The 57,250-nt window shown below is 58.6% G+C and carries 50 protein-coding genes (1 of these 50 running past the window's edge); 34 read left to right on the forward strand and 16 right to left on the reverse strand.

What is annotated here, in order from left to right:
* Positions 1-405 precede the first annotated feature (405 nt).
* From HMPREF3098_RS08815 to HMPREF3098_RS08845, 7 genes are all read left to right on the forward strand, one after another.
* Positions 406-1,200, forward strand: a complete 795-nt coding sequence (locus HMPREF3098_RS08815) for a phosphoadenylyl-sulfate reductase (RefSeq protein ID WP_070434834.1) — start codon at positions 406-408, stop codon at positions 1,198-1,200.
* Positions 1,197-2,243 carry a sulfate adenylyltransferase subunit CysD gene (gene cysD / locus HMPREF3098_RS08820; RefSeq protein WP_246815910.1) on the forward strand — a complete coding sequence of 349 codons (1,047 nt, stop codon included), beginning with the start codon at positions 1,197-1,199 and terminating at the stop codon, positions 2,241-2,243. Before HMPREF3098_RS08815 ends, cysD begins: the two co-directional genes overlap by 4 nt.
* A complete protein-coding gene (locus HMPREF3098_RS08825) occupies positions 2,243-3,574 on the forward strand; it encodes a sulfate adenylyltransferase subunit 1 (protein ID WP_070434835.1) in 1,332 nt (443 codons plus the stop codon). The genes cysD and HMPREF3098_RS08825 overlap by 1 nt, the downstream gene beginning before the upstream one ends.
* 24 nt (positions 3,575-3,598) lie before the next feature.
* Entirely contained in the window at positions 3,599-4,402 is an 804-nt protein-coding gene (locus tag HMPREF3098_RS08830) for a sirohydrochlorin chelatase (protein ID WP_083284389.1), read from the forward strand.
* 40 nt (positions 4,403-4,442) lie between these two features.
* Positions 4,443-5,513 carry a sulfite exporter TauE/SafE family protein gene (locus HMPREF3098_RS08835; RefSeq protein WP_070434836.1) on the forward strand — a complete coding sequence of 357 codons (1,071 nt, stop codon included), beginning with the start codon at positions 4,443-4,445 and terminating at the stop codon, positions 5,511-5,513.
* A gap of 108 nt (positions 5,514-5,621) precedes the next feature.
* Entirely contained in the window at positions 5,622-7,112 is a 1,491-nt protein-coding gene (pta, locus tag HMPREF3098_RS08840; RefSeq protein WP_246815911.1) for a phosphate acetyltransferase, read from the forward strand.
* Between the two features lie 239 nt (positions 7,113-7,351).
* Positions 7,352-8,596, forward strand: a complete 1,245-nt coding sequence (locus HMPREF3098_RS08845; RefSeq protein WP_070434837.1) for an acetate kinase — start codon at positions 7,352-7,354, stop codon at positions 8,594-8,596.
* A gap of 154 nt (positions 8,597-8,750) precedes the next feature.
* On the opposite strand, the gene HMPREF3098_RS08850 is transcribed toward HMPREF3098_RS08845, so the two are convergent.
* Genes HMPREF3098_RS08850 through HMPREF3098_RS08860 form a run of 3 tightly spaced genes read right to left on the reverse strand, consistent with a single transcriptional unit; the run spans position 8,751 to position 13,935 of the window.
* On the reverse strand, positions 8,751-11,306 hold the full coding sequence (locus tag HMPREF3098_RS08850; RefSeq protein ID WP_371440985.1) for a serine/threonine protein kinase: 2,556 nt from the start codon (positions 11,304-11,306) through the stop codon (positions 8,751-8,753).
* A 56-nt stretch (positions 11,307-11,362) separates the two neighbouring features.
* On the reverse strand, positions 11,363-12,544 hold the full coding sequence (locus HMPREF3098_RS08855) for a glutamate ABC transporter substrate-binding protein (protein WP_083284393.1): 1,182 nt from the start codon (positions 12,542-12,544) through the stop codon (positions 11,363-11,365).
* A complete protein-coding gene (locus HMPREF3098_RS08860; RefSeq protein WP_070434838.1) occupies positions 12,544-13,935 on the reverse strand; it encodes a hypothetical protein in 1,392 nt (463 codons plus the stop codon). The genes HMPREF3098_RS08855 and HMPREF3098_RS08860 overlap by 1 nt, the downstream gene beginning before the upstream one ends.
* A 105-nt stretch (positions 13,936-14,040) precedes the next feature.
* Here HMPREF3098_RS08860 and HMPREF3098_RS08865 point away from each other — a divergent pair, with 105 nt between their 5' ends.
* Both HMPREF3098_RS08865 and HMPREF3098_RS08870 read left to right on the forward strand, forming a co-directional pair.
* Positions 14,041-15,054, forward strand: a complete 1,014-nt coding sequence (locus HMPREF3098_RS08865) for an ABC transporter ATP-binding protein (protein ID WP_083284395.1) — start codon at positions 14,041-14,043, stop codon at positions 15,052-15,054.
* Positions 15,055-15,864, forward strand: coding sequence for an ABC transporter permease (locus tag HMPREF3098_RS08870; protein ID WP_070434839.1), 810 nt, complete (start codon positions 15,055-15,057; stop codon positions 15,862-15,864).
* A gap of 141 nt (positions 15,865-16,005) precedes the next feature.
* Here the strand turns inward: HMPREF3098_RS08870 and HMPREF3098_RS08875 are convergent, their stop codons facing one another.
* From HMPREF3098_RS08875 to HMPREF3098_RS08895, 5 genes are all read right to left on the reverse strand, one after another.
* Positions 16,006-16,539: a MarR family winged helix-turn-helix transcriptional regulator gene (locus HMPREF3098_RS08875; RefSeq protein ID WP_070434840.1), complete on the reverse strand. Its 534-nt coding sequence runs from the start codon at positions 16,537-16,539 to the stop codon at positions 16,006-16,008.
* A 159-nt stretch (positions 16,540-16,698) separates the two neighbouring features.
* Positions 16,699-18,216: a cardiolipin synthase gene (gene cls, locus HMPREF3098_RS08880; RefSeq protein ID WP_141739732.1), complete on the reverse strand. Its 1,518-nt coding sequence runs from the start codon at positions 18,214-18,216 to the stop codon at positions 16,699-16,701.
* 6 nt (positions 18,217-18,222) lie between these two features.
* On the reverse strand, positions 18,223-19,035 hold the full coding sequence (locus tag HMPREF3098_RS08885) for an exodeoxyribonuclease III (RefSeq protein ID WP_070434841.1): 813 nt from the start codon (positions 19,033-19,035) through the stop codon (positions 18,223-18,225).
* A 112-nt stretch (positions 19,036-19,147) separates the two neighbouring features.
* Positions 19,148-20,284, reverse strand: coding sequence for a GNAT family N-acetyltransferase (locus HMPREF3098_RS08890; RefSeq protein WP_070434842.1), 1,137 nt, complete (start codon positions 20,282-20,284; stop codon positions 19,148-19,150).
* Positions 20,285-20,316: 32 nt separating this feature from the next.
* Positions 20,317-20,985, reverse strand: coding sequence for a peptide deformylase (locus tag HMPREF3098_RS08895; RefSeq protein WP_070434843.1), 669 nt, complete (start codon positions 20,983-20,985; stop codon positions 20,317-20,319).
* A gap of 210 nt (positions 20,986-21,195) precedes the next feature.
* On the opposite strand from HMPREF3098_RS08895, the gene HMPREF3098_RS08900 reads away from it, so the two are divergent.
* The 3 genes from HMPREF3098_RS08900 to HMPREF3098_RS08910 all read left to right on the forward strand — a co-directional run bounded on the left by HMPREF3098_RS08900 (position 21,196) and on the right by HMPREF3098_RS08910 (position 24,078).
* A complete protein-coding gene (locus HMPREF3098_RS08900; protein ID WP_083284397.1) occupies positions 21,196-21,483 on the forward strand; it encodes a DUF3263 domain-containing protein in 288 nt (95 codons plus the stop codon).
* 150 nt (positions 21,484-21,633) lie between these two features.
* Positions 21,634-22,722, forward strand: coding sequence for a LytR C-terminal domain-containing protein (locus HMPREF3098_RS11995; RefSeq protein WP_282939271.1), 1,089 nt, complete (start codon positions 21,634-21,636; stop codon positions 22,720-22,722).
* 171 nt (positions 22,723-22,893) lie between these two features.
* Entirely contained in the window at positions 22,894-24,078 is a 1,185-nt protein-coding gene (locus HMPREF3098_RS08910; RefSeq protein WP_070434844.1) for a glutamate--cysteine ligase, read from the forward strand.
* A 51-nt stretch (positions 24,079-24,129) separates the two neighbouring features.
* Here the strand turns inward: HMPREF3098_RS08910 and HMPREF3098_RS08915 are convergent, their stop codons facing one another.
* From HMPREF3098_RS08915 to HMPREF3098_RS08930, 3 genes are all read right to left on the reverse strand, one after another.
* Positions 24,130-24,837, reverse strand: a complete 708-nt coding sequence (locus HMPREF3098_RS08915; RefSeq protein WP_246815912.1) for a hypothetical protein — start codon at positions 24,835-24,837, stop codon at positions 24,130-24,132.
* Between the two features lie 858 nt (positions 24,838-25,695).
* The gene (locus HMPREF3098_RS08925) at positions 25,696-26,148 is read right to left on the reverse strand and encodes a hypothetical protein (protein ID WP_141739733.1); all 453 of its coding nucleotides are present in this window, start codon (positions 26,146-26,148) and stop codon (positions 25,696-25,698) included.
* A gap of 579 nt (positions 26,149-26,727) precedes the next feature.
* Complete coding sequence (locus HMPREF3098_RS08930) at positions 26,728-28,140, reverse strand: dipeptidase (RefSeq protein ID WP_070434935.1); 1,413 nt, start codon at positions 28,138-28,140, stop codon at positions 26,728-26,730.
* Between the two features lie 514 nt (positions 28,141-28,654).
* On the opposite strand from HMPREF3098_RS08930, the gene groL reads away from it, so the two are divergent.
* The 3 genes from groL to ppk2 all read left to right on the forward strand — a co-directional run bounded on the left by groL (position 28,655) and on the right by ppk2 (position 32,180).
* Positions 28,655-30,298, forward strand: a complete 1,644-nt coding sequence (groL, locus tag HMPREF3098_RS08935; protein WP_035114597.1) for a chaperonin GroEL — start codon at positions 28,655-28,657, stop codon at positions 30,296-30,298.
* Between the two features lie 645 nt (positions 30,299-30,943).
* Positions 30,944-31,060, forward strand: coding sequence for a PorACj family cell wall channel-forming small protein (locus HMPREF3098_RS11570; protein WP_168156013.1), 117 nt, complete (start codon positions 30,944-30,946; stop codon positions 31,058-31,060).
* Between the two features lie 220 nt (positions 31,061-31,280).
* A complete protein-coding gene (ppk2, locus tag HMPREF3098_RS08940; protein WP_035114595.1) occupies positions 31,281-32,180 on the forward strand; it encodes a polyphosphate kinase 2 in 900 nt (299 codons plus the stop codon).
* Here the strand turns inward: ppk2 and HMPREF3098_RS08945 are convergent.
* From HMPREF3098_RS08945 to HMPREF3098_RS08955, 3 genes are all read right to left on the reverse strand, one after another.
* Positions 32,177-36,172 carry a Pls/PosA family non-ribosomal peptide synthetase gene (locus tag HMPREF3098_RS08945; RefSeq protein ID WP_070434847.1) on the reverse strand — a complete coding sequence of 1,332 codons (3,996 nt, stop codon included), beginning with the start codon at positions 36,170-36,172 and terminating at the stop codon, positions 32,177-32,179. The genes ppk2 and HMPREF3098_RS08945 overlap by 4 nt on opposite strands.
* 29 nt (positions 36,173-36,201) lie before the next feature.
* Positions 36,202-36,648, reverse strand: coding sequence for a MarR family winged helix-turn-helix transcriptional regulator (locus HMPREF3098_RS08950; protein ID WP_035114593.1), 447 nt, complete (start codon positions 36,646-36,648; stop codon positions 36,202-36,204).
* A 309-nt stretch (positions 36,649-36,957) separates the two neighbouring features.
* The gene (locus HMPREF3098_RS08955; RefSeq protein ID WP_070434848.1) at positions 36,958-37,263 is read right to left on the reverse strand and encodes a rhodanese-like domain-containing protein; all 306 of its coding nucleotides are present in this window, start codon (positions 37,261-37,263) and stop codon (positions 36,958-36,960) included.
* Positions 37,264-37,375: 112 nt separating this feature from the next.
* Here HMPREF3098_RS08955 and HMPREF3098_RS08960 point away from each other — a divergent pair, with 112 nt between their 5' ends.
* The 5 genes from HMPREF3098_RS08960 to HMPREF3098_RS08980 all read left to right on the forward strand — a co-directional run bounded on the left by HMPREF3098_RS08960 (position 37,376) and on the right by HMPREF3098_RS08980 (position 41,412).
* A complete protein-coding gene (locus HMPREF3098_RS08960) occupies positions 37,376-37,984 on the forward strand; it encodes a DUF4178 domain-containing protein (RefSeq protein WP_210385968.1) in 609 nt (202 codons plus the stop codon).
* 129 nt (positions 37,985-38,113) lie between these two features.
* Positions 38,114-38,815, forward strand: coding sequence for a DUF2617 family protein (locus tag HMPREF3098_RS11105; RefSeq protein WP_083284401.1), 702 nt, complete (start codon positions 38,114-38,116; stop codon positions 38,813-38,815).
* Positions 38,816-38,835: 20 nt separating this feature from the next.
* Complete coding sequence (locus tag HMPREF3098_RS08970; RefSeq protein WP_070434851.1) at positions 38,836-39,255, forward strand: DUF4247 domain-containing protein; 420 nt, start codon at positions 38,836-38,838, stop codon at positions 39,253-39,255.
* Positions 39,256-39,292: 37 nt separating this feature from the next.
* Positions 39,293-39,757, forward strand: a complete 465-nt coding sequence (locus tag HMPREF3098_RS08975; protein ID WP_141739734.1) for a DUF350 domain-containing protein — start codon at positions 39,293-39,295, stop codon at positions 39,755-39,757.
* Entirely contained in the window at positions 39,745-41,412 is a 1,668-nt protein-coding gene (locus tag HMPREF3098_RS08980) for a polyamine aminopropyltransferase (protein WP_083284402.1), read from the forward strand. Before HMPREF3098_RS08975 ends, HMPREF3098_RS08980 begins: the two co-directional genes overlap by 13 nt.
* A 3-nt stretch (positions 41,413-41,415) precedes the next feature.
* Here HMPREF3098_RS08980 and HMPREF3098_RS08985 read toward each other — a convergent pair whose 3' ends face one another.
* Complete coding sequence (locus HMPREF3098_RS08985; RefSeq protein WP_070434852.1) at positions 41,416-41,898, reverse strand: inorganic diphosphatase; 483 nt, start codon at positions 41,896-41,898, stop codon at positions 41,416-41,418.
* A gap of 161 nt (positions 41,899-42,059) precedes the next feature.
* On the opposite strand from HMPREF3098_RS08985, the gene dacB reads away from it, so the two are divergent.
* From dacB to HMPREF3098_RS09050, 13 genes are all read left to right on the forward strand, one after another.
* Positions 42,060-43,397: a D-alanyl-D-alanine carboxypeptidase/D-alanyl-D-alanine endopeptidase gene (gene dacB, locus HMPREF3098_RS08990; protein WP_210385969.1), complete on the forward strand. Its 1,338-nt coding sequence runs from the start codon at positions 42,060-42,062 to the stop codon at positions 43,395-43,397.
* A 14-nt stretch (positions 43,398-43,411) separates the two neighbouring features.
* Positions 43,412-44,542 carry a tRNA lysidine(34) synthetase TilS gene (gene tilS / locus HMPREF3098_RS08995; RefSeq protein ID WP_070434854.1) on the forward strand — a complete coding sequence of 377 codons (1,131 nt, stop codon included), beginning with the start codon at positions 43,412-43,414 and terminating at the stop codon, positions 44,540-44,542.
* Between the two features lie 226 nt (positions 44,543-44,768).
* Entirely contained in the window at positions 44,769-45,359 is a 591-nt protein-coding gene (gene hpt, locus HMPREF3098_RS09000; protein ID WP_035114697.1) for a hypoxanthine phosphoribosyltransferase, read from the forward strand.
* A gap of 129 nt (positions 45,360-45,488) precedes the next feature.
* A complete protein-coding gene (gene ftsH, locus HMPREF3098_RS09005; RefSeq protein ID WP_070434855.1) occupies positions 45,489-48,224 on the forward strand; it encodes an ATP-dependent zinc metalloprotease FtsH in 2,736 nt (911 codons plus the stop codon).
* Positions 48,211-48,837: a GTP cyclohydrolase I FolE gene (folE, locus tag HMPREF3098_RS09010; protein WP_070434856.1), complete on the forward strand. Its 627-nt coding sequence runs from the start codon at positions 48,211-48,213 to the stop codon at positions 48,835-48,837. The genes ftsH and folE overlap by 14 nt, the downstream gene beginning before the upstream one ends.
* Positions 48,838-48,881: 44 nt before the next feature.
* Positions 48,882-49,826: a dihydropteroate synthase gene (folP, locus tag HMPREF3098_RS09015; RefSeq protein WP_070434857.1), complete on the forward strand. Its 945-nt coding sequence runs from the start codon at positions 48,882-48,884 to the stop codon at positions 49,824-49,826.
* Entirely contained in the window at positions 49,819-50,205 is a 387-nt protein-coding gene (gene folB / locus HMPREF3098_RS09020) for a dihydroneopterin aldolase (RefSeq protein ID WP_070434858.1), read from the forward strand. The genes folP and folB overlap by 8 nt, the downstream gene beginning before the upstream one ends.
* Positions 50,198-50,938: a 2-amino-4-hydroxy-6-hydroxymethyldihydropteridine diphosphokinase gene (gene folK, locus HMPREF3098_RS09025; RefSeq protein ID WP_246815914.1), complete on the forward strand. Its 741-nt coding sequence runs from the start codon at positions 50,198-50,200 to the stop codon at positions 50,936-50,938. Before folB ends, folK begins: the two co-directional genes overlap by 8 nt.
* Before the next feature lie 97 nt (positions 50,939-51,035).
* On the forward strand, positions 51,036-51,524 hold the full coding sequence (locus tag HMPREF3098_RS09030) for a DUF3180 domain-containing protein (protein WP_070434859.1): 489 nt from the start codon (positions 51,036-51,038) through the stop codon (positions 51,522-51,524).
* Positions 51,525-51,565: 41 nt separating this feature from the next.
* Complete coding sequence (locus HMPREF3098_RS09035; protein ID WP_070434860.1) at positions 51,566-52,711, forward strand: DUF6779 domain-containing protein; 1,146 nt, start codon at positions 51,566-51,568, stop codon at positions 52,709-52,711.
* Positions 52,712-52,714: 3 nt separating this feature from the next.
* Positions 52,715-53,659, forward strand: a complete 945-nt coding sequence (locus tag HMPREF3098_RS09040) for a DUF2520 domain-containing protein (protein ID WP_371440986.1) — start codon at positions 52,715-52,717, stop codon at positions 53,657-53,659.
* A gap of 32 nt (positions 53,660-53,691) precedes the next feature.
* Positions 53,692-54,612, forward strand: coding sequence for a pantoate--beta-alanine ligase (gene panC, locus HMPREF3098_RS09045; RefSeq protein ID WP_070434862.1), 921 nt, complete (start codon positions 53,692-53,694; stop codon positions 54,610-54,612).
* A gap of 17 nt (positions 54,613-54,629) precedes the next feature.
* Positions 54,630-55,601, forward strand: a complete 972-nt coding sequence (locus tag HMPREF3098_RS09050; RefSeq protein WP_070434863.1) for an aldose epimerase family protein — start codon at positions 54,630-54,632, stop codon at positions 55,599-55,601.
* On the opposite strand, the gene HMPREF3098_RS09055 is transcribed toward HMPREF3098_RS09050, so the two are convergent.
* The gene (locus tag HMPREF3098_RS09055) at positions 55,545-56,756 is read right to left on the reverse strand and encodes an MFS transporter (protein WP_083284404.1); all 1,212 of its coding nucleotides are present in this window, start codon (positions 56,754-56,756) and stop codon (positions 55,545-55,547) included. The genes HMPREF3098_RS09050 and HMPREF3098_RS09055 overlap by 57 nt on opposite strands.
* A 61-nt stretch (positions 56,757-56,817) precedes the next feature.
* On the opposite strand from HMPREF3098_RS09055, the gene HMPREF3098_RS09060 reads away from it, so the two are divergent.
* A protein-coding gene (locus HMPREF3098_RS09060; RefSeq protein WP_168156014.1) for a CGNR zinc finger domain-containing protein crosses the window boundary here: on the forward strand, positions 56,818-57,250 show its 5' portion. Its footprint extends 167 nt past the window's final position; the window shows 433 of its 600 coding nt (coding positions 1-433); the start codon lies at positions 56,818-56,820; the stop codon falls past the right edge of the window.

Genomic DNA, 57,250 nt, shown 5'->3' on the forward strand with positions numbered 1-57,250 from the left:
TTTTTGTTAGAGTTCTGCTGCACATTGTGTGAATTAGGGTGTGGGCGGTGGGGGTGCTGCGTCGAGGTGTGGGCGGCCCGGATGCGTGGTGGGGAATCCCAAACTCTTTTTCACTTGGGAGGGGGAGCCGGTTTAACCATGCCCGTTTTTACGAGGCCGGCACGTGGTTTTGGATGTCGTGCACAACAATATAGACCGGGTAGTCTGCAAAATGTGCGAAAACCTTGCTGAACTGAACAGATTAGTCTACTGTGGTGTGCAGCTTAAGTAGACCGGTTGGTCTAATTGTGGGCTGAGAGTTCATACCAGCGCTCACGTTGACAACCCTCCCCCTGCTGGACGCAGTGGTGGAAGGGAGCGTGGCGTCGGGAAAAAGAAGAGCCAAACCACAGGAGAAGAGGAACAATGAGCTTGGTTAACGCAGCGGTTGGCCTCGGTGGGCAAGCGGATGACTACCGCGACCCAGCGATTAGCCCCGATGGCGAGCCAACTACCACTACACCGTTGGCGGAAGTGCAGCGTAAGGCGCATGAAAAGCTGGCCGAAAAGTGGAACCCAGAGCTGGAAAAAGCCACGGCGGAAGAAATCTTCGAATGGGCGAACGAGCACGTCGCAGGTTCTATTGCCGTGACCATGAGCATGCAGGACACGGTTCTCGCGGAGCTCGCTGAAGGGCGATTGGATAATGCCGAATTGGTGTTTTTAGATACGGGCTACCACTTTGACGAAACTATCGAAACGCGCGACGAGGTTGCCGAGCGATACAGCCTGCCACTGACCAATGTCACTCCCACGCTAACGCGCCAGGAGCAGGACAGTGTTTATGGCCCACGGTTGTATCTGAAGAATCCCACTGCATGCTGTCGCATGCGCAAAGTAGAGCCGCTTGCGCGGATGCTCAACCCGTTTACTGCATGGGTTACGGGCATTCGTCGCGTGGATAACCAGCTGCGCGCCAACACCCCAGTGCTGGAAGTCGACCGCACTGGGCGGCTGAAGATCAACCCCATCGTCTCGTGGACCGATGAGCAGGTGGAGCGTTATATCGCCGACCACGACCTCATCATTAATCCACTGACCAAGCAGGGTTACCCCTCCATTGGTTGCGCGACATGCACGCTTCCGGTGGCCGAAGGCGAGGATCCGCGATCCGGTCGTTGGGCAGGATCCAACAAGACGGAGTGTGGTCTGCACACATGACAACCGCGAACGCGGAGGCTCCACTCCCAGCGACAAGCTCCAGCCCCGCGCCCCAACTAAACGCAACCAACCCAACTGCGAATACAGAGAAGACGACGAAAGAGGCCAACGACGTGCAAGAACGCACCCAGGAACCCAGTCAAGCCCCAGCGTTATCGCCTCACCTGGCGAGTCTAGAAGCCGAGGCTATCGAGATTCTGCGGGAGGTAGCCGGCCAGTTTGAACGGCCCGCCCTGCTGTTTTCCGGTGGCAAGGATTCCGTTGTGGTCCTGGAACTGGCCAAGCGCGCTTTCGCTCCATCGCCGGTGCCTTTCGAGTTGGTTCATGTTGATACCGGGCACAACTTCCCTGAGGTCATCGAGTTTCGTGACAAGGTTGCAGCGGATCCACGCGTAAACCTGCACGTGGCACTGGTGCAGGATTGGATTGATTCCGGGGCGATCCAGGAACGTCCCGATGGCACCCGCAACCCACTACAGACCGTGCCGCTGGTGGAGACGATTCAGAACCGCGGCTACGACGCGGTGTTGGGAGGCGCCCGCCGAGACGAGGAGAAAGCCCGCGCCAAAGAGCGGGTGTTCTCCGTCCGTGACAGCTTCGGCGGTTGGAACCCACGTCGCCAGCGCCCTGAGCTGTGGGGCCTGTACAACGGCCGCCACCAGGTGGGCGAGAACATCCGTGTGTTCCCCATTTCTAACTGGACGGAAGCCGACGTATGGGACTACATCCGTGACCGCGACGTGGAAGTACCCGCCATCTACTACTCCCACCAGCGTGAAGTTTTCGAGCGCAACGGCATGTGGCTCACGCCAGGTGAATGGGGTGGTCCCAAGGAGGGCGAAGAACTGGTCACCAAGACCGTTCGTTACCGCACGGTTGGCGACATGAGCTGTACCGGTGCCGTGTTATCCGAAGCCACGTCCATCGAGGACGTCATCGACGAAATTCGCACCTCTACCACCACTGAACGCGGTGCCACCCGCGCAGACGACAAGCTCAGCGAATCTTCCATGGAAGACCGCAAGAAGGAAGGGTACTTCTGATGACTGCTCCCACAACCGAACCAAACGCTGGAACTCAGCCCCCTCAGTTGCCCACCCTGCGGCTGTGCACGGCGGGCAGCGTGGATGACGGCAAATCCACCTTCGTAGGTCGCCTGTTGCACGATACGAAGTCCATTTTGGCAGACCAATACGAATCCGTTGAGCGTGCGTCCACCGCGAAGGGGTTGGAAAACCCCGATCTTTCCCTCTTAGTCGATGGCCTACGCGCGGAACGCGAGCAGGGCATCACCATCGATGTTGCTTATCGGTACTTCGCAACGGATAAGCGCAGCTTCATCCTGGCGGACACCCCGGGTCACGTGCAGTACACCCGTAACACTGTCACTGGCCTGTCCACTTCAGAGTTGGTTGTTGTTCTGGTCGATGCCCGCAACGGTGTTATCGAACAGACTCGGCGCCACCTCACCGTTGCAGCTATGTTGCAGATCTCTCACGTTGTTGTGGCGGTCAATAAAATCGACGCCGTCGACTTCAGCGAAGACGTTTTCACCTCGGTGAAAAAGGACGTGGACGCGCTCGCCGCTGATTTGGGCCTGCGCCACGTGGACGTGGTCCCAACTTCCGCGTTGCTGGGTGACAATGTGGTGGAGCGCAGCGCAAACACCCCGTGGTACACCGGTCCCAGCGTGCTGGAGATCCTCGAGCAGGCCACCCCAGGTGCGGAAAACCAGTCCATCAACCGGCAGCTGCGTTTCCCCATCCAGCTGGTGATTCGCGATCATGCCACCGACTACCGCGGTTATGCCGGCCGTATCGCGGCCGGAACTGTCTCCGTCGGCGATCAGGTCACCGCTGGTGGGCATGAAGCAATTGTCCAAGGAATCGATGGCCCCGCAGGCGAACAGAACACGGCGAACCGCGGTGAATCCGTCACGTTGCGCCTGGATCGAGAAATCGATCTTTCTCGCGGTGACGTAATCGGCGGGCTGGATCTACCGGAGCCCGTTAACACCTTCGAAGCCACCGTGTTCCATTTGTCTGAAACCCCTCTGCGCTTGCGCTCGAACGTTCTGATTCGCTACGGCTCGGCACTCGTGCGCGGACGTGTGGATCAGGTGCTGCGCCGCGCCGATGAACTGGTAGACGCCCCTCACGGTACGGACGAGGCCGCGGGCGCTGACGTTGCGGCTTCTAAGCCCACAGACCCCGCCACCATCCAACAATTAGAGCTCAATGACATCGCCGATGTGCGTATCACTGTGGCGGACCCGCTGCCGGTGGAGCAATACCGTCGTGGCGGGCGCGTGGGCTCCCTGCTCGTTGTCCACCCGCAAACCGGCGATACGCTCACCGCCGGACTGGTGAAGTAAGCCCATCACAAGGAATCCACAACCATGATTTCAGCAGCTCCGCGCAGTGCCGACGGCATTCGTACCGCCAGCACCACCCCTCAGGGGCCCGGTGTTGACGCGGGCGCGCCGATTATTTGCCTGTCACACGGCTCTCGCCATCCGCAGGCCGATGCTTGTGTTGCTGAGATCGCCCGCGTTGCCGCTGCCTTGAGCGGGCGGCCGGTCTACTTCGCGCACTTGGATTTTTCACCGTCAACCCTTACGAACGTGGCGCATATCGTCGCCGCGACGGGTGCGACCCACGCAGTTGTGGTGCCTTTGCTGTTCACTGATGCCTTTCACATGCGCCATGACGTCCCGAGCGCCATCGCGGAGGCTGCAGATTCAACCAGTTTGCGCCTCACCCTGGCTCGCGGTATCGGCACCGGTGATGATGTAGCTGATCTGCTTGCACGGCACACTCGCCGCCACCTTGCTTCTCGTCGCCGGTCTGTTCTTTCGTCCGACGCCCACGTGGTGCTCTACCACGTCGGATCTTCAGTTCCAGGGGCGAATGACTCGGTGGAGCGCCTAGCGGCTTCACTGGCGACGAGACTGCAATTGCAACCCGATCGTGTCACCGCCGTGCCCGCCACCGGTGGGCACGGCGGGCCGGGCGTCGTTCAACAATTGCAACCCGATGTGGTGGTGCCACTGTTTTTTAGCCCAGCAACTTTGCTCGACCGGCTTCATCACTACCTAGAGAATCGAATGCCCCAGGGAGCCTGTATGCAGGTGCCGCATCTTGGCACCGCCGTAGCTCCCCTCGTTATTGCACGGGCTGAACAAGCTCAGCTTTCCCAGTAGCGCACATAGCGCCTGACCTCACCGAACTCTAGGAATCCTCATGAAAATTCTTATTTTTGCCCTCGTTGGACTCGCAGCCCAACTCGTCGATGGTGCCTTGGGCATGGCTTTTGGTATCACGGCCACAACTTTGCTGGTCTTTTCTGGCCTGGGTCCTGCGCACGCCAGCGCTGCTGTACACCTTGCAGAGGTAGGGACCACGCTCTTTTCGGGTCTTTCCCACTGGCGGTTGAAAAACGTCCACTGGCCGACTGTGTTGGCTCTGGGTGTACCTGGGGCGATCGGCGCGTTCGTCGGTGCCTATGTGTTGAGCAGTTTGTCTACTAAGGCGGCTGAACCCGTAGTCTCCACGATTTTGGTTTTGTTGGGGGCGTACGTGCTGGTTCGAAGCGTGGCGATCCCATGGCAGAAGCCCAACAAGACCCAGCCGGCCACATCCACGGCAAAGTCGCGCGCGGGGCTGGCGGTTCTGGGGCTAGGCGGTGGTTTCCTGGATGCTTCCGGTGGGGGCGGATGGGGACCGGTTACTACGTCGACTCTGATGAGTGTGGGTAAGGCCGAGCCGCGCCGCATTATCGGTACGGTCAACACCGCCGAGTTCCTGGTTGCTCTGTCTGCATCGGTCGGATTCCTGTTCGGGATGGGTAATGAACTCGCGCAGTCCTGGCAGCCTGTGTTGGGCCTGCTTGTTGGTGGTGCGATCGCTGCACCTATCGCCGCGTGGGCCGTTTCCATCGTGAAGCCCGAAATCCTGGGCGGGCTAGTAGGTGCATTGCTGATGTTCCTTAACTCCACGCGGCTCATTAAGTACTTTGGCCTCGCTGGTGTGATTGGCGTGGTTCTATTCGGTCTGGCGGTGACTGTCACTTTGGTGGTGGTTCGCAAGAAATCCATCTTTGAACGATCCTTGCGTTCGGATGAACTGGACCGCGAGAAGAGCGCGCAGGACGCTTCTCGTCCCAAGGAGCGGGAGGGAAAAACTTCCACGTCAGCCAGTCAAACAGATGAAAATAGTACTGCTTCAATCCCAGATAGTGAGAATCAGCGCGTTCATGAGTATGCGGGGGCAGCTAAGGGGTATCACGATTGGAATAGGCCTGAACTGCGTTAATCCCGCCCCCACGCTATGAAAATGATCACAGCCAACCATTGACTGTGTGAAACACCGCACAACTGCGCGCTTATCCATGCACAATATGCAATAGAGAGGGTCTGCTTAATGACCCAGGTTTTACAACGCATGGAGGATGATCAACCCGTGGTATCTGTAGATATCCCGATTAAGGCGCTACTCACACCCGTTGGTGGTGCTGCTGCCCGGCGCGCAGACATTGCGCACTCCACCACAACGCCCACCGGCGCTGCAATGCCCGAAACGGACACCTCGGGCATTGAATGCATATTTCAAGTCACCAACATCTTCGGGGAGGGCCGCACAGAGTCCGCATCGAATGCGGAAGTGTTCCAAGGTGCGCTCGAGGAACTGGAGAATGTGGCGTCGGACGTATTAATCGGCACTGGGGAGGCCCACCTGGATTCCCGGCTGGCGGCCGCAAGTGGCGCGGCGCATCTGCTGGTTATTTCCACCGACGCCGACGAGAAGCTGGCCACCCTAACCCGTCGGCAACTCGAGGCCAAAGGGGCAGAGGTCCACGGCGTCATCCGCGAAGAAGAACTAGCCCAAACCCTCAGCGGCATTCGTGGCGCAGATAAGCGCGAGCCCCAGATCGGCCCCGAGCTGTTCGAACTCAATCTGTTGCGCCAAGCCAAGGCGAAGCGCACCCACATCGTCTTGCCCGAAGGTGAGGACGATCGCATTCTGGAAGCTGCCCATCAGCTGCTGGCGGACGACGTGTGCGAACTGACCATCTTGGGTAATCCAGACGACATCAGTACACGTGCCGCTAACAACGGCTGGGATATTTCGGCCGCGCATGTCGCAGATCCCACCCAAGGCGAACAGCTGGAGCAGTTTGCACAGGATTTTTACGAACTCCGCAAGCATAAGGGCATCAGCATCGAGGATGCCCGCGCGACGATGCAGGATATCAGCTACTACGCCACGATGATGGTCCACAAAGGATTGGCTGACGGCATGGTTTCCGGCGCGGCGCACACTACTGCCCACACGATTAAGCCCTCGTTCCAGATCATCAAGACTGCACCGGGTTCCAGCGTGGTCTCCTCCATCTTCCTACTAGTCATGGATGGTGTGCTGTGGGCATTCGGCGATTGCGCGGTCAACCCTAACCCAACGCCAGATCAACTGGCGGAGATTGCAGCTGTCTCTGCCCACACCGCCGCGCAGTTTGGGATCGAACCCAAGGTCGCGATGCTTAGCTACTCCACCGGTACTTCGGGGTCTGGCCCCGATGTCCAGGCGGTCGCTGAGGCCGTGGCTAAGGCCAAGGAGACCTTCGCCTCTGTGCAATTTGAAGGCCCCATTCAATTCGACGCTGCGGTGGTGGAATCCGTTGGGCAGAAAAAGATGCCGGGCTCCAACGTTGCCGGACACGCCAATGTATTCATCTTCCCTGACCTGAATAGCGGAAATATCGCATACAAAGCGGTCCAGCGGACTGCGGGCGCGCTCGCAGTGGGGCCGATCTTGCAGGGCTTGAACAAGCCTGTCAACGACCTCTCCCGTGGCGCCACGGTGCCGGACATTGTCAACACCGTGGCCATTACAGCCATCCAAGCGCAGGCCTAGCCGCCATCGCCTACGCGGGGTGTGCAGTTGTCGCTAGATGCTGATGGCCACCGTGTACCCAGGCGCCGGCGGCCACCGTGTACCCAGGCGCCGGCGGCAACCGTGTATCCAGGCGCCGGCGGCAACCGTATGCCCAGGCGCCGGCGGCAACCGTGTACCTAGGCGCCGGCGGCAACCGTATGCCCAGGCGCCGGACGAACTCCCCCTACCCATCCCGAGACAGAAAAGAAGTGCAGATTATGGATATGGATCACCACGTAGAACAAGCCAAGGGCTCAGAATTCGTTCTGGTTCTCAACAGCGGCTCCTCATCAATTAAGTTCCAGGTTCTGGATCCTCAGCAGGGTGCTCTGGAAGCCCCATTTATCTCTGGCATTGTGGAGAAGATCGGTGAGCCAAGCGGTCACATTAAGATCTCCACCACAACCACCAAAATGGAGGACACCCGCCCTATCCTGTCTCACTCGGTGGGTCTGGAACGTGCCTTCGGCATGATGACGCTCCTCGGTGTGGGGCCCCAAGACCTGAACCTCATAGCGGTGGGGCACCGCGTGGTGCAAGGTGGTGCGGAGTTTACTGGGCCCGTCATTGTTGATGACACGGTTTTGTCCAAGTTAAGGGATTTGATTCCCCTGGCACCACTGCACAATCCGGCACACATCGACGGCATGGAAAACGCTATGGCGCTGCTACCGAATGTGCCTCACGTGGCGGTGTTCGATACCTCATTTTTCTCCACGCTGCCCGAGGTGGCGTATACCTACGCTTTGCCGCCTAAGCTGGCGGAAGAGCACAACATTCGTCGCTATGGTTTCCACGGAACCAGCCACGAGTATGTGTCGCAGCAATTGCCGGGACTTATGGGGCGCGACGCCAAGGATATCAACTGCATTACCTTGCACCTGGGCAACGGCGCATCCGCGTCCGCCATCAAGGGTGGGGAAGCAGTGGATACTTCCATGGGGCTAACACCACTGCCGGGCTTGGTTATGGGTACCCGCACCGGTGACATCGACCCATCTATTATTTTCCACCTCGCGCGATCGGCGAAAATGACCATTGACGAGCTGGACAACTTGTTTAACCGCCAGTCCGGTTTGAAGGGTATGGCTGGTGTGAATGACTTCCGCGAGCTCACGGAGATGATGGCAGCCGGCGATGAGGCCGCTACTTTGGCATACAACGTCTATATCAATCAGATCCGCCGCTATGTCGGTGCGTACATGATCACCCTTGGGCGTGTGGACGCGATTGTGTTTACCGCGGGCGTGGGGGAAAATGCTGTTCAACTGCGTGAAGATGCCCTCGCTGGCTTGGAAAACTTCGGTATCGAGATCTGCCCTTCGCGCAATGCCAATGAGGACGGGGTAGAAGGCGCGCGCATGATCTCTACGGAGGATTCTGCAGTGAAAGTCTTCATGGTTCCTACTAACGAAGAGCTGGCTATCGCCCGCTACTCCTTAGAGCTGGCAGAGCAAGAGTAGCTGGGCACGGGGGCGCCCGCTGAGGTGGTGGCCCCGCCTCACAGCTCCCGCACCCCGGCAGTTCTCGTCCCCGCACCCCGGCAGTTCTCGTCCCCGCACCCCAGCAGTTCCAGACCGGTCATTCCAGCGCAGCTCCGGTTTGCCCCCCTTGGAATCAGAACCAGGTTCGGGGCCGAATCTTGTTTGCCATATCCACCAAGCGGAACCGGTGCAGGGGGAACTGCGTTTGCCGCGCCATGTGCCGCAGACCGCGTTCCAGCCCTAGGCGCAATCCGCGTTCGGTGAACTCCGCATCAAAAATAGGCTCGGTGGAAACCGGCCCCAATCCGTCCTTGCCACGGCGGCGCAACCAATTGAGCGCAGCCGACATCACCGCGAGTTTGACCTGCTCCAACCGTGGTTCATTCGTTGGCATCGTGGCCAAACGGCGCGCGGCCCGACGGATGCGCGTCTCGGTGAGCAGCGAGGCGTCAGAAATAAGAATCAAGATGGTGGTGAACCGAGCCAAGCGATTGTGCCGCGAGTTCTGCGGCACCCGATCTAGGGCGGTGACCGCCGAATCAATCAAACCTTCTGCCATCAGTTGCCGCGCCAAACCGAAAGCACTGGATACCGTGGTCGGATTCGTGGCCCATACAAGGCCGTACAGGCGCATCGCGTGGAAGCGGAGCGCGACCGGATCCAGCGTCACGTGATCCCAACCGGGCACACCCGAGTAGTCATCTACCGGCACGCGTTGCGCGTAGGCCAACGCCGAAGCTGCCCGGGTGGCCTCGGTGTCCAGCAGCTTAGACGTATTCACCCCCTGTTGCTGTAGTAGCAATTCATCGGTCGCGGCGAGCGCCAACTTGGGGGCAGGTTCGCCGGGCAAGATGAACAGCACCTTGTTGAAGCACGCTTGCGCCGTCGCGAAATCGCCACTGAGCAGCCCAACCACACCCGAATGCCAGTGGAAACGCCAATCGTTACCCAACCGGGGTTCTAGGGATTCCAGCAGTTCCTTTGCCTCCACGGTTTGACCCACATCTAGGTGGGCGCGGACCATCGTCAGTGGGATCTCCACACTGTTTTCCATGTCCGGGTTACGCATGGCGGAATTCAACGTGTCCATCAGGTCGCTGGTCTCCGTGAAACTCGCCGCAGACAACAACGCCGCGCCGGGGTCGCTCGTGTCGGTCAGGGGAGTAGGCAAAGCTGCCACCACTTCCGAAGGGGAAATCTCCACACTGCGTTCCACACCGTCAAGCAACTGGTCCGTACGGAACACAATGTGCTTGGTGCCGTAGGTGGAACGTTGTGCAGTAAAACGCGTATCCAGGTGGGCGTATTGACGGCCGTCACGGATAGCCAGAATCTCCCGCAGCACACCGACTAGCTGGTTCGCCATGGCTGATGCCGATGCAAAACGCACCTTCGGATCGGGGTTCGTCGCGCGCAATAGCAGGCGATAAAGCGACATGTACTCGCGGAAGAGGGGTTCTTCATCCGGGGTGGGCAGGTCCCCAGTGTAAGCTCCGTTTTCCACTTTCAGCGCCACAATTAGCGAAGCCAGCGTGCGGCCCACCGTGTAGATATCGCTGGCGACGGTGGGGCCGGTCGTGGCGATTTCGGGCGCTTGGAACCCCTTGGTTCCGAAGATGTGCCCGAACGCGCCAATACCCGTGACCGCCCCCAGATCGATCAGCTTCACCTGGTCTTCGGTGATGATGATGTTGTCTGGCTTCAAGTCGTTATAAACCACTCCGCGCGAGTGCAGGTAATCCAGCGCCGGCAGCACTTCCAGGATGTAGCCGATGGCTACGTCTACGTCCAGCAGATTCCGGGGCATGCGGCGCCGGCGGGCGCGCAGGGATGGCCCGCCGACATACTCCATGACGATGAAGCCGCCCTCCACACGCGGGTCGTCGATAAAGTTGAAGATTTTCACGATTCCCGGATGCGTAATCTCGGCAAGGAACGCCCGTTCCGATTCGGCCACGGCCCGCTCATGCTCGTTTTCCGTGGCCATCATGCCCTTGAGAACCACGTAGCGGTCCGCCACATTGTGGTCGGTCGCGATGTAAACCCAGCCCAGGCCACCGTGCGCGATGGGGCCCAGAATCTCGTATTGACCAGCGATGATGTCACCGCGCTTCAGGGTTGGGGGCTCCACCCCCTTCTCGATCGCATCCGTAGGGTCGATCACGGCCTGTTCGGGATCAGTCGGCGGAATGAACGGTAGCCTCACCATGCCACCGGCGATCTCCGCGCCGCGCCGCCGGGTACCACGTAAGCGTCGGAACTCCGAGAGTGCCTCCCTGCGCGACCGCTCACCCGGCTCTAGGTTGGATACGGGGTTCTTTTTATTCGACGCCCCGCTTTTCCCCTTCCTCTCCGCCAGTGGGCCGGTGATCTCATCGGGATCGGCAGACGTGAAGGACGCGATGTCGTCGGTATCTTCCTCGTCGTCGTCTGCGAATGGGTCGAACGCGACGGCTTCGGTGTGAGCTTCGTCGTTTGAGTTGTCCGAGCTACTCGCGTCGCGGGTAATGCCTGGGGTGGTCGCGTGTTCGGTGACCTCTAAATCATCGTCAGTGCCGTCGTCGTCTGCGAATGGGTCGAATGCGACGGCTTCGGTGTGAGCTTCGTCGTCGTCTGCGAATGGATCGAATGCGACGGCTTCGGTGTGCACATTGCTCTCATCATCGTCGTTCTTGCGGGAATGGGACACGTCGATGCGATCGGGGGTTTCGCGAGACTCGTCAGAGCTGTTCTTGTTGGTCACTGTCACTCCTCCGTGCTACTCGTCTGTGCCGCGGTTTCCGGTGCCTTCGTGGTATCCGCTAGTGCCTCGTCCCGGAGGCGCTGTTTTTCCGCCTCATCGCGGGTCCTTGCGAGCTCTCTCGCCTCCTCATCCGTGCGATAGCTGGACGGTGGCATGGACGCCGGGCCCAGGTAATCGCGCATCCACTTATCGAATAGGCGCACCCAGGTACCATCCTGTCGAATGCGCTCCAAAGTGTCGTTAACCTGCATAGTCAGCCCAATGGAGGGTTTTCCATCAACCTGCAGCGGGATACCCACGCCGTAGTGGTTCACTTGGTCATCGCCACCCACCAATCGCATATAAGGGTCCTGGGCCTGCAATCCAGAAAGAATTGCATCGTCCGTGTACACCGCATCGGCTTGATGCCGCTGCAAAGCCATCAGACAATCCGTCCATGTACGGGTGGCCAGTACCTTGGACAGTTCGTAGTTGTGCAACGCGGAAGCCGACGTGGAATCGTTAGTCGCACACACCGTCTTGTCCTTCAGATCCTCCATGCGCTCAATAGTGGACGTTTTTGGAACCAGTAAACGTGGTTGAACCGTCAGATAGGGGGCAGAAAACTCGATGCTTTCCTGCCGCGTCTTGGTGATCGACATCGTGCGGACGATGATGTCCACTTCCCGGTCGCGCAGAGCCTTCTCGCGGTTACGGCTTTCCACATATCGGAACTCCACCTTGTCCGGATCATTGAAAATATCGCGAGCGATTTCTCGTGCCAGATCAATTTCAAAACCCACGAGCTCCCCGTTAACGGGATCGCGATAACCCAAACGGTTAAGTGATTGGGCAATACCCACAATCAAACGGCCACGCTTGTGAATCTCTTTCACGCGCTCTTTCGGCTCACGGTTATCCGGGCGAATACTCCCTATGGGCGCCTGCTCATCGGCATCGCTGGTGGGAATATCGTCCGGGGATACCAATCGAGATTCTGGTGGCAAGTCCGCACTGGGGCTATCAATCACGGTCGGCCACTCCTTGATCTCGGTGGGAGCAGAATTCGCGCAGCCGGCGACCGTAGCGCCTAGCACGATGACCGCCATCACGATGGCGCTGCGGGAACGCGTCTCGGTCGACTCAAAGGCCCTGGGAGAACGGTATGTGAGCTGAGCTGGGCGTCGGGATAAAAAAGGAAACATCACAGGAACTCCTGCAGGCGGGGACGAGTGCCGAGGAAGCAGCTCACAGCGGCCAAAATGGTGAGCGAGAGAACCAAATTTGTGATGCGACCGGCCGCTACACTGCCGTCAATAAGGCTGGTCTGCAGGCGTGAGCGATTGTCAGAGATGAGCGCTTGCAGTTGCTCGTCCAAAATTTTGAAGTTGACGGTGCTGTACTCGGAGGATCGGGCGCCGGGGGTGAGACGGTAATCGCCGAGAGCAGTTTTGATGGCATTGCCGTATTCGCCGTTGCGTAGATCCGCCACCATGAGTGCGTGGGCATTATCCCATCCGCGAAGAGATTCGCGTGCGTTGTCCACACGGCGAGGATTCGCCACATCATCGCGAATATCCAGAAGCGTGGCATCGATCGTTTTCACCGAATTCACGAACTGCTGATGTCGCTGGTCGGAATAATCGCGTTGCACCAAGCCTAGAGCCTCATTCGTGCGGGCCTGTTGTACCGCGATTCGAACCTGGGTGAGTTTGCTGAGCGAGGTCGCTGAATTATTTGACGCATCGTCGGTGCCCATCCACGTCACCGCCGCGCTGGCGCTGGCCCACAGCGTGGCAAAGACCATGAGCACAGTAGCCACCACATAACCCAAGTTAAGCCGACGGTTGGTGAGAGCCGCCAACCACAATTGCGCCAAAAGCAAAAACCCTACGGCCGCAATGAGGCCCGACAAGGGGAACCACAGGGGAGTGACAAGGGATTGCCGTTCGTCCGTGACCTTGCGGCTGGTCCGCTCGTGCAGTTGCTGCGCGGCGGGTAGCATTTGCTGCTGCATCAGCTCAGAGCCCTGGGTTAGGTAGGCCACACCAACGGGGTTGCGCAAGCGATCGTTTGTTTGGGCGGTTGATACTAGCTGCACGTAATTGGGGAGGTTTTTTTGGATCGCAAGAACCAGTTGCATGTCGTCACTGGAGATCTCGTCGATGCCGTGCCCCGCGTGAATCACCGCTTCGGAAGCCCGCTGGGTGGCACGCAAAAACTGTTCGCGGGAGGCTACGTCACTGTCGTTTTGTTTTAAGAAGCTGGTAGTGGCTATGGAATCGGCTTCGGACAAGGCGTTGAAGAGCTCCTGCGAAGCGTTGGATAGGGGCTCCGTTTGCGAAATGAGGGTATCGAGTTTTTCCCGTCGCTGTTCGGAAGAAAAAACCATAGCGCCACCGGCAGCGAGGATGGCCACGATCAAAATGAAAGAGACGATCGTTAGTCGTCCCGGAGTTGTGGACGCAAAGCGGATAAATCGGCGCGGTGCCTCCTTTGTCACACTCAAGAAACCGCGGAAACTGCGCGCCTGGGTGGGTGGGACCTCGTCATGGTCCATCCACCTATCGACATCAATCGCGGGGTGAGCGGGCATGGAGAAAATTATATACAGCCTAAAGAAACTATTTCAGCCAGATACGGGGTTAAGTGTAAGCAGTTGCCCTGAATACATCGGGGTTCGTGTGGCACACTGGCTTGCATGATTAAAGTCAGCCATCTGACCAAGTCATACGGAAACTCTGTGGCCGTAGATGACTTGGACTTCGAAGTAAAACCAGGGATTGTTACAGGATTCCTTGGACCCAACGGTGCCGGTAAATCAACGACAATGCGCATGATCGTAGGTTTGGATCGCCCTACTCGGGGTTCAACGCAGATTGATGGCAAGCACTATTCGGAGTACAAGCACCCCCTGGAAAAGGTGGGGACCTTGTTGGATGCGAAGTGGGTTCACCCCAGTCGCTCCGCCGCGAACCACCTGCGGTGGATGGCTGCGACTAACGGAATTTCCAAAAAGCGCGTGGATGAGGTGCTGGGCATCGTTGGGCTGAGCGATGTTGCTGGTCGCAAAGCGGGCGGATTCTCCCTTGGTATGGGACAGCGCCTTGGATTGGCAGGTGCTCTGCTGGGAGATCCAGAAGTGTTGATTTTGGATGAGCCCGTCAATGGTTTGGACCCAGAGGGCATCCGGTGGGTTCGACAATTCGTTCGTGCGTTGGCGGCTGAAGGTCGCACGGTGTTGGTGAGTTCCCACCTACTGTCTGAGATGGCGCAGACAGCGGATCACCTCATTGTGATCGGTAAGGGCAGGTTGATTGCGAATACCTCGACGCGTGACTTCATCAAATCAGCATCCGAGTCCTCGGTAGTGGTGCGTACGGATCACCTGAAGGAACTGGGCCAGGCGCTGGTGGAGGAGAATGTGGCATACCGGGAATCTCAAGACGCGGATGGTCGCCCCACCTTGTTGGTTCCCGATCGTGACAGCGACTGGGTGGGTGCCTTGGCATATAGCTATGGTCTGCGTTTGCGTGAACTCACCGAAGTGCGCCCGAGCCTGGAGGAGGCGTTTATGCGTATGACGGGTGATTCCGTCGAGTACCAGGCCACCACGACCCCGAATGGTCTTGGCGTACTGGGCGGTCCTCCTGCAATGCAGGGAGCAGCCAAAAAAGTCGTTACGAACAATGACGAGAAGCAGAAGGGGAACTAGATGCTGAGCGTAATCAAATCGGAGTGGATCAAACTTCGCACCACCAAGGCTTTAGCGTGGACTACTTTCTTGATTCTGTTTCTATCCATCGGCTGGGCTGTGCTCATGGGGTTCGGCAACGCCGCAATCCTCAATGACAGTGAATTGAAGAAGGAGCCGGAAACATATGCCGCCATCGTCAGTGGCATCACTGCGGATGCGGCCGTATCGGGTTTTGCGCTGATTGGCATCATGATCGTTACGATCCAAGCCGTCATGTTTGTCACTGGCGAGTACAGTTCGAACGTATCCAAATCCACCTTGCTGGCCACCCCTAAGCGAACCAGTGTGCCACTGGCGAAATTGCTGGTATACGGCGTATTGGCTACTGTGCTGGCGTTTTTCACTTCGCTTTTGAGCGTTGTGGCCATGCGGTTGGTTATTGGGTCCAAGATCGATCAACCCATCATCATGGAGCAGCTGGCCCTCAACGGGGACGCATGGACCGTCATCAGTCGCTTGTGCTTGAAGACCTTCCTTATTGTCGCACTGTCCATCGGTGTGGGATACCTACTGCGCCATACTGCTGGTTCGATTGCGCTGGTAATTTTGTGGCCGCTGCTGGTGGAAGGCCTGCTCGTAGGCATGCTGCCCAAAGTGCGCGATTGGTTGCCACCGTACATGCCGTTCGGCAACATGGATGATGCAATCGGGCTGAATGATGTTGCCGATGCTCCGTGGGGGCAGGTCGGCTCGATGATTTACTTTGCCGCTTGGGCGCTGGTGATCTTCATCGCTGGAGTAGTGGTGTTAAAGCGCCGCGACGCTTAAGTGCCTTCCGGAAAAACGGAACACTCCCCGGCCAGTACTGTTCTCAGTTCACTGGCGCCAGGGGAGTGTTTGTCGTTGCGGCTGTTTCGCGTATAGCACGGGAATGATAAGGCGCGCGATGTCGGCCAATTCCGTCAGGGGCTACTCCTGCCGACGCTGTATGTCATCAATGAGGGTCTCTGCCGCAATCGACAGGTTGCGCAGGGCCGGAACGCCGCGGCGCAGTTTCGCGATATCGCGCGCATCCATCCGGTTGGTTGCGCGAGCAATGAGTAGCGCCCATTCGTCTGTGATGGAGTTCATCATCTCGATACCGTCGTCGGTGAGGTATAGATCTTGGGCGCGCTTGTCTTGATCATTGGCCTTACGCAGCACAAAGCCGTTGTTGATGAGCCGCCGCACGGTCGCCGAGACGTTCGATGCACGCAGGAAACGCAATCGTGCGATATCGGAAACTCCACAACCTGGATGCTGAGAGATGAACTGCAGCACTTCGATTTCGGACTGTGAGATTTCCAGCTTCTGGTTCGGGCGCTCCATCAACCGCCGAATACCGGAAAGGAAATCGTAGACCGAGGTCGCGATTTCCGCGACATCGATTTCGGGCAGCACCTCTGGTGCGCGGTGACCACGAATTGCGGGGGTTTCCGGTCGGGCAGCATCGTCGATTGCCATAGTCTTCGTCTTCCTCTAATCAACAGTATGGGTTACGTATGTTTCTAATCGTTCATGAACTTTTATGGGCAAAAACGAGTGAATTAGATTGTAAACGTAGCCGTGAGTGTATCCCGAATGGCATGTCGAATACTCTGGGGCGCGCCGTCGGACGTGCAGTTATTGCAGCGCGCTGGAGAGGCGGGCCACGTTATCCACGTAGCGTTTGTACCAGGGGCGCTGATCCCATTCCTCCTTGGTCAGCGCATGGCACACCTGTTTGTACTTACGTGCCTCGGCGCGCAGTGCATCCATCAACTCGCCCTCACCGGTCATGACGGTGACCTCGTAGTTCAACCCAAATGATCGCGGGTCCATGTTCGAGCTACCCATCAGGGCAATTTCCGTATCTGCGATCATGAACTTTGTGTGGAGAACTTGGGGTGCGGGATAGAGGAACATTTTCACGCCCGCCCGCAGTAGCTCGTTGTAGTAGGAGGCCTGGGCGTGCCCCACCAGCGCCTGATCGGATTTCTCGGACACGTAGAGTTCTACATCAACACCGCGATAGCAAGCAGTGGTCACTGCTTCCATGAGGGATTCATCTGGGATGAAGTAGGGGCTGACCAGAATCAGCTTACGCTTGGCGTGGTGGCACACGGAGGTGAACAACCGGAGGTTGGGCTCTGTCGTAAAACCAGGGCCCGAGGGGATGACTTGCATGAGGTCGGTACCGGTATCTTCGTGCTCGATGGTCATTTCCCTCTTACGATTGCCCGGTTTGATCAGTCCCAGCCGCTCACCACTTTCGGTATACCAATCCACCGCAAAGACCGAGTTGATTGTGGTCACAACGGGCCCTGATACTTCGGCCATGATGTCGTGCCATTGTCGGCCGATCCGGTGGTTTTTGCGGTTTTGGTATTCGGGTTCAATCAAGTTTTGGGACCCGATGAAGGCCCGCTTGCCGTCGACAACAACCAGCTTGCGGTGGTTGCGCAGATCCGGCCGCCGGAAGCGCCAACGCCACGGTTGCAGCGGAAGCATAACGTGGTGCTCCACGCCCATTTTTTTCAGCCGCTTGCCCAGCCGCCGGTTGCCTTTGTACTTGTGGCTGCCTAGGTGGTCGTACAGAACTCTTACTTTGACGCCCCTTTGTACTGCGCGTTCAAAAGCCTCAAATAGGGGCTGGGTCGTGGAGTCCCACGCCATGATGTAGATCTCGCAGTTAACGTATTCCTTCGCCTCATCGACGAGCTCCGCCATGGCGGTGATCGTTTCCTTGTACTCGTCGTGCAGTTTATGCAGCTTGCCCTCGGTGGCGGGAAGTGCGGTGAGCTCGCGATTGAGTTTCACTAAGCTATCGACTTCATCGCACACATGAAAACCGTGGGGAACGTCAGGTTCGTTAGCGGCGATTTCACGGATCTGCTTGTTGGCCTCCTTCTGGATGGCGTGGCGCCGTCGGTTGACATACGGCGAGCCCATGAGGAAGAAGAACAGCAGACCGAAGAATGGGACTAGGAAGATCGCCAGTAGCCATGCCATTGCGCTCGTAGGGCGGCGGTCGTGGGGAACCCATCCCAAAGCGGCGATCTTCAGGCTGTAATCAGCCACGATCAACAGGACCTGCCACCACTCCAGGTTGTCGGTGAGGTTCAGGATCATGTTGATCGGGTCGAACAGTTGCAACGTCATGGGCAGCTATACCTCGTAATCGATGATCACGGGAGCGTGGTCCGAGGCGCCCTTGCCCTTGCGCTCATCGCGATCGACACGGGCGGAGGTAGCGGAGATTCCTCGCGCGTACTGCAGGTCAATGCGCATGCCTTCGCCCTTTTGGAACCGGAGGGCTTGGTAATCCCAGTAGGTGTATTCATCTTCGATGAGCTTCGTGGCTTCTTCCATACCCGCATTTTCGAGGGCCGCGAGGCAGGCGCGTTCGCGCGGGGTGACGTGCGTTTTGCCGTCGAAGTGAGATCGGTCCCACACGTCCTCATCGCGTGGGGCGATGTTGAAATCGCCAACGAGGCACAGTTTGTCCTCGGCCGGCGTGATTGTATCGCCCTGGGTATCGGCGCTACGTTTAGTGGTGACCTCCCCACGGGCGTAATCGGCTAGCGCCTGCAACCAGCGTAGTTTGTAGGTGTAGTGCGGATCCCTGATCTCGCGACCATTGGGTACGTAGAGGCTCCAGACCTCCACATCACCGCAGGTTGCGCCAATCGCGCGCGCTTCCATGTTCTGATCCTGTGGCAGATCCTTGTCGAATCCCGGTTGCCCAAAGTTGGTTTTCACGTTCTCCAGGCCTACTCGGGACAGTATTGCCACGCCGTTGAAGCTGTGCAGGCCAAAGTGTGCCTGCTCATAACCTGTGTCCGTAAAGTCGGGGAACTGCTTATCCGTGCACTTGGTTTCTTGCAGACAGAGAACGTCCACGTCGGAGCGTGTGAGAAACTCGCGGACGCGGTCTTCGCGAGTACGGACTGAATTGATGTTCCACGTGGCGATACGCATGCAGTCAACTGTAACCCGTGGGTTCATGTTGAGGCGAAGATGTCAGCGACTCAATACGTTATGCTCCCGATACTCGTGTGCCCCAGGTTCCGCTGGGGCGATGCAGTCGTGGTTAGAGAACTAGACTCCGGACCCGGTGGTGCTCGCTGAAGCCCAGTCCGTGATAGAGGCCGCGGCCCGCTTCATTCGTACGTAGCACATCGAGGTAGGCACAATCCGCACCGTGTGCTCGGCCCCACTGCAGCAACTGCTGGCACATGAGGGTGGCAAGCCCTTGGCGTCGGAAAGAAGGAATGACCTCCACTGCAGAAAAGCCGAGCATATGGCGACGGCCGCCGCGTGTGACCGTGCCGCGTGAAACCGCGACTAGTGCATCGTCGATGTGCAGGCTGGCGAATCCCAGGGAGCCGTCAATACGGGCAGTCAGTAGTTCCAGCGCGCGCGGCGGGAGGGGTTGCCCGCGGAAGTTGTACAGGGATAGCCACTCGGGACTGGCTTCGTCGGCGACGGTGAACACGGCCTTGTGGGCTGCGACAGGAGCGCGGTGGGCTGCAGTGGATGCTGAACCGTTCATCACAGTGGGAGCCCCATTGTCAGCAGCAGGGGTGGTGTTGCCGGTTGTCGCCGCGGCTGCACCGTTCGTCACAGTCGCCAGGGCCTCATCATCAGCACCTAGTTCCCGAAACATCACGATGATCTCTGGCCCCGCGTGGCCCTCCAGGTGCTCGGCGGTACGGCCAATCCGATCCGGAACCAGCAGCTGAGGGGGTAGATTGTGGCGGGCATAAAACTCCTTGATTCCCTCCACCGGCACGGGCTGTACTGCCGCTTCGGGGCCTAGTGGTACGGCGGAATTGCTGCGCTCTGTGATGCCGTCACCCGCGCGAGCTAACCATCCCCCAATCCATTCGTTGGCCAACCCGGGGAAAGCCTCGGCCTTCGCTTCCTCCACTGCACGAATATCGCTATTCCGTACGGGTTTGGAGCTCAGGGTTTTCAGTACGACCACGCCCCGGGGATCAATTTCCACGGTTCCCTGTTTACCGCGCACGACCAGCGGGTCAACGCTGATGAGGGGGCCGATTACGTCTTGGGCATCGCCATGATCGACCAACGGCAGGTGCCGCACGATGACCCGCACGCCCGGGCGAATACTGACAGGGTCCGTTCTGCGAGAGATGGGGAAGGGAAAACCGGGAACGCGCCGGGCTCCGGCGGATGCGGCGGTGATTTCAGTATTGGGGTGCATGGTTATCCAAAGGTTGAGCGGCGGCAGGGGGGTTATTCGGCAGTGATGCCGTCTTCATCCAGATCGTCGTGGCCGAAAGGATCCGGGTCCGTCCCTGGTAGCCAGGTATTTCCTGCGACATTCCACTTTTCGGCCTTGAAGGCCCTTTTGGCTGCCCGCTTGTTCCGGCCGAGCAGCACGTCGGTGTAGAGGAACCCATCGAGGTGGCCGACCTCATGCTGCAGGCACCGTGCGAAAAATCCGTATCCTTCTACTGATACGGGTTGGCCGTTCTCATCCAACCCGGTTACTCGAGCCCAATCGGCGCGACCAGTGGGGAAAGAGTAGCCAGGTACGGACAGACAGCCTTCTTCGTCATCGTCTTCATGGGGCATGGTCTTCGGGATCTCGGAGGTCTCCAGGGTTGGGTTGATCACACAACCCCGGCGCATTGGGCCTCCATTGGCTTCAACCTGGGCTTCGGTGAGGCGTTCCCCTTCGGGCCCTTCGATATCGGGGCAGTTGTAAACGAACAGCCGCAGGTGTACTCCCACTTGGTTGGCGGCGAGGCCCACGCCGTGGGCGCGGTCCATCGTTTCGTACATGTCGTTGATGAGTTGGGAAATCTCTGCCGAGGGTGCTTGGCCCTCCGTGATGTCTACAGGTGTGGTGGGGTTGTGCAGGACTGGGTCACCGGCAATAACGATGGGCATGATTGTCATGGGATTGATTCTACGAGTTGCCTGCGACAACATTCCTGACAGTCCTCGCTGTCTGGGCATTGTGTGGGACCTTTTGGCTGTGATGATGAACGGCTAGGCTCCGAATGGCCAGGTGCGCGAACGGCTAGGCTCCGAACGGCCAGGTGCGCGAACGACCGCATACTCGAACTCAATTGCGCCTTCTGCCACCCCTTCGGCACAATAACAAGAATGCTGGGTGAGGATGAACCTGCCGATGATAAACCGGCTGCTAATCAACGGTTCAATGATGAACTGACCGATGACGAAAGAGCCATGCTCGATTTCGAGAAAAAATGGTGGCGCGATCGGCGCGTAAAAAATGAGGTCATCCGTCGCGAGTTCGGCATTAGCCCCACCATTTACTTTCGCCGACTCAGCGCGTTGATCGATCGGCCTGAAGCTTTGGATTACGATCCGATTCTCGTGCGCACTTTACTCCGACGCCGCGACGGTCAAACCGCCTACGGTTCCTCCTAGCGAGGTGGCGGGGTTCTGAGCATAACCACCGCCCTTTCATCGTAGCTTCGGCGTTGCCCGTTCCCTTAGGGTTTGGCTTTAGCCAGATTCTCCCCATGCGCCCCCCGTGTCACACTTGTTATTAATGTGACGGAAGTTAATATTGGGGCTGTGACTGATGTAAACCGTCCTCGCCATGCCCGCCACGAGCCCGAATTCGATGATGAATTTAACCTCGTCGATGACGACTCGACCGATCATGAATTCATCGATGACCGCGAATCAACGGTGACCGATCCCGCACGCGATCGTGTCGCCGGTACGGGCCCGCGCGCGAAATCTTGGCGACGCGAAGCGCCAGTAGCTGGCACAGCTGGAGCGGCCGGTGTAACAGGTGCTGCGGGTGCTGCAGAAGCTGCAGACACCGCAGGGCATACAGGATCCGCAGGGTACGCCGATGCTGAAGGCGCGATGGGCGCCGAGCGTGCAGCAGCTAAGCATTCCCGCACCACGGATCGCTCTGGCAGCACCGCGGTAGAACCAGACAAGCAAGGCCCACCTTTGCGCGGTCTGGCGATGATCCTGCTAGCCGTCGGTGTTCTGTTGGTCGGCTGGGGTGCATACTCCCTGTTCGGTGACAACGATGACGCGAAGAACACGGCCCAAAATCAAACAGCGGAAAACAATGGGCAGCCACAGCAGGCCGATCCCGCGGGACAACCGGGCCAAGCGAAACCCGGTGATCTCAACCAGGATGGGCAGAATGCCGATGGCAATGGCGAGGGTGACAAGAACTCGCAGGACCCAAACAAGCCAGGCAACCCGAATGATCCCAACAAACCTGCCCCAGGCGACCCCGCTGAACGTGACCCGAACGCAGCGGGTGCCCCAGGTGCAGTAGGGGGCGGGGAAGCGCAGGGCGTCGTTAATAAAGAAAACGAATACGTCACCGTTTTGAACAACTCCCCAATCCAAGGGCTGGCGGGCGATACGGCAAACAAGCTCAAGGGCAAGCAGTGGGCGAAGACCGGGTACGGCAACCTGGCGGATACCAGTGGCACATTCCCGAACTCCGTGGTGCTGTACCCCGGCAATAACCCCAATGCCCGCGCGGCCGCCGAGCAAATCGCGCGTGACTTGGGTGTGAAAGCGCAGCAGCGCGATGGGCGGATCGACGATACTTTGCGCGGTGCAAAGATGCTGGAGGGCGGTGCCCCCGCCGCGGTGGTAGTTGTGACCACCAATGACATGCCACGTTAAAATGAGCTGATTGCCCCCAGAGTCCTACGGATAGTGAAAATGAGGCGCACTCCTGTTGCGGTCCCCACCAGCGACTGTCACCGGAGTTGACGGTTGCCCACAAGCAAAAGCTGTTGTTCGCCCCACGTTGCGACCCCCAAGAAGACTCTCTGCCCCGTTAAGGAGCACAACATGGATTTTCCTGGTTCGCAGCCCACACTCGGAATTGAGTGGGAGGTCGCGCTGGTCGACCCTGAAACCCGCGACCTAGTCCCGCGCGCCGAAGAGATGCTGGAGCGGATGGACGAGCGTTACCCGGGCCATTCGGTGACCCGTGAATTTTTGGCGAACACGGTGGAAATGGTCTCCGGGATCCACCACACGGTGCCGCAGGCGATGGAGGATATAACCACGCAGCTGCGGCAGTTGCTGGACTGCGCGGACGACTTGGGTGTGGAGATTTTCTCTGCCGGTACCCACCCTTTCGCGGATTGGGGGGACCAGCAGCTCTCGGAAAAGGGGTCGTACCGCGAAATCATTGAACGCACTCAGTACTGGGGTCGCCAGATGCTGATCTGGGGAATTCACGTTCACGTTGGTGTGAGTAAGCGGGATTATGTGTGGCCGATCATTAATGCTTTGATGACGCACTACCCGCATGTCTTGGCCCTGTCGGCTAGCTCTCCTGCGTGGAATGGCCTAGATACCGGTTACGCTTCCAACCGCACGTTGCTGTATCAGCAACTGCCCACCGCGGGGATGCCATACCAATTCGGTGCGTGGGAAGAGTGGGAGCAGTTCAACCTGGATCAGGACCGTTCCGGGGTGATTAACCACACGGGTTCCATGCACTTCGACGTGCGGCCCACAAAGTACGGGACTGTGGAAATCCGGTTCGCCGATGCCACGATGGCGCCGTGGAAGGTGGCTGCGGTGGCCGCGTACGTTCATGCGCTGGTCGTGTACTTCGAACGCGAGCTTGCCGCCGGCCGTTCCTTGCCCTCGCTGCAGCAGTGGCATGTTGCGGAAAACAAGTGGCGGGCGGCTCGTTATGGTCTCGACGCCCTCATCATCCTCGACCGCGAAACCAACGAGGCACTGGTCACCGATGCGCTGCGCCGGTGGGTGGAGGTCCTTACACCGTTGGCCGAGGAACTCGGATGCCTGCGGGAACTCGGGGGAGTGGAACGGATTATTTCCGAAGGCGGTGATTATGCCTTGCAGCGGGCGGCCGCGCGCGAGGCGGGGGCGGCCCTAGAACCGGGGGTGCGCACCCGCGGTGATCATGGGGCCGAGCAGGGCTTTACGCAACCGGAAAGCTGGAAGGCTGCGGTGGACCTGACGGTTGAAACCTTGCGCAGGGAAGCTCGGGCATAATCAAACCCTGCGCGAGGAATGGTGCGTATTCCCTTTTGGCCAGGTCCCTCGTTAAGCCCGGTGCAGGCGCCCAGCTGCCGCGCACAGTGCGTTTGCAATAGACAGGTCGGGGTTGGACCCGAATCCCACTGCCCATGCGCGGTGCGATTTGTGCACGGTGTAGATGAAGGTCACGGTGGCCTCGAAGATCTCGAACTGGTGGAATTCCAGGATCTCTACGGGCATTGCGTGATCGGCCAGAACTTCGGATACTGCACTGCAGGCGCCCATCGCGGTGATGTCCACAACCGTTCCTTGTCCATCGGCGCGGAGCCCAGCCATCGACATGTGGTATTCGTGCTTGCCTGCGCGCAGGGACTGGGAGCGCAGGAATTCTACGCGCACATCTGATGGAGCATAGGTTTGGATGAACTGCTTCCACTCCATGCCACGTGCTTCTTCTCGCATGCCTTTGGGTAGGCGCACGCCGAACCTAGCGCGGAATGGATCCTCGGCAAACGTGCGGGTGCGCTGGCGGCGCTTTTCAATGCGGGTGCTCTCCGCCTTGACGAACGTTTTCGCCGTGGAACGACGTGCCGCAGGGATGGTGGAGTAGGTGGGGCGCCCGGCGGTTTCGGGACGGGCGAACCGGATCATCGTGGTGGTGCGCATGTTTTCCTCTGATTCCCCAAACATCGAATCTGGTGCATCGACTGCGTAGCCATGTTCTGCAGTGCTGATCGTGTACCGAGATTCGGTGTGGGAAGAGTTGCTCGACATTGTTCTCATCGGTCCTAACTGTGGTTTTGTGTGCCTGTCGTGGACCGACGCTTATGCGATGTGCTGTAACCCCGTAGTGGAGGGGTCAGTCCGCGCCTCCACCCGGGTTGGGTACTCGCATAAGAATGTGGCTCATGTCATAAGAATTTAGTGGGGCTGCCCAACAACGGCAACTCCTCGTCCCCGAGGTTTCCCATTTGGGGGGATTATTCATCTTGCTATACGGGAACGGGCTGGTTAGATGGTTCACGGATACCATGGCTTGGGTGAGCAGGTGGAATCCCTTGGTCCCGGTGAAACGCTCGCTGTGATACATCTCGGATGCTTAAGACTTGCCCAATGGCTTTGCTTATCGCTCTGTAAGAGGCGAGCCCCACGTTCACGTGGGACCCACTGCGCACTCGCCGGCCTCTTCACTGCCGCAGGCTGCGGGCCTCACGCGCACGGCGCCCACGATTCCTCCGCACCACGGCGCACGCCCTCGTTGCTGCGGGCCTCACGCGCGCGGGGCCACATGACCAAAATGGAATAGTGGAGCGACTTAGTTACATCCAGTGCAAACGCCCCGTTCTCGCTAAAGGGAGAACGGGGGACAGGGAAAGCTATCCCATCAGTAGCTTCCATGCGAAACTGCCTATGACGGTGGCGATAGCAAAGGGAAATAGGGGGAGGATAATATGCTTCACGGAAGATGATCCGTACGTTCGCTTCCCGACTAGGTAGGCACTGAAGCATCCGGCAGCGAGGAGCACAGGGATGATCAGTACGCCGTCTGAGCCGTGGCTTATGAAGTAGACAGCGACAAGTGATAGTAGTAGCCCTGCGATGATATACAAGAAGTTCAGTTTCATGAGATCTTTAAAGTAGGATCGTTGTAACTATGCGTTGAGCAATTCCGGCCGCTCGGTCGCTCATGCCAATTCGTTTGAAACCTTCTTTGACTCTTACTCCAATTTCTCCGTCGATCCCTATAGCTATATCGAGCGCTTTCCAAGTTTTATCAAATGTGATGTATGCAGTTGGAGGGCCCGCAAACTTTACAGCTTTTTCGAAGCGCTCTTTGCCCATTTTTTCTAGGGCCCATTTCATTCCCTTTACTGCTTGTTTTGCTAGCCAGCTCTTAGCTCCGTAAGTTGTGACTTGGTGATCGTTTGGGTTGCTCTGTCTAAGCTTTTCTACAAGATCTGGGTCGTTGATTCTTTTCTCGATCTGATTCAATTCCTCAGGGGTGGGCTCTGGAATTCGAGTTGAATCGTTTGTGGAAATCGAGATTTCTTTCACTGGAGCTGCTTTTGCGGAAGCAACGTTCATAGAAGCTGCTATCGTCGCAATAGTAAGACTTATGAATGTGGCGGAGGCTAATTGCCTTTTAAGTAGGGGGGGGAACATAGGGTCCTCTCTTTGCGTCTGCTAGCGTTACTACTTGGACGCTAAGTGAAGTTGGGATGATTGTCAATAGCTTTTTGTTGGTAGGGGACAAGAACTTCACTGTTCCCCCGGCTAATGAGGCACTGGGGTGGATTCCAGCGGTCGTGGAGACATGCCTTAGTTCTTTAATAGTCCTAGCAGGGCGGCCAATCGTTCTGCTGGGGGGTGGAAGTCGAGTGGCTAGCGGGGGTGCTGGTTAAGCTGCGTTGCCACGAGTTCAAGGTTGTGTTCGGTGTGAACTCTCGGGTTAGTTCCTTTGGGGAAGGAGTGGCGTAGTAATCCGCAGGTGTTTTCGGTGCTAACGCGCTGCCACTGTGGAGCTGGGTCGCAGAAATGTATTGGGCACCTCTTTTGACGAGGGTTTCGACTACGGGCACTCTTCCTTCAACTCGACTTTGGCCTAGAAGAACAAAGCTTTCTTCCTACATTTTTCTATTCTCATCCCGTTTTATCCGGCACCCTCTACTTGTCCGACTTCGCTGCACTGCGAGCTAAGAAAAGTAGCTCTGCAGTAGCGATCGCCTCAATCTCTGATGGTGCGACGGATTCGTCTGCCGAGTGAATACGGCAACTGGGCTCCTCAATGCCGTACAGAGCTAATTCGGATTCCGGGTACTTGGACAGCAGCTTGTTGGTCAGAGGAATGGATCCACCGGAACCGATCTCCACGGTCTGCTGACCGTAGACATCGCTCAAAGCGAGGGAAAGCTCCTGCAGGGCAGGGCCGGAGGTATCGGCACTGAACGCCTCGGCCATGGAGTTGCTTTCGATTTCCACGGTGCCGTTGACCTTTTGAGACTTCAGGTGGTCGATCAGCAGTTGCTGGCATTCCTGTGGCTCGCGCCCTGGAGGCACGCGCAGGCTGACAACCGCGGCGGCGTAACCGGGTACCGCATTAATCGCGTCATCCACCGACAGGCTGTCCAGGCCCGTGACGGTGAGCGAGGGGTTCATGACGGTTAGATCATTGGGCTTGAAGCCCTGCTCCGTGCCGATCACCTTGGCGCCGTCCATTACACCGGCATTCTTAGCGAACGTGGCCTCATCTGGGCCCACGCCCTCCCAATGTACAGAGGGCTCCAGCCCCTTCACTGCCACCAGGCCATTGTCATCGTGCAGGGTGCCCAAAAGCTTGATGAGCTCCAGCAGGGCATCGGGGGCAGCACCACCGAATTGGCCGGAGTGCATGGGTTGCTCAATCGTACGAACACTCACGGTCACGGGTGCGGAACCGCGCAGCGCGGTGCAGATGCTGGGCACACCAATAGCATCGTTGCCGGAATCGGCAATCATAAAGGTGTCCGCCTTGAATAGTTCTGGGTTGGATTCCAGAAGATCCTCGAGGCCATAACCACCGCGCTCTTCGGAACCCTCCACCACGATGCGAATGCCGATGTTCTTCAGCTCTTCGTGGCCCTGTTCGATGAGTTTGTCCATGGCTCGCAACACGGCCAGGTGCAACACCACGTGCCCCTTGCAGTCCGCGGTGCCGCGACCGTACCACCGGCCATCGCGTTCAGTCAGGGTCCAAGGATCGTTTGTCCATTCGGAAACGTCACCGGCAGGCTGCACGTCATAGTGTGAATACAGCAGTACGGTGGGGTAGCCCTCGGCCGCTTCGCGCACGCCGATAACCGCCACGGCACCATCGGTTGTATCGTGGCCTTCTACATCGATGCCCGCTTTGCGGTAGGCATCAATAACCCACTGCGCGGCATTGGCATTGTGGGCTTCCAGTCCCGGCACGCTGTGGACGGACTGGAATGCGACCAGTTCGGTGAGGGCTTCTTTCACGAAGTCCATCTGATCCGCGATGAGCGGTCGAAGGGCCTCCGCGGTGAACTTTTGGTTGCTTGCTGAAGCGTTATTAGTCATGTAAACCACTGTAGCCATCACTTCAGACAGCGCTCGCGGCCGGTTCCGGTTCGGCCGCGCGATCAGGCCGTATTGCGCTGGCGGTTGACTCCGGCTCGGCAGTTAACTGTTCGGACTGCACGCGCATAACTGTTCGGACTGCACTCGCATAACTGTTCGGACAGCGCTCGCGGTCGGATCCCATTCCCAGCCCATCCCCTACCACTACGATTACCCCATGGGAAATGGTGGGGGATTGGGCGAGGAAGGCGTCGACCCAATAAATCTTGCACTCACCGTAACCGAGTGCTAAAAACGGGTTTAGCACTTAGCTCAATCGAGTGCCAGATGAAAACAGTGGCAGTCCACGTTTTGACAACCCCAGGGCGCGGGCGGCCACAAGCGAAAACATCGACAAAAGAAACGATCAGATGCAGTGAGGGCGAAGATGGCGACACATCTTCACCCGTGCCGTCGCGGGCGCTGGATTTGAACCGCACGTGTCGCGTAACTCTACATGGAGGATCGAAGCCATATGGCTAAGATGATTGCATTCGACGAAGAAGCCCGTCGTGGTCTGGAAAAGGGTCTGAACACCCTGGCAGACGCGGTAAAGGTAACCCTCGGTCCGAAGGGCCGCAACGTAGTTCTGGAGCGCAAGTGGGGCGCCCCAACCATCACCAACGATGGTGTAACCATTGCCCGTGAGATCGAGCTGGAAGACCCATACGAGAAGATCGGCGCAGAGCTGGTCAAGGAAGTTGCCAAGAAGACCGACGATGTCGCAGGCGACGGCACCACCACGGCAACCGTGCTGGCTCAGGCGCTGGTGCGCGAAGGTCTGCGCAACGTAGCTGCGGGCTCCAACCCCATGGGCATCAAGCGTGGCATCCAGGCTGGAGTGGATAAGGTCACCGAGCAGCTGCTGAGCACTGCTAAGGAGATCGAGACCCAGGAGCAGATCGCTTCCACCGCTGGCATTTCCGCTGCCGATGAGGAAATCGGCAAGCTCATCGCCGAGGCAATGTACAAGGTAGGCGATGGTCAGCTCAACAAGGACGGTGTGATCACCGTCGAGGAGTCCAATGCTTTTGGTGTGACCCTGAACGTCACCGAGGGTATGCGCTTCGACAAGGGCTACATCTCCGGTTACTTCGCTACCGATATGGAGCGTGGCGAGGCTGTGCTTGAGGATCCATACATCCTGCTGGTCAGCTCCAAGATCTCCAACGTCAAGGACCTGCTGCCACTACTGGAGAAGGTCATGCAGTCCGGCAAGCCACTGCTGATCGTGGCTGAGGACATCGAGGGTGAGGCCCTGTCCACCCTCGTTGTGAACAAGATTCGCGGCACTTTCAAGTCCGTTGCCGTCAAGGCTCCGGGCTTCGGCGATCGCCGTAAGGCTCAGCTGCAGGACATCGCTATCCTGACCGGCGGCCAGGTCATCGCCGAGGAGGTTGGTCTGTCCCTAGAGACCGCGGACCTGCCACTGCTGGGTACCGCGCGCAAGGTTGTTGTCACGAAGGATGACACCACCATTGTTGACGGCGCCGGCTCTAAGGAGCAACTGGAGGGTCGTATCAAGCAGATCCGCCAGGAGATCGAGAACGCTGATTCCGACTACGACCGTGAGAAGCTCCAAGAGCGCCTAGCGAAGCTTTCCGGTGGCGTAGCTGTCCTGCAGGTTGGTGCTGCTACCGAGGTTGAGCTGAAGGAACGCAAGCACCGCATCGAGGACGCTGTGCGTAACGCCAAGGCAGCCGCAGAAGAGGGCATCGTTGCCGGCGGTGGTGCTGCGCTGCTGCAGGCTGCATCCGTTCTGGATGACAACTTGGGCCTTGAGGGCGACGAGGCAACCGGTGTGCAGATCGTTCGGGCTGCCCTGTCCTCCCCGCTCAAGCAGATCGCTCACAACGCAGGCTTCGAGCCAGGAGTGGTTGTGGACAAGGTGGAGAACCTGCCGGCTGGCCAGGGTCTGAACGCCGCTACCGGCGAGTACGTGGACCTGCTGGGCGCTGGCATCTCCGACCCAGTGAAGGTGACCCGTTCCGCTCTGCAGAACGCGTCCTCCATCGCTGCGCTGTTCCTCACTACCGAGGCCGTTGTGGCTGACAAGCCAGAGCCAGAAGCGCCGGCTATGCCAGGCGGCGACGAGATGGGCGGTATGGGCGGCTTCTAAGCGCCTAGCTGTTACTGCTAGCGGACGTCGTTCTTCTTTTTAGTCCGACGCCCCGCGCTAACCCGCGGTTGGTTGATCCTTAGGGGATCGGCTGGCCGCGGGTTAATTTGGTATTGCGCTTTCCGTGTTAAATGGCGGTGAAGTGAATTGCAGTTTAATTAAAAATTAATAAATTTTGCGGGGGTAACGCGGGCATTGTGCATGACGTTTTCATGCAAAATAACCGGCGTTAAGGCGGCGAAGTGGGCGCTCGTGTAAGAGGGTGGAAACTCACGCTGAACTGCGCACTCTATGTGATATCCAGTGGTGATCTAACCCCCTTTTTTGGGGTAATTCACGCTGATTGTGAAAAAAATCTAAAGCTATTCTCAGTGGTCGCTGCGTTATTGAACCGCAATCTACAACTCGGGAAAAATGGCACCTAACCTGCGGTTCTGTCAGGCAGTTTTGTGAGAGGCATAGCGTGCTGGGATCACACTGTGGAGGGGCTGTAGGGGAACTGGGGCAGAACTTCGCTTTTACCTGTTGTGTCCTGACAGAAATCGTTTATTGTATTCCCCAGACGGCCTCAACAGGGGCGTCATGCAAAGTGAAAATCAGTCGGCACAAAGTGCTGGCGCCTCTGAATCTCTAAAGGAGACCATAATGAACATCGATATCATCGAGCAGCTGGGTGACTTCTTCGCAGGCCTGGGCGACCTCTTCGGTGGCCTGTTCAAGGCTCTGGGCGTTGTCTTCAAGTGGGCCAAGATTGAGGCTTAATTTCACCGCCTCTGAGCTCTAGCTCAAAACCCAAAGACCCTAGCTTCGGCTAGGGTCTTTCTTTCATTTGCCAACAGTTGTGTCTGTCACTACCTCCATTTGAAGTAATGATTCTGTGGCAACGGGAAAACAACAGGCCGGCGGTTTAAACTGGAGGCATCGGGTGTGTAGTACCCAGTCCCCATGATTTGCCCTGATTTCGCTTGAGGAGAAACACGAGATGTCCGAGGATAACAAGGACGATTTCCACATCGTCGACCTAGCTGCTACCGAGGGATACCTCGTCGACGATTCTGACGAGGACGACCCAACCCTCATTACCCCGGACGGTCATCGGGTTGATACGTGGCGGGATGATTACCCCTATGAAGAGCGTATGAGCCGTGAGGAGTACGAGCGGACCAAGCGCAGCCTGCAGATCGAGCTGCTTAAGTGGCAAAACTGGACCAAGGACACGGGCCAAAAGCACATCATCCTCTTTGAGGGTCGCGATGCTGCCGGCAAGGGGGGAACCATTAAGCGTTTCAACGAGCATCTGAATCCCCGTGGTGCTCGGACTGTGGCTTTGGAAAAACCCTCCGAGCGTGAATCCACCTCGTGGTACTTTCAGCGCTATATCCAGCACTTCCCATGTGGTGGCGAGATCGTCTTCTTTGACCGTTCTTGGTACAACCGCTCTGGCGTGGAGCGCGTCATGGGCTTTTGCACCAACGATCAGCATGCAGAGTTCTTGCGTGAGGTACCAATGCTAGAGAACATGATCATGGGATCCGGCATTTCCCTGACCAAGCTGTGGTTCTCCGTCACGCGCAAGGAGCAGCGCACCCGCTTTGCCATCCGCCAGGTCGACCCGGTGCGGCAGTGGAAGCTCTCGCCCATGGATCTAGCTTCTCTGGATAAGTGGGATGATTACACCCGTGCGAAGGAAGAGCAGTTCCGTTACACGGATACCAACGAGTCCCCATGGATCACCATCAAGTCCAACGACAAGAAGCGCGCTCGTATCAACGCGATGCGCTACGTACTCTCCAAGTTTGAGTACGCAGGTAAGGATCACGAGGTGGTCGGGGAACCCGATCCGTTGATCGTCAAGCGCGGTCGTGATCAGATCGGCGACTAAGTTCCCACAATTTCAATCGGGTTGCCCTGCCACCTCGTGTGGCTGGGCACCTGATCGCCACGCATAACCAGCGAGGCCGGCCCCACAGAGGTGCCGTTGCCCAACACTGCGGCGGGCAAAGCAACTGAATGCGGTCCCAAAGTTGCACCTGCCCCCAAAGTCACCGTGTCCAAGCTCATCACGCGGTCCTGGAACAGGTGCGTCTGCACCACGCATCCCGGGCCTACCGTGGCCCCCGGACCCACCTCACACAGGTCGGCTTCCGGGAACCAGTAACTATCAATCCACGCACCTCGGCCGATTTTCGCGCCCAGTGCCCGCAGGAACATGTTCAAGCTGCCGGTCCCCATGGTGTGCGCCAGGAACCACGGACCCGCCACAGTTTCCACGAACTGGTCCTGCAACTCATTGAGCCACACAAACCGGCTCCACAACACGTGATCGCCAGATTTAATCTGTTGCACACACAACCACTTCATTGCGATCGTCATCACCGCGGCCACGAAACCAGCGCCCACCAGCACCAATCCGCTCACGAGAACGGCTGCCAGCAGCCCGTAGGTTGTCAAGGCGGTCTGCAGGGCAATTACTACTGCCCCTGCAATTACTGCCGACGTCATTGGGGCCAACAGGCGCAGAGTCTCAATGAGTCCTCGCGCCGCCTTGAGACCGCGGGTGGGATTGTATGTACGGTCGTCGCCATCGGTTTCTACTTCAACACGGCGCAAACGCTCCGGTGGGGAACCCATCCAGTTGGTGCCTGCCTTAGCTTTCTTCGGCGTGGAGGACAGTACGGCGACCAGGGAGTTCTTCTTCAGTTTGCGCTCCGGACCAGCAATGCCCGAATTGCCCAAGAAGGAACGTTTGCCCACAGTGGTAGGACCCACCAGCAACCAACCGCCACCACCCATTTCGTAACCACTGACCATGGTGTCGTCCGCTAAGAAGGCGCCCTCGCGGACATCGGCGAACTTGGGGAGCATCACAGCCGTGGAGATTTCGGCGTCGCGACCAATCTTGGCGCCCAAGGAGCGGAACCACAAAGGGGTTAGCTGCGAGGCGTACATGGGGAAAAGGTGTGTGCGGGCCGAATCCATCAGCCGACCGACTGTCCAGACTCGCCACCCCATGGCCGAACGCACCGGCCACACACCGGGTTTCATGCGTAGGGATAGCAAGCGTACTGCCAACCAAGTGAGCAGCGCGTACGTGCTGAACACAACCAAACCAGCGGGTGCTGCAAGGGCTAGAGCCCATGTGATAACCACGGCAGCAGACGCACCAGCTGAGGCAAACCACGAGGTGAAGAAGAGGTCCGCGATCACGCCCACAAAGATCGCGAGGAAAGGCAGTGCATCCAGTGCCAAGCTGGTGACCGCGAAACCGGCCACCCAACGGCGACGGCGCGGAGGTGCATGCTCGGGGAAGCGGTGGGTAGCGCGTCCAACGCGCTGGGCAGGTGAGCCCGCCCAGCAGGAACCGGCTTTGACCTTCTTTTTGCCCGTCACGCACGAACCGGCTTCGATGTGTGCATTCTTTGCAATTCGAGTGCCGGGCATGAGCGTGGAGCGGGCGCCCACGGAAGCGTTCTTGCCGATGGTGATGTCGCCAATGTGCAGCACATCGCCTTCAACCCAATATCCGGACAGGTCCACCTCTTGCTCGATACTGCAGTGATCACCCAGCGTTAACAAGCCCGTTACTGGTGGCAAGGTGTGCAGTTGCACCCCATCGCCTACAGAAGCACCCAATGCGCGGGCATAGTTGTTGATCCAGGTGGCACCAGATAGATTTCGGGCCCCGGAGGTATCCGCCACGCGCTCGGCGGCCCATAGCCGCATGTGCATAGCGCCTCCTCGTGGATAATCGCCCGGGGTCATTCCGGCCGTAAGTACACGGATGATCAGTGCGCTTAGTGGCAGGTTACCCAGCGGAGAGGCGAAAACGATGATGAGCAGCAATGATAGCCACCATGGCACATCCACAACCCACGGCTGCAACTGGGGTAGCGAGCCACTGATCCCGGAGATGCTCAATATGGAGTTGAACACTGCGAGCCACGCTACCCACCGCAGACCCGCCAATGTCAGCGCCGGTATCTGAATGAGTGCCTGGGCCAGGCGAGTTCCGGCGCCCACGGGCTTGGCAAGCTCTTGGGGTTGCTGGGAGGACATGTCGGTAGAGGAACCGAACCCCGGTACAGCCGCAGAATTGGAGATCTTCGGCTCCAGGAAGTTGGCGAATGCCTCCAGACGGGAATAGTCGTAGAGGTCGCGAACAGATACGGTGGGAGCGGCTTCACGGACCTGCCCGATGAGCGTAGCTGCGCCCAGTGAGGTGCCACCGAGGTTGAAGAAGTCCACATCCGCGCTGGTCACAGTAGTTCCCAGGGTGTTGGACCAGATATCTGCCAACCAGCGCTGGATGGGGTTTGCAAAGGTAGCATCGGCCGTATCGCCACGCGCGGGCAGAGGCCATGGTAGAGCCTTTTTATCCACCTTGCCGGAGGTTGTCACTGGCAGAGAATCCAACGCACACAATCGCGGAACCATAGCAGCCGGGAGGTTCTCCCTCAGTTCGCCGACCGCGGCGTCGAGATCGAAGGTAGAAGCATCCCCAGATTCCGGAGATACATAGCCCACCAGCACTTTATCGCCGGCACCGGTGGTTTGGACGACCACGGCAGCGCTGCGCACACCGGTGAGGGCGGTCAGGGCAGCATCCACTTCGCCCAACTCAATGCGGCGACCGCCGATTTTCACTTGATCATCCACACGGCCGACGAAGTATAGGCCGTCTTCCTCCAAGCGCACGTGGTCGCCGGAGCGGTATGCGCGATCCCAACCGAGGGAGGGCATTGGCGCGAACTTTTCCGCGTCCTTCACCGGATCCAGGTAACGGGCCAAACCCACGCCGCCAATGATGAGCTCGCCGACCTCGCCCATTGCCACGGGCTCACCCTCGGGAGTGACAACCGCCAGGTCCCACCCGCGCAGAGGTAAGCCAATGGAAACTGGCTTCACACCGTCCATTGTGGTGCCACATGCAACAACGGTGGCCTCGGTAGGGCCGTAAGTATTCCACAACTCGCGTGTTTCGGTAGCCAACCGCGCGGCCAGCTCCGGAGGGCAGGCTTCACCGCCGAAGATCAGCAAGCGTACTGCATCTAGGGCCTCGTCTGGCCATAGACCTGCCAGCGTAGGCACTGTTGATACGGCCGTGATATCGCGGGAAATCAGCCACGGGCCTAGGTCCACGCCCGAGCGCACCAGCGCACGCGGGGCCGGCACCAAGCACGCGCCATTGCGCCATGCGATCCACATCTCCTCGCAAGAAGCATCGAAAGCCACTGACAGCCCCGCCAGTACTCGATCCTCGGTGTTCAGAGGATCGTTGGGCAGGAACATCTCCGCTTCTGCATCTACGAATGCCGCGGCGCTGCGATGACTGACAGCAACACCCTTAGGCTTGCCCGTCGAACCGGAGGTAAAGATGATCCACGCATCTGTATCCAGCGTGGGGCCAAAATCCTCGGGGGTTTCGCCCTCTCTAAAGGTCGTTGCTTCGGCGGGGTTGGCGTGGGTTTTTTCTTCCGACGCCACCGCGTTCATCATCACCAGTCCCTCAGCGGTGTACATCGCTTGGACCTGGGCCTCGCCGAATACGAGCGCAGCGCGCTCTTCGGGGTCGTCCGCATCAACGGGGACATAAGCCGCGCCGGCGGCCATCGTGGACAGGATTGCGATGTACAAGGCGCGGTCACCCGAAGGCATGCGGATGCCGATGCGGTCACCGCGACGGATGCCCTTGCTATAGAGCCATTGGGCGGTTTCGGTGATTTCTTGCAGAAGTTCTGCATACGTGACAACGCCCCGGCCATCGTCAATGGCGGGGGCTTCTGGGAATGCCGAAGCCGTCGCACGAATGATGTCAATCAACGTGCGAGGCTCCGGTGCCTCGTGTGAACGGAGGTACCGGGCGGGGATGCTCACTGTGTGGAACCTTTGTACGTGGGGGCGGGTTAGTTACCTTCGCTGGAAATGATGGCTTGCGCGAGCTTGTGGAGGTGCTTGAGCTGCTTGGATGTGGACTCATCCAAGGCGGCATCCTCGGCTTTGGTGACTAATGGGCGCAGGGCATCGTGTGCCTTTACGCCTTTTTTGGTGATGGAGATAATTTGGCGCCGACGATCCTTGGGGTCCTTAACGCGCTTGGCTAGATTCCGCTTTTCTAAGGAATCCACCAAACGGACCATGTCGGAGCGGTCCACGCCAAGGATTTCACCCAACGTGGCCTGGCTAGCGGCATCCCCTGCAACAAGGCAGGTTAAAACCCAGTATTCACGTAGGTTGTAACCCTCATCAGCGAGTGCGGTTTCCACGAATTCGCGGGTGCGACGGCGCAGGCGCTCAAGCTGGAAGGAGGGGGAGGAGAGCAGGTCTGCAGGTAGATCGACGGATTGAGCCATAGGAGCGATAATACAACCTATTATGGGCTAGGTCTAATTGTGGGCATTGCCCACTATTTGAATGCCATCCGTGCATGACTGAGCGGAGCAACTCAATGACTTCGCTGCCTGCAGGGTGTGAATGCCATCCGTGCATGACTGAGCAAAGGGTCTATGGCGGGGATAGCTTCACAACTGAGTTCCGTCGCCACAGATTCTGGGTACCTGGCGGTGGGCGCCCCCCGGCAACGCTTCCTTCACCCGTCAGCGCATCCAGCAGGCAGTCCCTATCGGCTTTGGGGTTGGGCGCCCCGCAGGTATAGGGGGTGATTAACGGTTGTCTTCAATGGGCAGGCCGGCATCGCGCCAGCCCGAGGTTCCATTCGCTACATTGATGGCATCAATTCCGTTTAATTCCAACCACTGGGCCGCGCGTGAAGAACGCCCCCCGGACAGGCAAATCAGGTAGATATCTCGGTCAAGATCCAATTCGCCGTAGCGTGTTTGCAACTCAGAGAGGGGGAGGTTGGTAGCGCCCTTGGCGTGCCACTGCGCGTATTCGTCGGCTTCGCGGACATCGATCAGTTGTGCGTCTTCGGGGACTTCCGTGGGCTGTACTGTTTCGAATTCACTCATGAAACCCGAGTGTAATAGCACCGCGGAAGGCTAACCACCGTCTGCGTTCGGTCGGAGACCGGTCGGGTGCTCATCGAACAATGTGGCGGGCAAAACATTAGTATTGGTGAATATGAAATACGTGTTGCTAGCTATCGCCATCGCATTGGTATTGTTCGCCATCTACGCATTCTTCCAATCCTCTCAAAAGAAGAAGCAACAAGCCCAGCAGGAGATGGCTCCTCGGAGAGACCCGTTCGAGGGAGTACAGGGTGCCGAGCCCTACGGCCCGCAGAGCTTAGGGCCGGGAGCCGTGCTTAGTCGTGGCGGAGTAGATTATGTCGTCCGTGGCACGCTGACTTTGCAGCAAGGGCCGTACCAGTGGCAGGAGCACATGCTGGACGGTGGCAGTGGTACATCGTGGTTAAGTGTGGAGATGGACGAAGGGCAACTGGACTTGGTCCTGTGGAACACGCGCAAGGACCTCAGTCTTGATATGCATTCGAACCTAGAGGTAGAAGGGGTTCAATATCGGCGGGTCGAAGCGGGCCAAGCCTCCTTTACTTCTGAGGGAAACACTGGACTGCCGCCGCAGGGGCAGATGGAGTACGGCGATTTCAATGCTTCCGGCGACCGCCGATTGAGCTTGGAGCGCTTTAGCCCCGGCGCGATGTGGGAAGTATCCTTGGGCGAGGCAATGCTGCCCGGTGACTTCGTTGTTTACCCTGCGCCCCGCAGTTAATCAGACCCTGCGCCGCGCAGTTAATCACACCCTGCGCTCCGCAGTTAATCACTCAGCCGCGGGCGAGTAACAGCTCGCCGACAGCTTTTATGCCACCTTTCAACAAGACAGCGCACGTATCGATCTTTCATGCTCTTAACCACCACTCCACTCGATCTAAAGTCTTCGGACCTTGGGGTTCGGTTCGGCGCTCCCATGCCACCATCCGTTCTAGCTGAAATCACGGTTGAACCGAGACGCACTCTACCGGGATCGCGCTACGGCAATGGCCGGCGCTTGCACTTGGCCATCATCGGCGGATCACATGTTGCCACTATCTATGGCGCGGATAATTCCGTACAGCTTCGAGAGGAACTGAGTTGCCATGCTGCGGAAAGCGGGCGGCGGTTGGAGCGAGGCGTCGATAAAGAAAAGGAAGTAGGCCTGCATTCTTACCGCTTTACGGTGGCACCTATGGAATTGGCGGAGTCAGAGTTTCGGCAGCTCGTGCGGTTTTTGCAGAAGAAGGGCGGGGCGGATCCGCGGAGAGTTGGAGAAGAGCCAGCCACACATGTGAGAGATGGTCACGCGCCGCATCTCGCAGAGGAAAAGTGGGACCGATGGCTGGTCGGGGAGTTCCCGGGTGAAGAGCCGGGGCATATCACCGCACTGGCCACGACGTGGCACGATCCTGGGCAGGTGCAGTGGAAAACCTGGCACCTCTATCCCCACGAACGCGTAGCAGTGATTAGCCGGTCAACATTCACCCGGAGGGATTGCGCAGAAAGAAAGTCTGCAGCGTCGTTAAGCTATAGGGAAGCGGCAACGTTTCCGAAGAACACCCGCAGTTGACGAAAGGACCAAAAGCGATCATGAGCTACAAAGCTTGGCGAGTAGTCGGTATTCTCGCGATCATCGGTGCTGTGATCGCTTTCGTGTTGTTCTTGGGTGCAGCGAAAAACCCGCAGAACTACATCCGCGATAACTATCAATCCGCAGGCTCTAATACTTACCGATGCACCGGGGATGCCAAGAAAACGGCAGATCAGATTGCCGCGGCAACTAACCCCAAGGCGCGAGCGACCGATTCTGCGACGGGTGAGCACTACTTGCGTTACAGCAATAAGATCGTGAGAGTCTCCCAGCAAGGCCCTACTGGGTGCCTCATCACGGTGGAATCGGACAGTCGCTATCGGTCGGGCGGATTCATTTACCTCGGCCCTGGATTCAACCCCTCGTCACCTTCTGGATCATCTGGCGGGTCGTCGGGCTCAGGCGGTGGCGTGAAGTGATCACCGTTATTTACATCGTTACAACCCAAGGACACTCATGATCGCTCAATACTCAGAGGTGTTTTACACAGCCGCCTCCGATTCCTCGATGGTTTCACCCGTATTGGCCACCGTTGCATACTTCGTTTTGGCCATCGCCATCTTGGGGGTTGCTTTTCTTGTTCAAGACATTCTGACGCCCGGCGATCTGCGACGACAAACCTTCGTTGAACACCTGCCCAATGCGGGTGTGATGGTGGGATCCCAAGTGATCGCGATCGGTTTGGTGGTGGCGACTGCCATCGCCACCACAGAGCCCGACCTCGCCAGTGGGTTGATCCACGTAACGGTGTACTCCCTGGTTGGATTGTTCTTGCAAAGCCTGTTCCTTGTGCTCATGGAAGTTTTAGTGCCAGGGAGATTCCGCGATCTCATCAACGATCCGAAACTGCGCAGCTCGGCCGTGGTAACCGGGGTGGCCCTCGTGGTCGTGGGTGCTATTAATGCCGTATGCCTGACGTAGTGGAGCGGGGCGGGGCGTCGGTTAAAAACCAACCACCCGAAGGGAGCGCCGCCAAGCGTGCAACAAGCGGCGCGCAGCCCACCGCGATGAGTGGCTGGCAACGGTTCTTACTGCTTGTTTCCGTTGCGATCTGCGCGGCCTCGGGACTGGTGTACGAGCTAGCGCTGATTTCCCTGTCGACGAGTTTGAATGGCGGCTCGATTGTAGAAACCAGTTTGATTGTGGCGGGCTTCGTGGCGGCGCTTGGCTTAGGAGCGTTGCTGGCTAAACCCCTACTGCGCTTGCCCGAGTTTTCCTTCCTCATGGTGGAAGCTGCGCTGGGTTTGCTGGGCGGGATCAGTGCCACGGTGCTGTATGTGGTGTTCGCGAAACTAGGAGCTTCGCTATTAGTGACGGTGCTTGCCACACTGTTTATCGGTTCGCTGGTGGGCACCGAGCTTCCGTTATTAATGTCCATGTACCAGCGGGGTCGGCTGGTTGATGCTCGGTCTAGCGGTTCGGCGCTGGCCACACTGAATGTTGCGGATTATGTGGGCGCGCTGTTGGGTGGGCTGGCATGGCCTTTCGTTTTGCTCCCGTGGCTGGGGTTGATGCGCGGTACCGCGGCATCCGGCTTGCTGAACATCGTGGCGGCCTTGGTTATCACCCTGGTAGTACTGCGGAAATTCATGCCTGCTTGGCAGGTGACGACGGTGATCACAAGCCTGCTGACCAGCGGTGCCATTTTGATTGTGCTGCTGATGGGAAGCGACGGGATCGTCACCACTGCCAGGCAACAGCTGTACCAAGATCCAGTGGTCTACGCGGAACAAACGCAGTATCAGGACATTGTGGTGACAGAGTGGAAGGGGGATCGGCGGTTATTCCTTAACGGGGGATTGCAGTACGCCACGCGCGACGAATACCGCTACACCGAATCGCTGGTGTATCCCGCGGTAACCGATGACAGCAAAAATGCGCTGATTATTGGCGGTGGTGATGGGTTGGCGGCCCGAGAATTGCTGCGAATGCCACAGATCGAATCCATCACTAACGTCGAATTGGATCCAGCCATGGTGCGGGTGGCAAACACGGTGCTGCGTGAGGACAACCGGGGAGCGTTCCAGGATGCCCGGGTTCACGTGGTTACCGATGATGCATTTTCGTGGGTGCGCGAAGGCAGGGGCAAAGCCGCAGCAGAGGCGCTTGTAGGTGGTGGAAAAGCGGTTTTCGATACCGTCATCGTAGATTTATCTGATCCCGATTCGGATGCGATGGCCCGGCTGTATTCGCAAGAGTTTTATGGAATGTTGTTGGAATTAGTGGATCCACGGAAAGGGCAGTTGGTGGTGCAATCGGGCAGTGCTTTTACTACCCCGGATGTGTTTAACCGCGTGCGCAGCACGTTGCAGACGGCGGGGTGTGGAAACGTTGTGCCGTATCACGTGCACGTGCCGACGTTCGGTGATTGGGGGTTCAACCTGTGTACCCAGCCGGGAAGGAAGCTGCAATTGCCTGCGCAGCTGCCTGATCTGCGGTTTATGGACGAAGATGTCCTGCATGCGGCAGGGGTGTTCCCTAAAGACAACGCCCTAAAAGATTTGGAGCCCTCCACGCTGGATCATCCCAAAATCGTGGAGGACTTGCGACGGGGCTACCGACAAGCTGGCGAGTAGAACTTAGCCCTTGTAGCGCTCAATAGCCTCATCCAGAATGCGCTCTGCCTCGGCCTTATCACCCCAACCGGAGCCGTTAACTTCCTTACCCGGCTCCAAGTCCTTGTAGTGGACGAAGAAGTGCTCGATTTCGTTGCGAGTGAACTGGTCTACATCGTCGATGTCCTTGTAGTTATCGAAACGCACGTCGTCCAGCACGCACAGTAGCTTGTCATCGCCACCGGCCTCATCGGTCATCTTGAAAACACCAACTGGGCGGGCATTGACAACCACGCCAGGGAACAGTGGCTCTGGGAGGATAACCAGTGCGTCCAATGGGTCGCCGTCCTCACCGAGGGTGTGGTCGATGAAGCCGTAGTCCGCTGGGTAGGCCATGGGGGTGAACAGGTAGCGGTCCAGGTGCACCTTGCCCGTCTCGTGGTCGATTTCGTACTTATTGCGGGAACCCTTGGGGATCTCGATGGTTACTTCGATCTTCTTGCTCATGGCACACAGTCTATAGGTACGTCGGAGGTCATGAGTGTTTGCACGCGGTGAAGCCGGGAATCTGTGGGCGTGGTGGATCTCGCGGAACTGACGACTGCGGATCACGTGGAACTGTTGATGAAAGCGCAGCGATGTCGCGCCGGCTTGCTAGGGTGTGGTTCGTGAAGAAACGGAAATCCCTTGGTCGTTGGATCGCCAGTGTCATCGCATTCTTTGTGGTGGTCGCACTGGTCGCCGTCGGTGCGCTGTGGTGGGCTAACCACAATCGATACCACGTGGAAGCTGCCGAACCACTGCGTGAGGCGCAGTCGGCTGTGAAACCGGCAACCGGGGATTCCGGCAGCGTTCCGGATGTGCGGGCTGCCGTGGCCAAAGCGGCGAAAGATCCGGCGTTGGGACGGCTTTCGGCGGCGGTGACTGACGTGCAAACCGGGAAGATGTTGTGGAGCGCGGATCCGCAGCGCCCCCTGGTTCCAGCATCATCTACCAAAGTTCTCACAGCTGCCGCAGCAGTATTGGCGTTGCAAGGCGATCAACGACAATCAACGAAGGTTTTGCACGATGGCAAGGGCAATCTCACCATCGTGAGTGATGGTGACGTGACGTTGAGCAGCGGCAAGGGGGAATCCCTCTACACACAGCCGGGAAAGATCAGCGACTTGGCCAAGCAGGTTCAAGACAAGCTCGGTTCCACCACGGTCGCTAGCATCACCGTGGACAATAGTGCCCGTGCCGGGGATGTTTTCAACTCCACGTGGGATAAGGCGGACATCGTGATGGGGAACGTGGCCAATCTGGATGCCGTTATGTTGGATGCCGGCAGGATTGATGCCACTGAACCCTACTCGGCCCGCAGTCGTACTCCCGGCTCCGATGTGGCCGCGGAACTAGCAAAGCAGCTTGGTGCCAAGGGCGCGAAGATTTCGTTGACAGACGATGCAGTACCGAACCCAGGGCAGCCTATCGCCGAAGTGACATCGGCCCCACTGGATATTCGTTTGCGGGACATGATGGTACACAGCGATAACTTGTTGGCAGAATCTATTGGCCGACAGATCGCGCAGGCGCGGAATAAGCCCCACACATTTAAAGGTGCGACGGAAGCCACTATGGAGGTATTGCATGAAGCGGGGATCGATCTGAAGAATTGCGTGTTACACGACAATAGTGGAATGAGCGATAAGAATCGTTTGACCGCAAAAACACTGGACGAAGTGTTGGCGAACGAGAAAACGCGGCCGTTGCTGGACATGCTGCCGGTCTCCAGCGCGGAGGGCACTTTGCAGGATCGCTATGGCGATGGATCCGGTGCCGAAACAGCAGCCGGGTGGGTGCGTGCTAAAACCGGCACGCTCTCTGGCGTGAGTGCGCTGGCCGGGACCGTCACCACCAAGGACGGGCGCCCTGTGACGTTTGCATTCCTCTCCAACGGCTCGGACGTTGGCATTGCCCGCCCTGCTCTGGACAAGCTAGCGGCCGCGCTGCGCAACGCGGAGTAACGGGGTTTGCCGTAATGCCTAACATCCCGAGCGTACGGGCGGCTTTCCGTCAGTGGATGAACATTGTGCTCACGGACTTCCCCCACCTCGCTCACTACCTAGATGGGCCGGTAATCGTGGGACTATCTGGGGGCGCCGATTCACTGGCGCTGCTGGTCACGGCTGTTAACGCGGGGTTGGAAGTACATGCCGTCAGCGTTGATCATGGATTACAGGACGGCTCCGATCTTGTATCGGAACGGGCCTGCCAGCAAGCCCGAAACGTTGGGGCCACATCCGCGCGCACAATTGCGGTGCAGTGCGCCGCCGATGATGAAGCCGAAGCCCGCGCAGCGCGGTATCGGGCGCTGGGAAGTGCGGCTGCGGGAGCACCCGTTCTGGTGGCCCACACCGCCAGTGATGACGCCGAAGGGGTCCTAGTTTCCCTCGCCCGGGGATCGGGGTTGGACTCCGTGGCGGGAATGCGTGCCGTCACCGAGGATCACCCCGTAGTCACCGCTGGGGCGGGGTGGCTTGGGCGACCTCTTCTAACGTGCGACCGCAAAGCCACGGAACACGCGTGCCAGGAAGCAGGTTTAACGTGGTGGGAAGATCCGCACAACCGCTACGAAAAGTACTTGCGGTCCCGTGTTCGCCACCAGCTGATGCCGCAGATAGAAAGCATTGTGGGGGAACACGCCCCGGATGCTTTAGCGCGTAGCGCGCGCCAATTTCGGGCCGATTCCGATGCACTGAGGGCGATTGCCCGCAGGGAAATGGGGACGGTTGTCAGCAGGGCGTCGAATGAAAAAGAACCCCAGGAAACCCGGCTGAACTGCGAAAAGCTGGCCAGCCTGCCGGTGGCCCTACGCAGTCGGATCTACAAACTATGGCTGGCGGACGTGGCGGGACCGCTAACGAGTGCGCATCTCGGTGCGATCGACAACCTCGTTGTGCATTGGAAGGGGCAACAACCGACCGCGATTCCGTGGACGGCTGACAATTCCCTACAGTGGCACGTAGAAGTGTCAGCGGATCTGCCCGAGAATGCGGGGGAGACGGGACACTCGCATAGAATAGGCGACATGCGCCGAACCCACCGGTTGGCTGTTCAACGGACCGACGGTGAGCTGCGCTACTGTGCCATTCCGCGACGACGAGAATGAAACAGTAGGCGGGGTTGTTGGACGTGTTAGACGAAGAACGTGGACCCATCGCTTGGGTCAGGGTTTTGGCCCAACACCCCAGCAGACCCAGCACCGCAGCAGAGCCACGACCGTAGCGGCCCAGCACCGCAACAGGTGGGCGAAGCACGTGAGGGCCACAGCCTCCCCGGCTTTCGACAATTAAAAACGCAATGAAACCACAATGAACTTAGGGATGCGCACTGACATGCACAACGAGAAGAATTCTAACGTTCCAGCAAATGCCTATGGCGATGACTTGGAAAGTGTTCTCATCGACGAAGAAACCCTTCACAACCGCATTGCAGAAATGGCGAAGGCATGCTCCGAACGCTACCGAGACGTGGAAGAAGACCTCGTGCTGATCTGCGTGCTCAAGGGCGCGGTGTACTTCATCACCGATTTCGCACGCGCACTCGATATCCCCAGCCAGCAGGAGTTCATGGCGGTATCCTCCTACGGGAACTCCACTAGCTCGTCGGGAGTGGTGCGCATCCTCAAGGACTTAGACCGCGATATCGAAGGCCGTAATGTGCTGATCGTCGAGGACATTATCGATTCGGGCTTGACCTTATCTTGGCTGCTGAAGAACCTGGCCAACCGCCGCCCGAAGTCCCTGGGGGTGGTGACGTTGCTGCGTAAGCCGGAGGCCGTGAAAGTTAACATTGAACTCGAAGACGTTGGTTTCGACATCCCGAACGAATTCGTGGTTGGGTACGGACTGGATTTCGCCGAGCGTTACCGGGACATCCCTTTTGTTGGCACGTTGCGCCCCAGCGTGTACCAAACGAACTCGTAGCAATTTAGGTCCCTGTGCGCAGGCCCCGGCTGGGGGTAGCAAACTTTTTTACGACGCCCCTCGCCGCGCACGACACACGACTAGCCCAGGTATTCGGGCTGATTATCGAAAGAACCCCTGACAGGAAATATGGAAAAGAAAAAGGTTTTGCGGATTGCCGGCTTAGTGGCGACAGTCCTCATTGTGATCTACCTGTTCGGTGTGCTCACCGATTCCACGCGTGGATTCAGCAAGGTAGAAACATCTATCGCTGTCCAGCAGCTGAAGGACAAAAACGTTGCCGAGGCGCAGATTAACGATCGGGAGCAGGAAGTTCAGCTGAAGCTGAAAAAGCCGATCAACGTCGAAGGTAAAGACGGCGTTGAGAAGCTGATCGCTAGCTACCCAGCCCGTACCGCGCCCGAGATCTACAAGTCCGTTGAGGAATCCCAACCGGAGAAGTTCGATACCAAGGTCACCCAAGATAGCTTCCTGGGGTCTTTGGCAATGATGGTTCTGCCGTTATTGCTGGTATTCGGCCTGCTGATGTTCCTATTCTCCCGCATGCAGGGCAGTGGTGGCCCAATGGGCGCGCTGGGCTTTGGCAAGTCGAAGGCGAAGCAGCTTAATAAGGACAACCCAGATACCACTTTCGACGATGTTGCCGGCGCCGATGAGGCCGTGGAAGAGTTGGACGAGATCCGTGATTTCTTGTCTGATCCCACTCGTTACGAAAAACTCGGCGCGAAGATCCCGCGCGGTGTGTTGTTGTACGGTCCTCCGGGTACGGGTAAGACTTTGTTGGCCCGCGCCGTAGCTGGTGAGGCCGGGGTGCCGTTCTACACCATTTCTGGTTCGGATTTCGTGGAAATGTTCGTGGGTGTGGGTGCCTCCCGTGTGCGCGATTTGTTCCAGCAGGCGAAGGAGAACTCGCCGTGCATCATCTTTGTGGATGAGATCGACGCCGTCGGTCGTCAGCGTGGCTCGGGCATGGGCGGTGGCCACGATGAGCGTGAGCAGACGCTCAACCAGCTGCTGGTGGAGATGGACGGCTTCAGCGATCGCGAGGGTGTGATCCTCATGGCCGCGACCAACCGCCCTGATATCTTGGATCCCGCATTGCTGCGCCCAGGGCGCTTCGATCGCCAGATTCCGGTTACTAACCCGGATCTGAACGGCCGTGAGCAGATCTTGCGTGTGCACGCCAAGGGCAAGCCGTTGGCTCCAGATGTGGACTTGCGTTCCCTGGCGAAGCGCACAGCTGGAATGTCCGGTGCGGATTTGGAGAATGTGCTTAACGAAGCAGCGCTGTTGACTGCTCGGGTGGATGGCAACGTCATCACTCCGGATGCGCTGGAAGAAGCCACGGACCGTGTGGTGGGTGGCCCTCGTCGTAGCTCCACGATCATTAGTGAGCACGAAAAGAAGGTCACCGCTTACCACGAGGGTGGTCACACCCTAGCTGCATGGGCGATGAAAGATATTGACCGCGTGTACAAGGTGACGATCCTCGCCCGCGGTAGGACTGGTGGTCATGCCATGACCGCCAGCGAAGACGATAAGGGCATGTACAACCGTTCGGAGTTGTTCGCTCGTTTGGTATTCGCGATGGGTGGCCGTGCCGCGGAGGAGCTGGTGTTTGGTAATCCAACCACGGGCGCGTCCGCCGATATTGAGATGGCTTCCAACACTGCCCGCGCCATGGTGACGGAATACGGCATGTCCCCACGAGTGGGGGCCGTGAAGTACGGCCAGAATGACGGCGATCCGTTCAGTAATCGCGGTGGCGGGCAGGGTAGCAGCCTGCCTTCTGAGGACGTAGCTGCGCAGATCGATAACGAAGTGCGCATGCTGATGGACAAGGCGCAGCAAATCGCCTACGAGGTTCTGCGTGAACACCGTGAGTACCTAGATAAGCTGGCTGCGAAGCTGCTGGAAAAGGAAACTCTTCGCCGTCCGGATCTGGAGGCCATCTTCGAGGGCATTGAACCCCGCGAGGTTGCTGATGTATTCCCCGGTCAAGATGTGGATCGTCCAAAGGACTTCCGTGCCCCAGTGAAGACTCCCGCTGAGCTAGCGAAAGAGCGTGGCGAAGAACCCCCGAAGCGTAACGACTTCTTCTCTGCAGCGCGCCGAGCCCGGATGGAGCGCCGTCGCAAGGCACAGGAAGAGCAGTTACGTCAGCAGGAACAGGGTGGCAATGCCGTGCCAGTTGCTCCAGAGGGGTTGCAGCAGGGCCAACCGGGTCAGCAATGGCAGCCGCAGCAGGGACAACCTGATCAGCAATGGCCGCCACAACAGGGGCAACCGGGTCAGCGGTGGCAGCCACAACAGGACCAGCCAGGTATCAACAATGGCCAGTACGGTCAGTTCCCTCAAGGACCTCAATTCCCACAGGGGCCACAAGGGCCGCAAGGACCGCAGGGACCTCAGGGGCAGCAGAACAACACCGGAGGAGTAAGCATCCCAGCGGAGCAGATGCGTGGATTCCGTTTGCCTGACCATGAGCAGCCGGACAACCCGTGGCCAGAAGAAAAGTCCGTGAAGCCTCAGACGTCATTTGATAATCACGATGCACAGGCCACGAACGTCATTCCCCGTGTGCAGGGGACTGGTGATGCACAGGATAAAAGTATTCTTAACCGCCGTAACCAGGACAGCCACGGTGACCACGAAAATGAAGGTAACCGTGAAAACCCTAACCACAATGCAGAAGCTGAGTCCTCCCCTGCTGAGCCCAATCGCCCGGCGCACCCCGGACTAGGCCAGTACCCACTGGACCTTCCGGGGGAGGAGGATTCCGATGGCGGCCGTCACCACCGCCCGGACGCCCCGCACGAACCACAGCAAAACCCATATGGAAAGGGGATCGATGGTGAGCGATAGTCCGCAGCCGATTGACACTGACGATACGGGCAATTCGCTTCCCACCTTTGACCGTGAGCGTGCGGAAGCCGCGGTTCGTGAACTGCTATTCGCCGTGGGTGAGAATCCGGACCGAGAGGGGCTCAAAGATACTCCTGCGCGTGTGGCACGCGCCTACGAGGAGATTTTCGCAGGGTTGTATACCGATCCAACTGAGGTACTCAATAAGACTTTCAGTGAGGATCACCGCGAGCTGGTCTTGGTTCGCGATATCCCGTTTTATTCCACGTGCGAGCACCACCTGGTTCCGTTCTTCGGCCATGCTCATATCGGCTACATTCCTGGCCAGTCCGGCAAGGTCACGGGCCTATCCAAGCTAGCGCGCTTGATAGACGGCCTGGGTAAGCGTCCGCAAGTCCAGGAACGCCTCACTTCGCAGGTTGCTGACGCGCTCATGGAACGTCTGGAGGCCACCGCCGTCATCGTTGTCATCGAGGCCGAGCACTTGTGCATGGCCATGCGCGGTATCCGCAAACCTGGCGCTAACACGGTTACTTCCGCAGTCCGCGGCGGGTTCCGCACCAATGCTAGCTCGCGTGCTGAGGCCATGGCGTTGATCCAACGCGGCAGGTAGTACAGGTTTTTCGCTTACTCTTTCGATTGCACGAAAGGTTTTTTATGTCCGACGCCCGGCTGACCCCATCCCCATTCTCCGTCGCGCGCGGGCTTTCCCCGACGAAGGTCATGGGCATTCTCAACGTCACGGAGGATTCGTTTTCTGACGGTGGGTCCAACCCGGATACCGGCACAGCGGTGCGTAATGCTCGCGCGATGCTCTTGGCCGGGGCGGAGATCATCGATATTGGTGGTGAATCCACCCGCCCCGGCGCCACCCGAGTGTCTCCTGAAACGGAGGCGGCTCGGGTGGTTCCAGTTGTCCGCGAGCTCGCGGAGCTCGCCCAGGAATCCCCCAGCCGTCCTTTCGCTACCAGCATCGATACTATGCGCGCTTCGACTGCTCGCATGGCACTCGAAGCTGGCGCTACGTATATCAACGATGTGTCGGGTGGCCTCGCAGACCCCGATATGCTGTCGGTATGTGCGGATTTTGGCTGCCCTGTGATCCTCATGCATTGGGATAAAGACTGGGGTAGTGCATCTGCTCGCGTCGGGGCAGAAGGCTACCGCGATCACGGCACGGATATCGTCACCGAGGTTTCCACGTGGCTGCTATCGCGGGTGGAAGAAGCGGAGAAGCGTGGCGTCGATAAAAAGAAGATCTATCTGGACCCCGGAATTGGGTTTGCAAAAAGCCCGCGCGATAACTGGCAGTTGTTGCGCGGATTGGATCGCATTGTTGATCTGGGGTTTCCGGTCCTCGTGGGGGCTAGCCGCAAGCGCTTCCTCACTGCATTGCGCCCCGGTGCTGACGGGAACCCTGGCACCCCGGAATCGGCGGACGATGCAACCGCTGCGGTGACGAGCTTGTCGGCCATGGCTGGCGCGTGGGCGGTGCGAGTGCATAATGTAGCTCCATCGAAGGCTGCGGTGGATGTGATCCACGCGGCGCGCACTGGTGACGGCCCGCAGGTGGCCGAGGAATGGAGGGCCAAGCGTGGCTGATCGCATTGAACTGATCGGGCTGGAGGCCTACGGCTATCACGGAGTTTTCGATCATGAAAAAACACAGGGCCAGAAGTTCCTCATCGACATTGTCGTGTGGACGGATTTCGGCGCTGCAGCTCATTCCGATGAGTTGGCCGATACGATTTCCTACGTGGACCTGGCCGATATCGCGGTAGAGGAGGTTCAGTCTGCGGGCTCTAAAGGCGCTGGTCACGATCTGATCGAGACGCTCGCTTCGCGCATCGCCGACCGCATCAATGACATCGCCGGTGTGCATGCAGTTGAGGTTACGGTGCATAAGCCACAAGCGCCGATTGAGTACCCGTTTTCCGATGTACGCGTAGTGGCCCGCCGCAACGCAAAGTCCCGTGGGTAGCGGACCTGTGTTTTCCGGTGTGGGTGAGGCAGGTAGCAACCACGGCGGCACGAGCGAACACCTAGCGGGTGGCGCCTCGGCAGTCCCCGTCGCGCGTGAAGCCAGTAGCGAACAGCGTGGGTGGCCCCGCAGCCGGCACAGCAGCTTCGCGGTGCTGTCCCTCGGCAGCAATGTCTCCGGTGACACCCCAAGTCCCGCGCACCAGCTTGCCCGCGCAATAGAGTTGTTGTGCGCACATCCGGACGTGCAGTTGGCGGAAGCTTCGCGTTTGTTTGCCACACCCCCTTGGGGTGGCGTGAGCCAGGAGGAATTCCGTAACGCCACGGTCAGCGTGCGCACCCGCCTGTCACCCCTCGAGTTGCTGCATCATTGCCAGTCCATTGAGCGTGCTGCCGATCGTCGTCGCGAGGTTCGCTGGGGGCCGCGCACCCTTGACGTGGATCTTTTGGCTTTATTTACCGACGCCCACGAGCCCCTCATGTCCGCAGGGCAGTGGGGGGATGAACTGATTTTGCCGCATCCCTATGCGCACCAGCGTGCCTTTGTCTTGATTCCATGGCTGGATTTGCCAAGTGCAGGAAAACCGTGGTGTGTCGTACCCGCACAGAATGGCATCAAGACGGTGGCCCAGTGGTTGGATTTGGTGGATCCCCAAGAAAAAACAGGAGTGGTTCCAGTGGATGAATCAGTGTGGGGGACGAGGGTGGCGTCGGTAAAGAAAGTAGACCAGTGAGTCGCACTCTGCAGGAACTGGGGTTCGAACGCTGCGGCGTGGCGGGTACACGGAGAGAGAAATAACCCCGCACACCCGGCGAGTAGAGTGGGAAAGCGTGAACGAGATTCAGAGGATTAAAGTCAGCAGCTTGGTGTGGGTCGGTGTGATCGCAGCCTTGATTGCTGGTGTGACTACTCTGAGTTTCTATGGCAGCTTTCCCCCGATCAAGCTGACCAGCGCGGTGCTGTTGTTTGTCATGGCGGGTGTGGCTTGGGTGGCCGCCGGGGCAGTGAAAAAACGCATCGACGACGGCGGGGTGGGGTTTGACCGTTCCCAGATGCAGCCCACCACGGTGGCTAGTTGGATGCTATATGGCAAGGCTTTGGCGTGGATTGGTGCGCTGCTGGCAGGGTTATACGTGGGGATGGGGGCGTACATCATTCCGCAGGCGGGGAATCTTTCCGCTGCGCAGGCGGATATGCCCGGGGTAGTGGTAGGATTCGTCGGTGCGTTGGCAGGGGCCGTGGCCGGTGTTCATTTGGAGCGAGCGTGTGAGGCTCCACCAGCAGACGGCGCGTGCACCAGTGCGGAAGGCGCGGCCTAGTCTACGTGTCTTAGCGCCTTTCGTTGGGTAGAGTTGGCCTCATGAGTTTCCAGCCACAGTCCAACGAACGCCCTCATAGGCACCGTTCTCCGGGGTCCGATAACGGCTACGGTTTGGAGAAAGACCAGTCGGCGCCTTCTTCATCTTCTGAAGGTGGCCTGTCGAAGGTTTTGATGATCGGACTGGTGGTGCTCGCGTTGATTGCGAGTGTGGTGACGGTCATGACCGACTCCGAGGGATGGATGAAGATTGCCATCCTGGCGGCGCTGTGGGCGGCCTTCATCGGGGTTTTCCTGGTGGTTCGTTACTCCAGCGCGTTGAAGAATGAGCGCGAGCAACGTTCGCTGCGCGAGGGCGAGCACCGTGCGGAGCTGGAGCGGGAAAAGTCCCGGGCACGCGAGGAATTGGCGCGGGCGGAAAGTGATTTTGCGCAACGCGCAAAGGCCACTCGGGACGAGCAGATTGAACTGCTGCGTGCAGAGGTGGAGAATCTGCGTAACCAACTGGAGGGAATGGGCGCCGGTGACTTGGCCGACAATGGCCCGCGTGCGGTTCGCGCGCGTGCGGAGCGCATAGTGGAGTTGGAAAACCGTGGCTCGCGCCAGGCTCGCCCAGCCAATCCCCGACCAGCCGAACCCCAGACAGCCCGACCCCAGTCGGCTCAGTCGCAGCAAGGTCGTTTTCAGCAGGCAGGGCAGAATGCGGCGCAGCAGGAGCCCCCGCAGGCACAGCGCCAACGGCGTAATTCGGGCGGATTCTCAACCGGTTCCTTCGCTGCGGTGAAGTGGACAGGGCAGGATACGGAAGCAACTGCACAAATCCCGCTGGTGGTTGATACTTCAACGATGAATCCGAAGGCTGAAGAGGACCGCACCGGCTCCGTTGGGCACGCCGCGCACGCTTCTGATCGCGTGGGCAGTCACGATCCGAACCACCGCCCTGCGCATGCTGGCCCTTCTAATAGCGCACAGATGCCAAGCTTCAGGGCTGGCTCTGCCAACGCGTCGAACGTTTCCAGCGCCTCCAAGGTCGCCAACAACAATGCTGCTCCCCAGCAGGACTCCCCCGGCGCGAATCCTCCAGCCGGCGCAGAGGATGCAGGCTACCGCCCGGGCCGGCGTCGCGCAGATGAGGGCGGCTTGACGGTTGCGGAACTACTGCAGCGCGCCAAGAACAAGCAGCGTTAAACAATAAAGAGCCGTAACGAGGACAAACGCAGCACCATGGAACAACCCCAACTCACCGTGGGGATCATCTCGGCTGGGGCAGTGGGCACGGCCGTGGGGGAGGCCTTCCTCCGCTCCGGTCATCACGTGCACGGTGCCGTGGCCCGATCGGATTCGTCGCGCACTAGGGCGTCTAAGAGAATGCCCAACGTCCCCATTGTGCAGGTAGAGCAGGCAGCCCATGCCGCCCTCGTGGTGTTGGCGGTGCCGGATCCGCAGCTGCCGGATGTGATTGCCGAGGTCGCCCAGTACACCCAAGCTGGGCAGATGGTGATGCATACCAGTGGCGCGCTGGGGTGTGAGGTGCTGCAGCCGGTGACGGATACCGGCGCGCTGCCACTCGCGCTGCATCCGGCGATGACGTTTACGGGCGCGGCGGAGGATACCGATCGGCTGCATGGTTGTGGGTGGGGAGTGACGGCCGATTCAGAGCAAGGTTATGCCGTCGCGGAGCTGTTGGTTCATACGCTGGGCGGTGTGCCGGTGGTCATCCCAGAACACCATCGTTCGGCTTATCATGCTGCGATGGCTCACGCGGCTAACCACTCAGTGGCTTTGATTTCCGACGCCCTGCGGATGCTCGATTACGTTCTTGATTCGGGGCGAGCAGGGGCCGGTGAACGGGGTGCGGGGTCGAGCCTGCCGCCGTTGCAGAACCCAGATTCTGCATTGTTGCTGCGAAAGTTGGTGCATGCGGCGGTGGATAACGCGCTGGATCGCAGGCTGGAGGGGCTCACCGGTCCAGTGGCCCGTGAGGATGCGCCCGCGGTGCTACGCCATGTGGCGGCATTGGATGAGTTGGGCGTGGGGTTGGATCCGTACATCGCGATGAGCGAGCGGACAGCGCAGATGACGGGTGCGGTGGAGATCGAGCGCGTACTCAGCGATTACCGGATACGGCGGGGTTAGGTGCGGGTCGTCGTGGACTACTCTAGAAGACCATGACTAGCCAAGACAGCGATTCCACTTCCACTCAGCCGTTCACCCCCGGCCAGGCCCGCGTCTTTACCGAGGTGAGCCAGATCTCCCAGTTGACCCGTGCGATGCGTAAAGCCGGCCGCCCAGTGGCCTTGGTCCCCACGATGGGTGCGTTGCACGAGGGGCACCTGTCATTGGTGAAGGCGGCTCAAACCATTCCGGGTGTGACTGTCATCGTCTCTATCTTCGTTAATCCGCTGCAATTCGCCGAAGGGGAGGACCTAGATTCCTACCCGCGCACGTTGGATGCCGACGTGGAGAAACTGAAGGCCGCGGGCGTGGATGCCGTCTTCGCACCCAGCCCGCGCGAGATGTATCCGAATGGGCCACGGACAACCATTCACCCAGGTGAAGCTGGCCGTATCCTCGAAGGCGAGCACCGCCCCACGCATTTTGCTGGCGTGCTCACGGTAGTCAATAAGCTATTCACTATCACGAACTGCGATCATGCGTTCTTCGGAGAGAAGGACTACCAGCAGCTCATCCTTATCCAACAGATGGTCACGGATCTCAACATGCAGGTTCAAGTTCATGGCGTGCCGATCGTTCGCGAAGCCGACGGCCTGGCACTGTCCTCGCGCAACATCTACCTTTCGGAAACCGAACGCGAACTCGCCCTCACCCTATCCGCCGCCTTGACCGCCGGTTCCTTCGTCGCCGACCGCGGAGCTGACGAGGTCTTGGCTACCGCTCGTTCCATTTTCGACGCCAAGCCGGACATTGAGATCGATTACCTGGAGTTGAAGGGGTTGGATTTGGGTGCCGCACCTGTCGAAGGCCCTGCGCGCCTGTTAGTGGCCGCCCGGGTGGGCACCACGCGCTTGATCGACAATGTGGGTGTTCCGCTGGGAACGGGCTTTAAAGGGTTGGACGAGCAGCAGTAACAGTCGAGGGGATTGAAATGAGCTCTACCGTGGAACTCTCCGCAGGTAAATACCACGCAAGCATCGACCTCAAAGGCGGGGGACTGCGGGGCCTGTGGCACCGCAGCCGGCCTTTGGTGCAGACTTACCCCGAAGGCGCACCTGCTCCGTTGAGTGCTGGCCAAGTCCTCGCACCGTGGCCGAACCGTATCTCAGACGGTGTGTTCGCAGTTGATGGGCAGGTGTACTCCCTTCCGATCAACGAACCCATACGCAACAACGCGATCCACGGAGTGTGTAACACCGTGGAATGGGAGGTAATGGGGCGCGAGGGGGCGTCGGATAAAAAAGAGGCCCACGAAGTGGAACAGTGCGTTCGCCTGCGTACCCAAGTGGGGATAAAGCAAGGATGGCCATGGCAGCTTGAAGTAAGTGCAACATGGACACTGCGGGCGGATTCGGGGCTGCGAGTGGAATGGAGCGCCCGGAATTTAGGGGCACAGCGGCAACCATTTGGGCTGGGATGGCACCCGTACCTCAGCGCACTGGGTGCACCACTGGATGAGTGCCATCTGCAGATACAGTCGGTGCGCACGTGTGTGCCTTTGGATCCGCAGAAAATGGTGCCGTGCGGAGTGGACGTGCCGATCCCCGAGGCCTGGGATCTAGGCAGTGGTATGCCACTAGCAGGAGTGCAGATGGATCACTGCTTCGGGGTGCGGGCAGATGGTGAAACCAACGAGGGAGAGGGGCAACAAGGTAGCACCGTAAAGCTGTTGACTGAGCACGGAGAGGGTGTGCAGATGGAAAGCAGCGGAGAGTTTGGCTGGTACCAAGTGTATGTGGCGGATCCTACTAACGGGGAAGGATATCCTGAGGTGGGGAGGGCGGTCGCCGTGGAACCCATGACGTGCCCTGCGGATGCGTTGCGCTCCGGGCGCGGCTTGGTCTGGTTAGAACCGGGGCAGCACGGAGTTTTTGCGGTGCAGATTAAAGCTATCGGGGGTTAGGAATCTCTCCCGAACCATGAACATCCCGGCAAGGCACATCGCAACCACACCTAGACCCATGGCGGCGCCCGCAATCTGCAAATCGGAATGATCGAGAATGACCCCGCCAAGGAGCGGTACAAAAGCCGCGGATAGATAGACCCCAAGACTTAGCGAGGCTGTTGCTGAGGCGACATGCTCAGGGGTGGCGCGCTGATGGACTAGGCCAAGTGCTCCCAAACTTCCCATTCCTTGACCGGCACCAATTAAAACTGCTGCGAGAGCTAGTATCCACAGGTTTTCTATCCACAGTGCTGCGACGAAGGTGACCATTGATGTGATGAGTACGGCAATAGCGCCACGAAGGACCCGGAGTGGAGGTTGTGAGCCGAGAAAAGATTGGGTTATCGGACTCGCAAGGTACATTCCCCCCGCGAAAAGGCCGGCTACGAGGGGGCCAGTGAGGTCCGACATGCCCAGCAAAATCGTGGGAGCCAGCGCGAGCACGATGGAAGCGGCTGTCATGCCAGGGCCGAAAACCCCAAGACCGGTTAGAACAGCGCGAGTCGTGTTTTTATCTAAAGATCCGATGGGATTCCATGACTGTGGTTTAGCGTTTTCGGTCTCCGGCAAGGTAAAGACAATTGCTAGGGAGAGCAGCAGGAATGTCGCAGCAAGGACGTAGACCGTACGAAGTGGGTGGGGGAACCTTTCCGCAACTACGCCCGCAAAGAGCGGGCCGGTTGCGAGCCCGATGGCAATACCCAGGGTTCCAAGAAGGGTGGCTTGAGTTTCTTCGCCCTCCTTTGCGAGGTCCTTCAACTGTGTTGTTCCTAGAACCATGAGGACTCCCGCGCAGAAGCCACTAAGCACGCGGGCTATCAACAACACCTCCACGGAGCCTCCAAGGGCATAGAAAATGCAAGCAAGAATGCCAGAGGCTATGGCGGCTATCTGGGTTTTCTTCTGGCCGAAAAGCTGGCCCAAGGCGGGGGAGAATAAGAATGCAGGCGCTAACCCGCCCAAGTAGGTCGCAAAAATCAGTACCAAGGTGCCTGAAGAAAAACCAATGTCATTTCGCCAAAGCTCCATGAGTGGGGTGCCCATATTCGGCAGGGCGAAAGCTGTCACGATCGGAACGGTGTAGATCCAGAGGGGAAGTTTCCTTGTTCTCATAAAAAGAATACTAACCCCCTCAGGGGGTTAGTGCAACGCCTTTTGGATGTACTCTAGGGGCATGGCTGGATTGGATTTTCTCTTTTATGGTGGGCGCCCCTCCCTCGATTTCGTCAATACGCTCCGTAGGCGTAAGGATCCAAGCACTCCCACGCGGGATCTTCTCGCCGACAAAGGAATAAGGGTGTGGTTCGAGCGGGCACGTGCCCAAGCTGCTTGGGCTACAGAACTGCCTGGCTTGGTCCCCGATATGGGGCCCTCCGATCTTCTTATCGACAATGGGACTGACCTGCGACAGGCGATTCTCTCCTTGGTAGAGAATGAATTCGATACTGCTGCCGATGGAGCAAATCCGCACCAGGCTGCGCTGGCAGTCTTAAACGACTATGCCAAAGGTGCCCCCTTGACTTACCAAGTAGGAGGCGACGGCCTGCTTTTACCTAGCGCGAACCCCGAAACGATCCTCAGTTTTGTCGCTAGCGACGCGATTCGCC

The sequence above is a fragment of the Corynebacterium sp. HMSC28B08 genome (assembly GCF_001806865.1).
Lineage (GTDB): Bacteria > Actinomycetota > Actinomycetes > Mycobacteriales > Mycobacteriaceae > Corynebacterium > Corynebacterium auriscanis.

What these genes read in the sequence shown, in the direction of transcription:
- HMPREF3098_RS08815 (WP_070434834.1), top strand. Translation starts at nt 406, where the DNA reads ATGAGCTTGGTTAACGCAGCGGTTGGCCTCGGTGGGCAAGCGGATGAC.
- cysD (WP_246815910.1), top strand. Translation starts at nt 1,197, where the DNA reads ATGACAACCGCGAACGCGGAGGCTCCACTCCCAGCGACAAGCTCCAGC.
- HMPREF3098_RS08825 (WP_070434835.1), top strand. Translation starts at nt 2,243, where the DNA reads ATGACTGCTCCCACAACCGAACCAAACGCTGGAACTCAGCCCCCTCAG.
- HMPREF3098_RS08830 (WP_083284389.1), top strand. Translation starts at nt 3,599, where the DNA reads ATGATTTCAGCAGCTCCGCGCAGTGCCGACGGCATTCGTACCGCCAGC.
- HMPREF3098_RS08835 (WP_070434836.1), top strand. Translation starts at nt 4,443, where the DNA reads ATGAAAATTCTTATTTTTGCCCTCGTTGGACTCGCAGCCCAACTCGTC.
- pta (WP_246815911.1), top strand. Translation starts at nt 5,622, where the DNA reads ATGACCCAGGTTTTACAACGCATGGAGGATGATCAACCCGTGGTATCT.
- HMPREF3098_RS08845 (WP_070434837.1), top strand. Translation starts at nt 7,352, where the DNA reads ATGGATATGGATCACCACGTAGAACAAGCCAAGGGCTCAGAATTCGTT.
- HMPREF3098_RS08855 (WP_083284393.1), bottom strand. Translation starts at nt 12,544, where the DNA reads ATGTTTCCTTTTTTATCCCGACGCCCAGCTCAGCTCACATACCGTTCT.
- HMPREF3098_RS08860 (WP_070434838.1), bottom strand. Translation starts at nt 13,935, where the DNA reads ATGCCCGCTCACCCCGCGATTGATGTCGATAGGTGGATGGACCATGAC.
- HMPREF3098_RS08865 (WP_083284395.1), top strand. Translation starts at nt 14,041, where the DNA reads ATGATTAAAGTCAGCCATCTGACCAAGTCATACGGAAACTCTGTGGCC.
- HMPREF3098_RS08870 (WP_070434839.1), top strand. Translation starts at nt 15,055, where the DNA reads ATGCTGAGCGTAATCAAATCGGAGTGGATCAAACTTCGCACCACCAAG.
- HMPREF3098_RS08875 (WP_070434840.1), bottom strand. Translation starts at nt 16,539, where the DNA reads ATGGCAATCGACGATGCTGCCCGACCGGAAACCCCCGCAATTCGTGGT.
- cls (WP_141739732.1), bottom strand. Translation starts at nt 18,216, where the DNA reads ATGACGTTGCAACTGTTCGACCCGATCAACATGATCCTGAACCTCACC.
- HMPREF3098_RS08885 (WP_070434841.1), bottom strand. Translation starts at nt 19,035, where the DNA reads ATGCGTATCGCCACGTGGAACATCAATTCAGTCCGTACTCGCGAAGAC.
- HMPREF3098_RS08890 (WP_070434842.1), bottom strand. Translation starts at nt 20,284, where the DNA reads ATGCACCCCAATACTGAAATCACCGCCGCATCCGCCGGAGCCCGGCGC.
- HMPREF3098_RS08895 (WP_070434843.1), bottom strand. Translation starts at nt 20,985, where the DNA reads ATGACAATCATGCCCATCGTTATTGCCGGTGACCCAGTCCTGCACAAC.
- HMPREF3098_RS08900 (WP_083284397.1), top strand. Translation starts at nt 21,196, where the DNA reads ATGCTGGGTGAGGATGAACCTGCCGATGATAAACCGGCTGCTAATCAA.
- HMPREF3098_RS08910 (WP_070434844.1), top strand. Translation starts at nt 22,894, where the DNA reads ATGGATTTTCCTGGTTCGCAGCCCACACTCGGAATTGAGTGGGAGGTC.
- HMPREF3098_RS08915 (WP_246815912.1), bottom strand. Translation starts at nt 24,837, where the DNA reads ATGTCGAGCAACTCTTCCCACACCGAATCTCGGTACACGATCAGCACT.
- HMPREF3098_RS08925 (WP_141739733.1), bottom strand. Translation starts at nt 26,148, where the DNA reads ATGAACGTTGCTTCCGCAAAAGCAGCTCCAGTGAAAGAAATCTCGATT.
- HMPREF3098_RS08930 (WP_070434935.1), bottom strand. Translation starts at nt 28,140, where the DNA reads ATGACTAATAACGCTTCAGCAAGCAACCAAAAGTTCACCGCGGAGGCC.
- groL (WP_035114597.1), top strand. Translation starts at nt 28,655, where the DNA reads ATGGCTAAGATGATTGCATTCGACGAAGAAGCCCGTCGTGGTCTGGAA.
- HMPREF3098_RS11570 (WP_168156013.1), top strand. Translation starts at nt 30,944, where the DNA reads ATGAACATCGATATCATCGAGCAGCTGGGTGACTTCTTCGCAGGCCTG.
- ppk2 (WP_035114595.1), top strand. Translation starts at nt 31,281, where the DNA reads ATGTCCGAGGATAACAAGGACGATTTCCACATCGTCGACCTAGCTGCT.
- HMPREF3098_RS08950 (WP_035114593.1), bottom strand. Translation starts at nt 36,648, where the DNA reads ATGGCTCAATCCGTCGATCTACCTGCAGACCTGCTCTCCTCCCCCTCC.
- HMPREF3098_RS08955 (WP_070434848.1), bottom strand. Translation starts at nt 37,263, where the DNA reads ATGAGTGAATTCGAAACAGTACAGCCCACGGAAGTCCCCGAAGACGCA.
- HMPREF3098_RS08960 (WP_210385968.1), top strand. Translation starts at nt 37,376, where the DNA reads ATGAAATACGTGTTGCTAGCTATCGCCATCGCATTGGTATTGTTCGCC.
- HMPREF3098_RS11105 (WP_083284401.1), top strand. Translation starts at nt 38,114, where the DNA reads ATGCTCTTAACCACCACTCCACTCGATCTAAAGTCTTCGGACCTTGGG.
- HMPREF3098_RS08970 (WP_070434851.1), top strand. Translation starts at nt 38,836, where the DNA reads ATGAGCTACAAAGCTTGGCGAGTAGTCGGTATTCTCGCGATCATCGGT.
- HMPREF3098_RS08975 (WP_141739734.1), top strand. Translation starts at nt 39,293, where the DNA reads ATGATCGCTCAATACTCAGAGGTGTTTTACACAGCCGCCTCCGATTCC.
- HMPREF3098_RS08980 (WP_083284402.1), top strand. Translation starts at nt 39,745, where the DNA reads ATGCCTGACGTAGTGGAGCGGGGCGGGGCGTCGGTTAAAAACCAACCA.
- HMPREF3098_RS08985 (WP_070434852.1), bottom strand. Translation starts at nt 41,898, where the DNA reads ATGAGCAAGAAGATCGAAGTAACCATCGAGATCCCCAAGGGTTCCCGC.
- tilS (WP_070434854.1), top strand. Translation starts at nt 43,412, where the DNA reads ATGCCTAACATCCCGAGCGTACGGGCGGCTTTCCGTCAGTGGATGAAC.
- hpt (WP_035114697.1), top strand. Translation starts at nt 44,769, where the DNA reads ATGCACAACGAGAAGAATTCTAACGTTCCAGCAAATGCCTATGGCGAT.
- ftsH (WP_070434855.1), top strand. Translation starts at nt 45,489, where the DNA reads ATGGAAAAGAAAAAGGTTTTGCGGATTGCCGGCTTAGTGGCGACAGTC.
- folE (WP_070434856.1), top strand. Translation starts at nt 48,211, where the DNA reads ATGGTGAGCGATAGTCCGCAGCCGATTGACACTGACGATACGGGCAAT.
- folP (WP_070434857.1), top strand. Translation starts at nt 48,882, where the DNA reads ATGTCCGACGCCCGGCTGACCCCATCCCCATTCTCCGTCGCGCGCGGG.
- HMPREF3098_RS09035 (WP_070434860.1), top strand. Translation starts at nt 51,566, where the DNA reads ATGAGTTTCCAGCCACAGTCCAACGAACGCCCTCATAGGCACCGTTCT.
- panC (WP_070434862.1), top strand. Translation starts at nt 53,692, where the DNA reads ATGACTAGCCAAGACAGCGATTCCACTTCCACTCAGCCGTTCACCCCC.
- HMPREF3098_RS09050 (WP_070434863.1), top strand. Translation starts at nt 54,630, where the DNA reads ATGAGCTCTACCGTGGAACTCTCCGCAGGTAAATACCACGCAAGCATC.
- HMPREF3098_RS09055 (WP_083284404.1), bottom strand. Translation starts at nt 56,756, where the DNA reads ATGAGAACAAGGAAACTTCCCCTCTGGATCTACACCGTTCCGATCGTG.